Raw genomic sequence first — 57,671 nt, 5'->3', positions numbered from 1 at the left:
CCAGTGCCCCGTGCTATGCCGGTGATTTGTTGTTTTTGACAGGCCGCGCTTGACCGTACTCTTGCAGAGCTATTCGGCAATTCTGTGACAGAAATGGGATTTTTGCGGACTTTGGTCGGTTTTCTTGTCGTTTTGATCCGTGCAAAGAAAAACACCCCACCGAATGATCAGCGGGGTGTTTGCAAATTCAGGCAGGATCAAAAGACCGATCAATCGATATCTTCGATTTCCCCGGCAGAACCCGTGACCTTGGCGGCAAGGGCTGCTGCCATAAAGGCATCAAGATCGCCGTTCAGAACGCCCTGGGTATCAGACGTTTCCGTACCCGTGCGCAGATCCTTGATCATCTGATAAGGCTGCAGGACGTAAGATCTGATCTGATGGCCCCAACCGATGTCGGTTTTGCTGTCTTCGACTGCCTGTGCTTCGGCTTCGCGCTTTTTCAGCTCAGCCTCATACAGACGGGCTTTCAGCATCTTCATCGCCGTTTCGCGGTTTTTATGCTGCGAACGGTCGTTCTGACACTGGGCAACAATACCGGTCGGAATATGGGTCATACGCACAGCAGAATCGGTTCTGTTAACGTGCTGACCACCGGCACCCGATGCGCGATAGGTATCGACACGAAGATCCTTATCCAGGATTTCGATTTCGATATCGTCGTCAATCACAGGATAAACCCAAACAGACGAGAAGCTGGTATGGCGACGGGCAGAACTGTCATAGGGCGAAATACGCACCAAACGATGCACGCCTACTTCGTTCTTGAGCCAGCCATAGGCATTGTGACCGGTGATCTTGTAGGTCACCGATTTGATACCGGCTTCCTCGCCATCACTTTCTTCAAGCATCTCGAGCTTGTAACCCTTGGACTCTGCCCAACGGTAATACATGCGCGCCATCATTGATGCCCAGTCTTGTGCCTCAGTCCCGCCGGCACCGGCGTGGATTTCGAGATAGGCGTCATTGGAATCGGCTTCGCCCGAAAGCAGGCTTTCAAGTTCGCGCTTTGCGGCGATCTCGCGGATCGAACGCAGGGCTTCTTCGCCCTCCTCGACCGTTTCGCTGTCGTCCTCGGCTTCGCCAAGTTCGATCAGTTCGATACTGTCTTCAAGCTCCTGGGCGAGCTTTTTATAGCCATTGATGGCGTCATCAAGCTGGGTACGTTCACGCATGACTTTCTGCGCGTTCGCCGCATTGTCCCAAAGGGTCGGGTCTTCGGCGAGTGCGTTCAGTTCGTCGAGGCGTCTAAGAGCGTTATCCCAGTCAAAGATGCCTCCTCAGCAGTGCCATCGACTGCTTGATTTCATCGACCAATGCCTGTGCTTCAGCGCGCATTGATGTCTCCGTTATTCGTCTGAAAATCTGTTTCGCCGCATCGATGATGCGGCAATGTCGGCGTGGCTTATAACAGTTTTTGTCCCGCTTGAAACCCCTGCAACCATGCAAAAACCCGGCGCGGTTAATGCGCCGGGTTCTGCAGTGACAGTCCAAGTCGCCGAAGTTTCGGATCAGGTGTAAACTGGATCAAGCGTTACGGCGTAAAGCTCCTGGTCGGCGACATCGCGAAGCGAAACGCGGAACTGTTCGGTATCGGCATCAATATCAACCAGCCCGAAGAACTGAAGGCCGTAAGATGGCGGCAGGTTGATCCCCTGTTCCTCGGTCGGGTGTTTAGTGAATTTGACCTGCGGACCAAATGTGTTGTCCATTTCATTCGGACCGAAAGTTCCTGCATGCAACGGCCCCGAGACGAACTCCCAGAACGGTTCGAAATCCTGGAACTGTGCCTTGTTCGGGTCATAGTAATGGGCCGCCGTGTAATGAACATCGGCCGTCAGCCAAACCGTATTGTTGATTTTTGCGTTCTTGATGAAGCGCAGCAATTCGACGATTTCAAGTTCGCGCCCGGCTGGTGCACCATCACCATTGGCAAGGTTTTCAAAGGTGCTTTTATTTTTCCAGTCGTCATAGACGATCATGCCAATCGGCATGTCCGCAGCGATCACTTTCCAGGTTGCCTTGGAATTCAAAAGACCTCGTTTGAGCCATTCCATTTGGGCACGACCAAGGAAGTCCGTATTGTCCGTCGGTGAAGGGCTGTTGTTGGCATCGTTCGTGCCACGATAGGTGCGCATATCAAGGAAGAAAATTTCCAGAGATGGCCCATAGGAAACCTTGCGGTAAACCCGGCCCGGTTCCGATGCGTGTTCAGTAATCGGCAACATCTCGCGGAAGGCGCGATTGGCACGTGCGGCAAGCAAGGAAGCGGACTTTTCCGTATAACGATCATCACCCAGCAGCATCTCGCCGGGATACCAATTGTTGGTCACTTCGTGGTCATCCCACTGATAATACACAGGCACCAGACGGTTGAATTCGCGCACATGCTGATCAAGCATGTTGTATTTGTAGTTGCCCCGAAACTCATCAAGCGTCTCGGCAACCTTTGCGGTGTCTTCGGTGGTGATGTTTTTCCAGATTTCGCCGTCCGGCGTTTCCTTGGTCTCGGCAAACGGACCATCGGCATAAATTGTATCGCCGGAATGGATGAAGAAATCGGGATTGTGATTGGCAATCGTCGCATAGGTTTTCATGCCACCGCGGTCTTCATCAATACCCCAGCCCTGCCCGCCGGTATCACCGGACCAGCCAAAACGAATATTGCGCTTGGCCGCTGGTGCCGTGCGGAAATGACCAATAATCGGCTCGGACGATGCGCGACCATCATCAAGATTCTCAAAATGGATCTTGTAAAATATGTCCTGACCGGCAGGCAAATCAGCAAGGGCAAGCTTACCGGCAAAGTCACGTTCCGGCAGCACATCGACATGCGGAATACGTAGAGATTTTTTGAAGCCTTCGGTGGTGGCGATCTCAGTCACCATGCGCGATGCACGATCTGCGCGCCCCCAGATGCAGGCTGTACTTTGCGTAACGTCACCACTCTGAACACCGTGGGTCAGAATGGGACGATCCGCAGCACGTGAAATCGACGGCATAAAGAAACCACCCATAGCAGTTGCGGTACCTGCCGTCGCACTGGCGGTCAAAAACTTTCGGCGGGAAAGACGAAAACTCATCACAAGAACCTCTTCAGCGTATGAAACAATACATTGAAGATCATGACAAAATCTCGTGACACCCCGATGTCAGTGCCTTGATTGTTTTATCACGCTTTGATGACTCAAAAGGTTTGCAAAACCGCCGATCCGAAAGTCAAACCTTTCAGGTGAACACGTCCCTGAACGAAAAAAGCCGGATTCTGATCACATCCGGCTTTGATCATGTTTGCCCACCATTTCTGATGGTGCTAAGGGGGGGTAGTTTAGCGCTAATAAATGCCGCCCGGCCCGGCAACGGCACCGCCGCTGCTGTCCGATCCGCCCGAACCGCTATACCCACCGTCAATGACGCTGTCATTTGAAGCCGGGATGGTGCCTGGTTTGAACGCTTCCCAAATCACATCCTGATCGCCCGGACGGGCCGGAAGACCGGTGCGGGCTTCAACCCGGACCATGCGAATGCCCGGTGGGGTACGGAACGGAATGGCCTTGGTGCCTTCAAGGGCACCGCGCATGAATTCCTTCCAGATCGGGGCTGCGGCACTGGCTCCCTGTTCCTTGTCACCAAGGGATCGGTTGTCATCAAAGCCAACATAAACACCAACTGCCAAATCCGGCGAGAACCCGACAAACCAGGCATCGCGCGAATCATTGGTCGTGCCGGTTTTACCGGCCAGCGGATAGCCAAGCTCGGCAATACGGCGACCGGTCCCGCGCGAAACAACACCTTCCATGATATGCACCATCTGGAACGCACTGGCGGGATCGGTCAGCTGTTCGCGGGTATCAGGCAGGTCCGGCGGCATCTGATTACGGAATGCCACGTCCTGACACTGGGCACATTCGCGCTCGTCCCGGCGGTAAATCACATTGCCGCGACGGTCCTGAATACGGTCAATCAGGGTCGGCGTAATTTCCTTGCCGCCATTGACCAGTTCGGCATAAGCAGCCGTCAGGCGCATGACGGTGGTTTCGGCCGCCCCAAGCGACATCGAAAGCACATCTGGCATTTCATCAACAATGCCAAAACGCTCAGCGTAATCGACCACAGTCGGCATACCGATGGTCTGGGCCAAACGCACGGTCATCAGGTTACGCGATTTTTCAATCCCCAGACGCATGGTCGAAGGACCATAGAACTGGCCGCTATAGTTGCCCGGCTTCCACTTGCCAAGGCCCGGCCCCTGATCAATCACAAACGGTGCATCAAGCACCAGTGTCGATGGGGTAAAGCCCTTATCAAGGGCGGCGAGATAAACAAACGGCTTGAAGGCCGAGCCCGGCTGACGACGGGCCTGGGTTGCGCGGTTGAATTTCGACATATCATGCGAAAAACCACCCGTCATCGCCAGAACGCGACCGGTATGCGGGTCCATCGCCACCAGACCGCCATTCACATTCGGAATCTGGCGCAGGCCGTAGGTATTGGGCGGCAGCTGTTCGCCATCAAGTTCGGCGAAATGTTTGACGTAAATAACATCACCGGGCTTAAGCACATCCGACGGGCTATTCACGACAGCACCCAGCGTCTGACCCTTTTGCCACGGGCGCGCCCATGTCAGGAAGCGCAGCGGAATACGGCCCTGCTCGCCATTCAGAAGGCCTAGTTTTGCCTCGTTCGCATCTGTATCAAGCACCACCGCGCGATCCCACGGGATATCAGCCGGTGTTTCGACTTCGCGCAGGGTCTGCTGCCAGTTGCCGGACAGGTCGATATTGGTGATTGGACCGCGCCAGCCATGACGACGGTCATATTCGACCAGCCCGTCAAACAGCGCCTTGTCGGCGATATCCTGCAAACGTGGAACCACGGTGGACCGCACCGAAAGGCCACCGTCATAAAGCATGCCTTCGCCGTAACGATCGACAAGCTGGCGACGGACTTCCTCGGCAAAGAAATCGGCCTGATAGGTATCAACCGATTCACGGCTTTTCCCAACGAGCGGGGATGACCACGCCGCCTGCGCTTCGGCCTCGGTGATGTATTTTTCTTCCAGCATCCGGCCAATCACCCAGTTACGACGCGCCTTGGCTTCGTCATGGTTGCGGACCGGGTGATAGTTCGACGGTGCCTTTGGCAGGGCCGCAAGATAGGCCGCCTCTTCGACATTCAGCTCATCAAGCGACTTGTCGAAATAGCGCAAGGCTGCTGCAGCCACGCCATAGCTGCCACTGCCGAGGTAAATCTCGTTGAGGTAAAGCTCAAGGATATGTTCCTTGGAAAAGGCCCGCTCGATCCTGAAGGAAAGGATGGCTTCCTTGATTTTACGCTCATAGGAAACTTCGTTGGTCAGAAGGAAGTTCTTGGCGACCTGCTGGGTGATCGTCGATGCACCGACCGGGCGTTTACCTGTCCCCAGATTGACAACGTTGGTGACAGCGGCGCGCAGGACAGAGGCAAAATCGATCCCCGGGTGGGAGAAGAAGTTCTTGTCCTCGGCCGCGACAAAGGCGTCAACAACCTTGTGCGGGATGGCCGAAATCGGCACGAAAACGCGCTTTTCACGGGCATATTCGGCAATCAGTGCCCCGTCAGATGCATGAACGCGTGTCATGACCTCGGGCTCGTAATTTTCAAGCTGGGTGTAATCGGGAAGTCCCTGACCAAAATGCCAGAAGATCGCCAGCATACCGGCACCGCCCGCAACCGCCATCAAGAACAGAAAGCCGAAAATACTAAGTAAAATGCGCATGTAAGCAGGTCTTTTTCATTTTGTTGGCCTGATCCGACAAGGGGGCATATTCATGCACTCTTATCGGAAATGCAATGTCCCGGCAGACATTTCGCCCGTCTGTGCCGAAAACGCGGATTTGCCCGCATTATAGCGGCAAAATAATGACGAGGTTGTGACAGCCGCCACGCCCGGCAGGTTTTATTTCAGAAACAGCGCGCACAACCACCATCAGTCAACGCCCCAAAGGCCGGATTGATCCCAAAGGCAGCAAACGCGAACCCAGCTTTTAGAACTTGTGCTTCTCGAAATAGATATCAATTGCCCGCATGACGGCCTCGGCAATCTTTTTACGATGTGCGGGACTTTGCAACAGCTTGGCATCCGTCGCGTTCGACAAATACCCCATTTCAAACAGGGCCGAGGGGATATCTGGTGCCTTTAGAACTGCAAAACCGGCAAAGCGATGGGTGCGGCGTTGAAGTTCGATGCTTTGGGCAAGCTGGGTGACCATGTTAGCCGCAAGCGTTGCCGACAGGTTCATGGTTTCCCGCTGTGCCAGATCAATCAGGATGCTCTGCACCAGCGTGTTTTCATCAGAAAGATCAATACCGGCAATGACGTCGGCCTTGTTTTCCTTAGATGCCAGGGCGGCGGCTTCTTTGTCCGATGCGTTTTCAGACAGGGTATAGACAGATGCACCACGATGCTTGGGATTGCCAATTGAGTCTGCATGCAGGGAAATGAACAGATCCGCCCCGGCCTTGCGGGCGATATCGACACGTTGACGGAGTTTAAGGAACACGTCCTTATCGCGCGTCAGAAGCACGCGATAGCGCCCCGATGCCGTCAATGTTTCGGCAAGCTGACGGGCAGCGGCAAGGGTCAGGTCCTTTTCATAGACATTGCCCACCCCGATGGCACCCGGATCAACCCCGCCATGGCCGGCATCAATGGCAATCAACGGCTTTTCATCGCCGCCACGTCCGGATTGAACAGCAACGTCCACACTTTGTTCGGTGGCGCTGGTGTCGTTACGGCTGCGCGCAGAATAGGCTTCCATGCTCTGGCGCGATGCGGTCAGGAAGGCGTCACGCTGTGTCGGTTTGATATCCACCACAAGCCGGTTGGGTTTTCCGCCACCGGGCGGCAGTGAGAAAATCTTGGACACCAATGACGGCTGGGCAATATCCAGAACGACACGGAACGTGCCCGGTTTAAACAGACCATAGCGCAGCCCGGAAATAAGTCCCCCGCCCGACGTCACCTTGCCCGGAGGCGCATTCCAGTCAATTTCAGGCATATCGATGATGATGCGATACGGATCGGGCAGCAGGAAATAGGTAAAGTCGACATCCTGATCAAGGTCGATCACAAAGCGAGTATAATCGGGATAAACCCCCAAACGTGCGCCAAGCACCTTGGCCGGCTGGGCCGATGCCGTTGATGCGATCATCTGGGCTGCAAACACCAGCGCAAACAACACCATCATCGACCTGCCGATTTTGGCCAGGATCGATCGCGATGATGCGTTTTTCGTCATGGAAAGTGAATTCGCGTGCTGTGAATGCATGTGTCGTTTCAGCGCCTGTTACCCTGCAAGAGTATCTGTTCACCGCTTATAGCAATGCGTTGGTTAACGGGCAATTGACCAACGCCAGAACTTGGGGATCGCGTATTTCAACTTTCCGCGATGACCAAGGCAAATGGTGACACGGTAAAAACAGTGTCTTTTCATATATTTGCCGGGAATAAATCGCCAAAAGGAAAATGGCGCGGATTTCTGTGTGTTTTTACACGTTACTGTCAGAAAGTCGTCACATCGCGCAACAAAACTGTTTGTAGCATACGCATAAAAGAGATATGTTGCACCCGAGATTCCTAATAGCCTTGTGGTAAGTAATCAAAATGCCACCAGGCTGAGGACGCGACGAGTGCAGTTCTTACGGTCGGTGTCTCGGTGACGCGGCAATTCCCGCTCCCGATAGAGCCCTCCTCAACAAGGCTGTCTTGGCGCGCTCGAAAAGACACGCAATCTAATTCTTTTGTTTCAACACCAAAACCAGGTCCAACCGGAAGAGCAGCCGACACGCGATGACCCAGATACATACAGGACATATCGCGACCTTTATGGGCGGCGCCTCCGGACACGCCGGTTTGTTTGCATATCAGCGCAATTGCGCCCATAGCATTGAACTGGCGGGGCCTACAGGAACAGGTTCCGAATGGTCAAACGCATGCTTATTGATGCAACGCACGCGGAAGAAAGCCGCGTCGTTGTTATTAACGGAAATCGCCTAGAAGAATACGACGTCGAAACTTCGACGAAAAAACAGATCAAGGGTAATATCTATCTCGCGAAAGTCACGCGTGTAGAACCGTCACTTCAGGCGGCCTTTGTTGACTACGGCGGAAACCGTCACGGGTTCCTTGCCTTTAGCGAAATCCATTCCGACTATTACCAAATTCCGGTTGCAGACCGCGAGGCGATTGCGCAGAGCAACGCACAGGTCAAGGACGCCGAGATCGTCGAAGACAATATCGGCGATGGCGAAGACAGCCCGAAAAAAGAAAAGAAACCGTCACGCTCCCGTTCGCGCCGCAAACCGCGCGCCAAGGACAAGGACGAAGCATCCGATACGTCTGATGCAGAAGCCAAGGATGTTGATGCCACGACCGAGGCCCCTGCCCAGTCAGATGCACCTTCTGACGCAGCAACCGACAATGCCGGTTCTGGCGAGGAAGAAGAAGCCAAGCCGCGCCGCCGCCGTCCGCGCAACCGTCGCAAGAAAAGCGACGATGTCGAAGCAGCCGGTTCGGACGCAGATGCAAGCACCTCTTCCGAAGGCAGCGACGATAACGGATCAAACGGGGATGACACCCCGACCGGCGGTAACGCTGCGATGTCGGCAGAAATCGCCGAACTTGACGTTGATGTCGATGCCGAAGGCGACGATGCCAACGAAGTGACCGCACTTGATGCGACCGCCGATGTTGAAGAAGATATCGAAGACCTTGGCGGTGATGACAGCGACGAGTTCGTCGAATCGCACAGCCGTCAGCTTCAGAAACGCTACAAGATCCAGGAAGTCATCAAACGCCGCCAGATCATTCTGGTTCAGGTCGTCAAGGAAGAACGCGGCAACAAGGGTGCTGCTCTTTCGACCTTCCTGTCGCTGGCCGGTCGTTATTGTGTGCTTATGCCAAACACCCCGCGTGGTGGTGGCATTTCGCGCAAGATCACCAACGCCAAGGACCGCAAGCGTCTGAAATCCATTCTGGCAGAGCTTGAGATTCCCGATGGCATGGCGGTCATCGTTCGTACCGCCGGTGCCGAACGGACCAAAGCCGAAATCAAACGCGACTTCGATTATCTGATGCGTCTGTGGGACCGTATCCGCGAAACCACCCTTCAGAGCCAGGCACCTTGCCTGATTTACGAAGAAGCCGATCTGATCAAGCGTTCCATCCGTGACCTTTATGCACGCGATGTCGATGAAGTGCTGGTCGAAGGTGACGAAGGTTACCGCGTTGCCAAAGACTTCATGAAGATGCTGATGCCTTCGCATGCCAAGCGTGTGCAGCCCTACAAGGATCAGGGCGTGCCTCTGTTCCACCGTTTCCAGGTGGAAAGCCAGCTTGATGCGATGCTCAACCCGGTCGTACAGCTTAAATCCGGAGGTTATCTTGTTATTAACCCGACCGAAGCACTGGTCGCGGTTGACGTTAACTCCGGCCGCTCGACCCGCGAACGCAACATCGAAGAAACCGCTTACAAGACCAACCTTGAAGCAGCCGAAGAACTGGCACGCCAGCTGCGTCTGCGTGACCTTGCCGGTCTGATCGTTGTCGACTTCATCGACATGGAAGACCACCGCAATCAGGCATCCGTCGAGCGCAAGCTGAAAGAAGCAATGCGCAACGACCGTGCCCGTTTGCAGATCGGTCGCATCAGCCCGTTTGGCCTGCTTGAAATGTCGCGTCAGCGCCTGCGTCCGTCGCTGGTCGAAAGCGCGTTTGAAGTTTGCACCCACTGCCGTGGTGTCGGCCTTGTCCGTTCGATCGAAAGTGCGGCCCTTCATCTGCTGCGCGTGATCGAGGAAGAAGGCATGCGTCGCCGTTCCGGCGCGCTGACCGTCCATGTTGCCAGTGAAGTCGCGCTTTACATCCTGAACCGCAAACGTGATTCGCTTGGCGAAATCGAAAGCCGTTATGGCTTCAGCGTCATGATCTTTGGTGATGACAGCCTGATTTCGCCGGACCACCGCATTGAGCGCACCCGCGCAAAAAAGGGTGACGAAGTCGAAGAAACCTCGGCCGTTCTCAATACCGACAGCGTTTCTCTGACCGCGATTGAAAATCCGGTTGATACGGATGACGAAGAAGATGACATCGAACGCAACGAAGATGATGATCAGGGCGGCAAACGCCGTCGTCGTCGCCGTCGCCGCCGTGGCCGCAACGATGACCGCGATGATCGCAATAACGATCAGCAGCAGGATGCATCGGGCGACAGTGATGATGCGTCTGACAACAATGATCGTAACAATAATGACGACGATGATGATGATGACAGCAACCGCAAGCGCCGCCGTCGTGGCAAACGTGGTGGTCGCCGTCGTTCGCGCCGTCAGGACTTTGATGGCAACCGTACCCGTTCGCCCGCTGATGATCCGGCCCTGACAGCAGCCCGCCGCAACCGTGATCACGAAGCACCGGACGGTGCCGCCGAAGACACCGTGATCGACGCCGAGAGCGAAGGTCAGGATGCAGACAGCTTCGATCAGGAAGGTGTTCGTACCGGACGCTCGCGCAGCACCACTGCCCCGGCCCCGGCCCGTCCGCGCCGTGATCGCAATGATAACCGTCGCAATCGTCGTGACCGCAACACCCGTTCGGATCGCAATGACGAGGGCAACGAACGCGATGTGAAGAACATCCCGATCCAGTCTGGCCCGGCCCCGGAAGCACAGTCGGAAGCCCCGAGCGAAGCAAAACCGGAAGCAGCAAGCGCCCCGGCCGCTGCCCCGGCAGAAGTCAGCACCCCGGCGCCGAAAAAGGAAGCTCCGAAGGCAGAAGCCCCGGCAGAAAAACCTGCCGAGCCGAAAGCTGCAGAACCGGCTCCTGCCCCGGCACCGGAAGCGGCCCCTGCAGCCGAACCGGCAAAGGATGAAAAGCCAAAGCCGAAAAAACGTGGCTGGTGGAGCCTTGGTCGTTAAGACCGGCTAACAGAACAAAAGAAAAAAGGGCTGCCCATTGGGCAGCCCTTTTTCATTGGGTATCGTTTAAAAGGTCAGCGCTTCCAGTTCTGAAGCGCCTTGACCGCGCCGATCATGGTTTCTTCGCTATGCGCAAACGAGAAGCGGACATAGCCCTTGCCGCGCAGGCGGTCGAAATCGGTGCCGGGCGTCGTCGCGACACTGGTTTCTTCGAGCATCTGCTTGCAGAAGGCTTCGCTGTCACTGGTCAGTTCGCGGACATCGGCATACAGGTAAAACGCGCCATCGGCCGGGGCGAATTTGGTGAAACCGGCCTTGGGCAAACCATCAAGCAGGATTTCACGATTGCGCGCATAGGCCGCGATATTGGCCTGCAGTTCGTCCTCGCAATCAAATGCGGCCACTGCGGCCAGCTGTGACAATGCCGGGGCCGAGATAAACAGGTTCTGCTGCAGGCATTCGACCGCACGCATCAGATCGGGCGGCACAATCGCCCAACCCAGACGCCAGCCGGTCATGGAAAAGTATTTCGAGAAGCTGTTGATGATGATCGCCTCATCACCGAATTCAAGGGCAGTGCATTCAGCGACATCGCCAAATGAAATACCCTGATAGATCTCGTCACTGATCAGGCGAATGCCGTTTTCGCGGCAATAGGTCGCCAGTTCGCGGTAGGTTTCGACATCAATCATGCTGCCCGCCGGGTTGGACGGGCTGGCAACTATCAAGCCATCGACCGGTTCATCGAGATCACGCAGCATCTGAACGGTCGGTTGATAATGGGTTTCCGGCCCGGCTGGCAGGTTGACCGTATCAATGCCAAGCGCGCTCAGGATGTTATGATAGGCCGGGTAACCTGGGGCTGCCATCGCAACCCGGTCACCCGCATCGAAGGCGGCCAGAAACGCCAGCACAAAGATCGAGGACGACCCGCTGGCAACACAGACGCGTGCTGGATCGACCGAAACGCCAAACTTGGTTTTATAGTGCCCGGCAATGGCTTCGCGCAGCGGATCAATCCCCATGGCGTTGGTATAGCCGATCAGATCAGACTCAAGCGCCTTGGCGGCGGCTTCGCGCACCTTGCGCGGTGCGGGGGTTCCGGGCTGGCCGACTTCGAGGTGATAGACAGCCTTGCCTTCCTTTTCGCGCGCATTGGCCGCGCGCATGACATCCATCACGATAAAGGGGGAAATTGCGCCGCGAAGGGATTGTTTCAATGCCATTAGTGGGGTCCTGACATGGGTTCAAGAACAACAGGGCAGGTTGTTCCCTGCCCTGTTGGTTAGTCTTTGATTAGCGGGTTCCAGCCATGCCACCGCCCGCCGGATCGGCAAGGAACTGGCAGCTTTCCGGATGAGGTGGCGTACCTTCAAGGCACTTGATGACATTCACCGAAGAGGCCCCATCGGAATTAAGCGCCACACCGGATGCAGCACCACTGCCAATCAGGTCTTCGGCCATGGTGGCAATCTGTTTGGTTGCGCCGGCTGGCGTGCCTGTTCCGGCAATGCCGTAATAGTATTCCCAGACAAACGGGTTCACCATCAGGGCTGGGCCCATCAGCGGGGTCGAGACCATCGCAGCGTCGCCAGCGGCAAGGTTAAGGCCAAAGGCATCCGCGCCAAGCCCCGCACCAAACGGTGTGTTCATGGTCGTGACACAGGCAACTGCATTGGCCGCACGATCGACCACGACAAAACCACTGCGTCCAGCATTTGCCTGTGCGGCCTCGGTCCCCGATGCGATATCAGCCAGATAACGGTTGAGGATATCGGCAAGCTCACCGCCCTCGCTGATCACCGAGGCACCGGAATTGGCGCGCGGCGGATAGGCAAGGTAAAGCGTTTCGTTGCCAACCTTGACCTCGGTCGCGGTTTTCCATTGCGGGCGATAGGTGCGCATATCTTCGGCGGTCAGCGTACCACCCGCTGCCGTCACGGCATTGGCAATATCGGCGCCGAGCGCACCGTTATAAAACTCGCCCGGTCCCTTGACACGAAGCGAGGTCAGAAGGGCAGCAAGGTTGACCGCGCGAATACGATCACCGACTTCCAGCATCTTGCCATCAGGCATGAAGGTTGCGCGCAGTGCCGGGCTGGCTTCGATCCGGGCACGGTTGGCTTCGATATCATTGACCAGCGATCGCGAGACCGGCACACCCAGGCGGGCATATTGTTCAGCCGCACTGATCAGCGAGCCCCACTGCAAACGACCATAACGGGCACTCAGCGCATAAAGGCCGCGCGGCACGGTCGGGACGGTGGTTGCAGTTTGGTCAGAGCCGGTGCGCGTACCCGGGCGTGGCCAGAAATCAAGGACTTCGACCTTTTTGCTTTCGCGGTCATGCACGACACAAACCCCGCCGCCACCGATGCCGGCAACAGACGGCTTGGTCACGGTCATCGTGGCATAAAGTGCAACAGCCGCATCCGCCGCCGTGCCGCCAGCCGAAAGAACATCGCGCGCATTACGCACCGCGCGCGGCTCGTCGGCGACCACGCCACCGAAGTAGCCAGAGACTGCCCCTATTTGACCAATATTTTCTGTTTCATTAGCACTACATGCAGCAAGACCGGCAGTCATTGCGATTGCGAACGCGATCCGCCATGATGGCTTGCGCGTCGGCACGGAACCGACATCAGTCGAACGAAAATATGGAACGCACATTTTGCTCAGACGCATTATTACTCTCACTGCCATTTTCCTTGTTGCCCTGCCTAGCACGGTTTTCGCGCAGGGTCGCTCTTTTATCCGCGATACAGAGATCGAGGAAACCCTCCGGATGTATGCCACGCCCATTTTCAGGGCAGCTGGCCTCGATCCGAATGGCGTGTCCATTTATATCGTTTCCGACAACAGCTTGAACGCATTTGTTGCCGGGGGCCAAAAGCTTTTTATCAATACTGGGCTGTTGTTAAAAGCAGAGACTCCCGAACAGGTTATCGGCGTTGTTGCCCACGAGACCGGCCACATATCGGGCGGCCATCTTTCGCGCGTTCATGACCAGCTGCGCAATGCGTCTGCGATCTCCATTCTTTCAACCATTGCCGGTGTTGCCGCAGGTGTTGCTGCGGGCCGTTCTGACGTTGGCACGGCCGCCATTCTGGGTGGTCAGAACGTGGCAACCCGTAACTTCCTTGCCTATTCCCGAACCCAGGAAAGCAGTGCTGATCAGGCTGGTGTGAAGTATTTAACAGAGGCCGGCATTTCATCGCGCGGGATGATGGAATTCATGGAAACGCTTGAAGGTCAGGAATTGCTGAGTACGGCAAGCCAGGACCCGTATCTGCGAAGCCACCCGCTGACGGTTGAGCGTGTCGATTTTCTTGAGAACTATGTGGCCAACTCGCCGCTCAAGGATGCCAAGGTCAGCCCGGAACTTTACGAACGCCATGCCCGCATGCGCGCCAAGCTGTTTGCCTTTACCAACCATATCCAGAATACGATGCGCACCTATCCGGAAAGCGATACGAGCATTCCGGCGCGCTATGCGCGTTCCATCGCCTATTATCGCGACTCACAGCTTGAACCAGCGCTTGAGATCATCGAAGGCCTGATCGTAGACGAACCGTCCAACCCGTATTTCGAGGAACTGAAAGGACAGATTCTTCTGGAATTCGGCCGTGCGCGCGATGCCATCCCGCCATTGCAGCAGGCAACCGACCTGTCTAACGGGGCACCGTTGATCCGGTTGCTTCTGGCGCATGCGATGATCGAAACTGGTGATGAAGCCTATCTTGCGCCGGCCAAGGAAAACTTGATCGGGGTTTTGTCACGCGAACGCGGCAATGCATCGGCATGGCGTTTCCGCGCGATTATTGAAAACCGTCTGGGTAACGAGGGTGAAGCGTCGCTTTCACAGGCGGAATACAGCCTTTTGACCGGTGATCGACAGGCCGCAAGCTATCACGCGGTGCAGGCCGACCGGAAACTTGAAAAGGGAACGGCAACCTGGCTGCGCGCGCAGGATATCCTGCAGGCTACCAACCCTGATGGTGTGCCGGGTCAGGACAAACCCAATTGAGCACGCCCCACACCGCTGCCCCACCCAACACGTCTCCCAAGACCCGTGCGTTCACACGTAGGGGTCTTTTGGCGTCTGTGATCCAAACAGCAGGAACATTGGGCACCGTGAGCTTGATCAGCAGTCTGGCCGGCTGCTCCCTGCCCGGTGCGGGTGTGGATGTTGGCGGTGATCTAAAACTGCTTTATGCGCCATTTTCGCTTAGCAACCCGCCGCGCTATTGGCAGGTGCGCCAGAATGGTGATCCCGGGCCGCTCAGTTGGGAAGACAAGGACGGGCGCATTGCCCTTGCCGCCCGACCGGGACTGGGATCGTTTGAAATTGGACGAAGAACCAACGTCATCGTTCTGGCATCCCCGTTCCTGTCCTTTGACTGGCAATTTAACAGTGCCGCACAGGTCGGCGATGTTGAACTGGTTCTGGGTTTCCGGCGACAAGCGCAGGGCAGCTGGACTGAAAACGATCTTGGATCGGGGAAACCGGGTATAGATCATGAAGTCCGCATTGCGATTGGCCAGTATTCGGTACGTTATGGGGAATGGCACAGGGAATATTTTGATCTGGCAACACTTTATCGACGTTATTGGCCAGATGCGCCCGCAGACGAGGTCCGCCTTGTCTGGATCGGACTGGTGTCGGGCACGGATCATGCCCCGGTAGAGAACAGTGTCACACACCTAACGCATATTTTACTTTCCCGTTAGCAACCAGATCACGTATCAAAAACCATCACATTCAATCAGGGTCAGGTACATCCCGTCACCACTGACCAGAGAGACAAAAGGACGCCCTATGACTTCCCAGATCGCAAAACGCTTTGTTGCAGGTACGGCTCTTGGCATGAGCATGCTGTTTGGTGCAAATGTTGCCATGGCTCAGGATGCACTCAGCACCGACCAGAAAGCTGAAATCGAAGGCGTTATTGAACAATATCTGCTTGATAATCCGGACGTCCTGCTGCGCGCCATCCAGAATGTTCAGTCATGGCAGGCGGCTGAGCAGTCCCGCCAGCAGGCAGAAGCCATTGTTCCAGTCTGGGATGCGCTTGTGGCTGACAGCAGCGTTCCGTCCGTCGGCCCGGTGGATGCGCCGGTCACCGTGATCGAGTTCTTTGATTATCACTGCGGATACTGCAAACGCGCATTTGATGGCGTGAAGGAAATTGTCGAAAACAGTGACGGCAAGGTCCGCACCCTCTTTATCGAATTCCCGATCCTGCGCGAAGAAAGCACCCTTGCCGCGCGCGCGGCTCTGGCCGCAGCCAAGCAGGGAAAATACATGGAAACCCACGAAGCCTTCATGACCAACCGTGGCCTTCTTGATCAGGACCGCATCAATGAACTGGCAGCCGGTGCCGGTGTTGATGTTGACCAGATGCTTGAAGACATGAAGGCACCTGAAATCACCGGTATGATTTCGCAATATTCGGCGATGGCCCATGCAGTTGGCATTTCCGGCACCCCGGCCTTCCTGATCAACGGCACCATGGTATCAGGTGCGGATATGGATCGCGTCAACGCGCTGGTCGATGCCGGCCTGAAAGACGCTTCCTGATCCAAACAGACAGGTATCGCGAAACGGCCAACATGTGCAGTTTGGTTGTCTCGCCGCCGTAATAAAAAATCAAAGGCCCGTTTCATATTCGAAACGGCCCTTTGATTTTGTCGTATCTCGCAAACATTTGCTGATCAGATGATTCCGGCCAATGGCGAAGACGGATCAGCGTATTTCTTTTTCGGCATGCGGCCAGCCAGGAAGGATTCACGCCCGGCAATGATCGCATGTTTCATCGCACGCGCCATGCGGATCGGATCCTTTGCCCCGGCGATTGCGGTATTCATCAAAACACCGTCACAGCCAAGCTCCATGGCAACCGCGGCGTCCGATGCGGTCCCGACCCCGGCATCAACCAGAACCGGCACATTGGCGTTTTCCTTGATCAGCGCGATATTGACCGGGTTCAAAATCCCCATGCCCGATCCGATCAGGGATCCCAGCGGCATGATCGCGCAGCAGCCCATGTCTTCGAGCATCTTGGCCTGAATGGGGTCATCGCTGCAGTAGACCATCACATCAAAGCCATCCTTGATCAGCGCTTCGGCCGCCGTCAGCGTTTCAGGCATATTGGGATACAGCGTTGCCTGATCGCCCAGCACTTCAAGCTTCACCAGGTTCCAGCCGCCCGCTTCGCGCGCAAGACGCAAGGTCCGCACGGCATCGTCGGCGGTAAAGCAGCCCGCAGTATTCGGCAGATAGGTATATTTTTTCGGATCGACATAATCGACCAGCATCGGCTGGTTCGGGTCAGTCAGGTTCACGCGGCGGACAGCAACGGTGACGATTTCCGCCCCCGATGCCTCAATCGCGATTTTGGTTTCTTCGAAATCCTTGTATTTACCGGTACCAACCAGAAGACGGGATGAGAATTTCTTGCCCGCAACGACGAAGCCATCGTCGTCTGCCGCCGCCAAACCGGCCTCATGCGAACCGCCGCCGATGAAATGGACGATTTCGAATTTGTCGCCCTCGGCAAGCGGTGTTTCGCTGTAGGCCGTCTTGGGAACGATTTCCAGATTGCGCTCAACCGCGACCTTGGTCTGGGCGATTCCAAGTTCGCCAAGAAGTTCGGCAACGTTTCCGGCATTTTCGATGGTGCGGTCTTCACCGTTGATCGTCAGACGCATCTTTTCGTTTCATCCCTTTGGTATCAAAATCTTCACGATTGCCGCGCAGTATGCGCAGCACATTCGCCCGAAGCAAGCTGTCTTGCGTACCTTTTTGGCTTTGTCCACATAGCCGATCCCACTGGCCAGACATAAGCCAGACCTCTTCGCCATCAAGGCGGCGTTGCAAAGGCCAATGCAAAGTTGCGTCAGACTTTAGTCGTGTTATAAACGCAACACCAAATGTTGGGCATGCAGGGACTGGATGCCCTGCGGACAGAAGTGCATCGAATGCCCCGAAGCAAGAATGGAAGTGAACGAGTTGACTGGTTTTAGACAAAACCGACAAGAAGACTCTGGCATTCTTGGCAATGCTAAGGCATATACGCACACATCGGTTGCGAACCTTGATCCTTTCGCCGCTTCTGCGTTGGCGAAATTCGGGTTTCATCTGTCCAACATTCAAAAGCGGAATGCATTCAGACACGAATTATACGTCTCGAAAGCTTTAAACGGCATGATCTATGGCTTTGGCTCCCGGAGCACCAAGAACGCCCTGGATGCCATGCGCGGATTGATCCACACACCATCATAAAGATATCGAAATGAGCAAGTTCAACATCGACAATGACGCCATTCGCCAGCTCGCAGAGCTGCTGGACGACACCAATCTGACCGAAATTGAAGTTGCCGCAGGTGACAACCGCATTCGCGTCGCCCGTCAGGGCACCATGGTTGCTGCTCCGGCTGCCGCCCCTGCTGCTGCGCCGGCACCGGCTGCGGCACCTGCCGCTGCGGCACCGTCTGATGCCGGATCCCACCCGGGTGCGGTTAAATCGCCGATGGTCGGCGTTGTCTATTTCGCACCGGAACCGGGTGCAGCACCGTTTATCTCGGTTGGCTCCTCGGTTTCCGAAGGTCAGACCCTGATGCTGATCGAAGCGATGAAGACCTTCAACCCGATCCGCGCCCCGAAATCGGGCAAGGTCACCCAGATTCTGGCGACCGACGGCCATCCGGTCGAATATGACGAGCCGCTAGTCATTATTGAATAAGCCGGGGTATCAACCGCATGTTCGACAAAATCCTGATTGCCAACCGTGGTGAAATCGCGCTTCGTATTCAGCGCGCCTGCCGCGAAATGGGCATCAAAACTGTCGCGGTGCATTCCACTGCCGATGCGGACGCCATGCATGTGCGTCTGGCCGACGAATCGGTCTGCATCGGTCCGGCAGCATCCAAAGACAGCTATCTCAACATTCCGGCCATTCTTTCGGCTGCTGAAATCACCGGTGCCGAAGCCATCCATCCGGGCTACGGCTTCCTGTCGGAAAGTGCCGATTTCGCATCCATGGTCGAAGAGCACGGCTTTACCTTCATCGGCCCGACGCCGGAACATATCCGCACCATGGGTGACAAGATCACGGCAAAACAGACCGCCGAGAAGCTTGGTATTCCGTGTGTGCCGGGGTCTGATGGTGAAATCACCACCGTTGACGAAGCCCGCAAATGCGCCAAGGACATCGGCTATCCGGTCCTGATCAAGGCATCGGGCGGCGGCGGCGGTCGCGGCATGAAAGTGGTCGAGCGCGAGGAAGACCTTGCCGAAGCCTTTTCCATGACCCGTAAGGAAGCATTGCAGAACTTTGGCAATGCCGCCGTTTACATGGAAAAGTACCTTGGCAAGCCGCGCCACATCGAATTGCAGGTCATTGGTGACATGCATGGCAACGCCGTTCACCTGTTTGAACGCGATTGCTCCTTGCAGCGTCGTCACCAGAAGGTACTTGAAGAAGCTCCGTCTCCGACCCTGACACCGGAAGAACGCGAACGCATCGGCTCCACTGTTGCCAATGCCATGATCGGCATGGGCTATCGCAATGCCGGTACGATCGAGTTCCTGTATGAAAACGGCGAGTTCTATTTCATCGAAATGAACACCCGCCTGCAGGTCGAACACCCGGTAACTGAAATGATTTCCGGTGTTGACCTTGTGCGTGAACAGATCCGCGTTGCAGCTGGTCTTGAGCTGTCATTCAAGCAGGAAGACCTTGAAATTCATGGTCATGCGATTGAATGCCGTATCAATGCCGAAGATCCGCAGACCTTTGTTCCGTCACCGGGCAAGATCAAGGAATATCATGCACCGGGCGGTCTTGGCGTGCGTGTCGATAGCGGCATCTATACCGGTTATTCGATTCCGCCCTATTACGACAGCATGATCGCAAAGCTGATTGTGCATGGTCGTGACCGTGAAGAATGCATGATGCGCCTGCGCCGTGCGCTGGCGGAATATGCGATTGGTGGTATCAAAACCACCATTCCGCTGCATCAGACGCTTCTGTCCAACCCGGACATCCAGAAAGGGGATTACGACATCCACTGGCTGGAAAAGTTCATGGGCATGAAAAAAACGCTGTGATCAGCGTTCTATCCGATTTCAAACGGGAACCTTCGGGTTCCCGTTTTTTTGTTTCCGATCCACATCAAAACGTTAATCAAGCTTCCCTATTATAAAAGTCCGGTTCAGACTGGGATGTGTGATGACCTTGTCGGGACCGACCGGGTCTCTCATATGTAAACTGACACCAGACAAACAGGACCAGAGCAATTATCACTGCGATCATGTCAAACCAGCTGACCCCTGATCTTTTGATCCGAGCCTATTCCGTCGGCCTGTTTCCGATGGCCGAAAGCCATGATGATCCAACACTTTACTGGATCGATCCGGAATGGCGTGGTGTCTTGCCGCTTGATGGCTTCCACGTGCCGCGCAGCCTGCGTAAGGAAGTGCGCAAGGGCACCTATAAAATCCATGTCGACCGTGCCTTTCCCGACGTGATCCGCGCCTGTGCAGAACCGACCGATACCCGCGATGACACCTGGATTAACAGCAACATCCTTGACGCCTATTGCGCGCTTCACAAGATGGGCTGCGCGCATTCGATCGAGGCATGGAAAGACGGCGAGTTGGTCGGCGGTCTTTATGGCGTGAGCCTCGGCAAGGCGTTCTTTGGCGAAAGCATGTTTTCACGTGCCACCAACGCATCAAAGGTCGCCTTGGTCTATCTGGTCGCATTGATGCGTCAGGGCGGATACAGCCTGCTTGATACGCAGTTCGTCAATGATCACCTCAAACAGTTCGGGGTCGAGGAAATCCCGCGCGAGCGATATCGCAACGAACTGGCCAAGGCGTTGACCGGGCGTGCCAACCTTCCGTTTGAAGTCGATCCGGAAATCCTTGAAGAAACGCTGACGGGCGGCGATAGTGAGGCTCATCTGCAGCCCTGAAGTCTGCAGCGCCCATCACGACCTCCACACCACGACGAGTTCCACATGAATATTCGCCCCGCCACCGAACAAGACATCCCCGCCATTCTTGATATCGTCGCCCCGATCCTGCGGGCAGGTGATACCTATGCCATTGATAGCGACATGACCGACGACGACGTCATTGCCTATTGGATGGGAAAGGACAAGGTAACGCTGGTGGCCGAGGAAGATGGCAAGGTGGTCGGCACCTATTACATCCGCCAAAACCAGGGCGGCGGCGGATCACATGTGTGTAATTGCGGCTACATGACGTCACCTGCGGCCAGTGGACGCGGCATTGCGCGACGTATGTGTGAAGACTCGCTTGTGCGCGCCAAGGCGCTTGGCTACCGCGCCATGCAGTTCAATTTCGTGATCGCCAGCAACGCTGCCGCGGTTCACCTTTGGCCGACACTGGGCTTTGAGATCGTCGGCCGCCTGCCCGGCGCCTTCATGCATCCGACATTGGGTGAAACCGATGCACTGGTGATGTATCGCAAGCTTTAAGCAAACCAAATTAAGACAAACAAAAAGGGCGGGTACCATCTGGCACCCGCCCTTTTGTATTTCTAAACCGATCTGTTCAGATCAGAACAGGAAGCGGACGCGAAGGGTCCCTTCGATGGCAGACAGTTCCTTGCGAACGCCCTCGCCCGGTTTGATTTCCTTGTCGACTTCGACGACCACATAGCCAACGCCGCCTTCGGAACGCAGATACTGACCGCTGATGTTGATGCCACGACGGGCAAACACATCGTTGATCTTAAGCAGCACGCCCGGAACGTTGCGGTGAATATGCATGAAGCGGGTATGGGTGCGGTCCTTGACCGGAAGCGAGACTTCCGGGAAGTTCACAGCCCCAAGGGTCGAACCGTTATCGGAATAAGTGATCAACTTGTCTGCGACCTCAATCCCGATATTTTCCTGTGCTTCCTGTGTGGAGCCACCGATATGCGGGGTCAGGATAACGTTATCCATGCCACGCAGCGGGCTTTCGAACTGTTCGTCCTTGCCTGCCGGCTCAACCGGGAACACGTCAAGCGCCGCACCGGCCAGATGACCGCTTTCAAGGGCGGCGGCCAGATCGTCGATGACGATGACATTGCCACGTGCGGCATTGATCAGATGCGCGCCCTTTTTCATCTTGGCGATTTCGGCAGCGGTGATCATGTTCTTGGTCTGCTCGTTGGCCGGAACATGCAGGGACACGACGTCAGACTTTTCCAGAAGCTCATCCATCGACGAGCAGGAATTGGCATTGCCCATGGCAAGCTTGTTGACCACGTCAAAGTAAATGACGTTCATGCCAAGCGATTCCGCCAGCACCGAAAGCTGCGAACCGATATGGCCATAACCGATGATGCCCAGCGTCTTGCCGCGCGCCTCATAGGAACCATGGGCGTTTTTCAGCCAGCCACCTTCATGAGCAGCCGCATTGCGCTTCGGGATACCACGCAGCAGCATGATGATCTGACCAAGCACCAGTTCGGCAACCGAACGGGTGTTGGAATACGGCGCGTTGAACACCGGAATGCCGCGCATGGCAGCGGCCTGCAGATCGACCTGGTTGGTGCCGATGCAGAAACAGCCGATCGAGGTCAGCTTGGATGCGGCATCAATGACTTCTTCGGTGAGTTTGGTACGGGAACGAATGCCCAAAAAGTGCGCTTCGGAGACAACGGACTTCAGTTCGTCCGCGTCGAGCGCAGCAGGGTAATGGTCGACATTAGAGTAGCCGGCCTCTTTGAACATCTTTACAGCGTTTTCATGGATACCTTCGAGCAGGACAACCTTGATCTTGTCCTTCTCCAACGAAAGTTTGCTGTTCACGGCGCACCATCCTTTTCTTCGCGAGGGCGACACGGGAAAATCCCCGAGCCGTTTTTCAAACCGTTTAAAATCGGTCTGTGGCACAATGAAATAGGACTTCGCGGCACGTCCGTCAAAGGCTTTCCCTTGCGTAAATACGCATTGCGCCTATCTTCTGAACGCATATACCGGCTAATGCGTATGAAAATCAGGCCCCTTCAACGGGCCGTTGTCACCTTTGGGGCCCCGCTTCGGGGAACTTGCTTTGCCTGTCGAAATCAGAACCGTCACCGATATTCACCAAATCGGCCAACAGAACTGGGACAACTGCGCGGGGTCGGACAACCCGTTCGTCAGTTTTGCCTTTCTTTCGGCCATGGAAGACAGCAGATCGACCACGGCCGAAACAGGCTGGCAGCCCTTCCATCTGGTGGCCGAAGATGAAACAGGTTCCGTCATCGGCATCGTGCCGCTTTATGTCAAAGGCCATTCTTACGGCGAGTATGTTTTTGACTGGGCCTGGGCAGAGGCCTATGAGCGGGCTGGCGGTCGCTATTACCCGAAACTGCAATCAGCAGTCCCCTTTTCACCCGTCCCTGGCCCAAGACTGCTTATCGCCAAGGATCACCCGGATCCCGAAAGCGTGCGCACTGCGCTGATCAATGGCATGACGATCCTGCCTGAAAAGCTTGGCATAGCGACCTTGCATGTGACGTTTTGCAGTGGCGATGAAAGCAGGCAGATGGAACAGGCCGGGTTCCTTGCGCGCACCGGCATGCAATATCACTGGCGCAATCGCGATTATCAGAATTTTGACGATTTCCTTGGCGCGCTTAATTCGCGCAAGCGCAAGAACCTGCGCAAGGAACGCAAACAGGTTCTTGAAGCCGGTTACAGTTTTCAAGCCCTGCGCGGCGATGATCTGAAACCCCATCATTGGGACCGGTTTTATCATTTCTATCGTGATACATCGGATCGCAAATGGGGTCAGGCCTATCTGACGCGTGACTTCTTTGATTTGCTCCATGAGCGCATTCGCGATCGCACAGTTCTGGTCTGCGCGTTTAATGATGGGGAAATGGTGGCCGGTGCACTTAACATGATCGGGTCGGAAACGCTTTATGGCCGTAACTGGGGCACGATTGATCGCACCCCGCTTTTGCATTTCGAGACCTGTTACTATCAGGCCATTGATATCGCGATTGAACATGGCCTTAAAACGGTCGAGGCCGGCGCACAGGGCGAACACAAGATCCAGCGCGGCTACGAACCCGTCATCACCCATTCCGCCCACTTGATTGCAGACCCGGGCCTCAAGCGCGCGGTTGCGCAGTTTCTGAGGCAAGAACGCGACCATATTGATCAGGATCGCGACTATATCCTGTCGGAACACAGTCCCTATCGGCAGGAACAACCGGGCTCGTAACCCGGCCTAAGCCCACATATCCCAAAAAGAAAAGGCGCGGGAAATTCCCGCGCCTTTTGTCATGTTAAGTCTTGTGCGTCAGACCGAACGGACGTCGTTCAGGAAGCCGTTCACGTGGCTGCGAAGCTCATCGTTGGCGGCGGCCAGACGCCCGACACTGTCAAGCTGACCATTGGAAAGATCACCGCTTTCGGTCGTGGCATCAGCAACGTTTTTAACGGCATTGGTGATGGCTACGTTACCGTTGGCAGCCCCTTCGACACTGCGCGAGATTTCCTCGGTCGCAGCGCCCTGCTCTTCAACCGCGCTGGCGACAACCGACATCAGTTCATCAATCTTGGTGATGGTGTCGGCAAAGCCACGCACAGCCTCGGAAGCCGCACCGGTTTCGCTTTGCATCTCGGCAATCTTGGCAGTGATCTGTTCGGTCGCCTTGACGGTCTGGGAAGCAAGGTTTTTCACCTCACCGGCCACCACAGCAAAGCCTTTACCCGCTTCACCCGCACGGGCCGATTCAATGGTTGCGTTCAGTGCCAGCAGGTTGGTCTGGTCGGCAATGTCACTGATCAGGTTGACAACCTCGCCAACGCTTTGCGCAGCATCATTGAGTTTCGAAACGCGTTCGTTGGTACGTTCGGTTTCGCCTACCGCGACCTGGGTGATTTCAGTCACGCGTGCAATCTGCGACGAGATTTCTGAAATCGAGGCCGACAGCTGTGCGGTTGCAGAAGCCACGGTTTCGATGTTGGTCGAAGACTCTTGGGCCTGCTCTGCCACATCCTGGGCATCCTGGTTGGCACGCTGAGCATGGGAAGTCAGCGTTTCAGATGCCGAACGGACATCATTAAGCGCTGCGTTCACGGCTTGCAGAACGTCCTGGATTTTGTCATCAAACCCCTTGGTCAGCGTACCCATGCGCTGGCTACGTTCGACCTGGCGTTTGGCTTCGACTTTTTCCTGCTCAGCCATACGGGCACGTTCACGGGCGTTCTCGCGGAAGACTTCAAGCGATTTCGCCATCGCACCAACTTCATCGGCACGCTTCATATCTAGCGTTTCGATATCAAGGTTACCAGAAGCAAGGTTCCCCATGGCTTCAGTCATTTTACGGATCGGAGTTGCGATCATGCGTGACAAGGTACCACCAAACAGAGCCGCCATCGCGATCAGCAAGACAACCCCGATACCCAGCGGCACCTGGAAGATCAGCATCGCTTGTTCGACATCCGCCTTAACTTCTGCCACCAGCTGATCAATGTTTTTAGCAAGCTCGCCCGCAATCATCGTGACCTGATCGGAAAGTTCCCGCGGCTCGCCAGATGCCTCGATGGCACGGGCGTGGTTGACGGTCAGGTAATGACGCATCAGCTGTGCCTGCTGGGCAGCGATTTCTTCCCAACGATCAATTGCCGCATCCATGTCTTCAATCAATTTAGCTACGGCTGGGCTGATCGATTCATATGTCTTGAGTGCGTCCGTTTCGCTATCAATGCGCTCCAGTGACTCTTCATAGCTGGTCAGACCGGTACGATCACCTGTGGTCAGGAAGTAAACGAGGGCCTGTCGTGCCGAAAGGTAAGCACGATCAAGATCACGGTAATCGCGTTCAAATTCTGACAGATATTCGCGGTCAACATTCGCACTATCGACCTTCATGGTCGCGAAGATGCCAGCACCAGCGACCATCAAAATGACAGCAATCATGATGGCAAAACAGGACATCAGCTTTGCCGGGATAGAGAGGTTTTCAAAGAATTTCATGACTGTTCTCCCTACAGACCGCGACGGCGCGCAAGTTCATTGAGATTGACCTCGATGGTCACGGCACCGATCGGCTGACGGTCCGCATCGCTCATCGTCATGTTGAGCTGCGACAGCCAGGCGTCAGAATTTTCGTTGTATTCGGCTTCATCAATGAAAACCGCATCTGGGCCATTCGGATAGGTGTTCTGGAACTTCGCCTCATCCCCCTGCCAGAAATCCGAGGTGATGGAGCTTTGCCCAACGTTCAGGCCAGCTGCATCCATTACAAAGATTTCGGCATACATCCCGCCAGAGCGTGCCTGTACCTGTGTCAGGTAGCTCGACAGTGGGTTGGTCAGAATTGCTGCCACCAGCGGCTGATCTTCAGCTTCGCGTTCCGCACGCCATTGCTCGTCGGCGGCATCAATCTCGCCCTGTGTCATATCCTTACGGAGCTTGTTCTGCGACGTAATGGAAAGCGCCACAACCGGATTGGCAAGCCATTCGCGGATATCGCGGATGAACTGATCAGTAATGAGCGCGTTGGGATCCCCCGGCAACTCTGCCTTGGCAAATGCGGTATGCGGCACAGCAAGCACTGCTGCTGTCAGCATCCCGGCCAAAGCCACACCACACTTGGACTTCATTCGTTTTACTCCCCTAGTCTATGCCGACGGCGAAGATTGACTATCTATTCGTATAGCACCTTATACAAAGGATATAACGCAAATACAACCTTTTTTAGAATCCTGGGAACTTTGGAGCCGCATGAGACGAGCTTCCACATTTTCTATATGTGGATTGCGTGCGCCAAAACAACAGTGCGATCGGCAGAAACTGGGGAAATGGTGAGCCCGGAAATCAGGCAAGAAAAAAGCGGCGGTATAAGACCGCCGCTGAGTTTGGTTGGGACACGAGCAAACTGCAGAAGATTACGTTGTTCCAGGCGCGATACGCGCCCCTGCAAAGAACAACTGTCCACCCGGAACTAAGCAGGATGTGTGCCAACTTTCGAAAAACCTTTGAAATCGCCGGTTTTCCGGGAAATTTCGGCACATCCCCTTCCGAGTAAAATTACATTAACTCATAATCTTTGCATTTCAAAATGCAAAGATTGCAAAATGCGAACTTCTATTTTCGCAAAATGCAAAAATCTACCTATACTTTAGAGAATTGCGTTATTTGCAAGCAACTTATGGCACACTAACTGGTGCGCTTTTTCTTTCTTGGTTTATTGAAATTCAGCAGTGCCGGCGCCTTCTCGATGATTTCTTCGAGAATATCTTTGGCCGTATCAAGGTCTTCCTTGGCGGAGTCGTCAAGCTGACTGATATAGCGCGGATCGGAGATCATTCGCTCTGCCTCATAGAGGGTACGCAACTCGCTTTGGAACATTTCGCGCGCGCCAAGCGGCAGGTGCTCCTTGGCACTCATGATAAAAAAGAACTTCAGGCTGGTCTTGATGACAAGACGCAGCATCAAGACCTGCAACTTGTGGAACTGCTCTTCAAGCTCTTCTTTCTTGGGATGACTTTCGAGCTTGTTCATCCGCTCCATGATCACAATCGACAACGCCTTGAAGTTATCCACCTCTTCTCGAAACGGGCGATAACCGGTAACATCGGACTTATCGGCGTTCTTATCAAGAACGTCCGCGAGCGAGATCAGCTTACGCGCGCGCAGCTCAAGCCGGGACAGGAACTCCTCGACTTCGTTTCGAAATTTTCTTTGTGCAGCCTGGCTCATGATATTCTGGCGTTCTTGATATGATTGTGCCCGGGAACAGTATTCCCGGGCACCAATCTATACTGCCAATGATTAACAACAACCTGAAAACCGGGAAAGGCGTTTTCAGCCCGCCATTTCCGGGTCTTTCTTCTGCTGTTTCTCGCCGTTTTCATCTTCCGGATAACGGAAGACAACAGCATCGTCTTCGATATCGACCAAGACAGCCCCGCCCTTCGACAGTTTGCCAAACAGCAATTCTTCGGCAAGCGGCTTCTTGACGTGCTCCTGAATGACCCGGCCCAGCGGACGCGCACCGAATGCGACGTCGTAACCGCGCTCCGCCATCCAGGCCCGTGCGGCTTCGGTCAGCTCGATCGAAACGTTACGATCCGCCAGCTGCGCTTCAAGCTGCAGGATGAACTTGTCGACAACCATCTTGACGACTTCCGGCTTCAGGTTGGCGAACGGAATGACCGCATCCAGACGGTTGCGGAATTCCGGCGTGAAGGTGCGTTTGATTGCTTCTTCATCTTCACCGGTGCGCATTTCACGCTTGAAGCCGATCGGCGGTTTGGCCATATCCGATGCGCCGGCATTGGTCGTCATGACCAGTACGACGTTGCGGAAATCAACCGTCTTGCCATTATTGTCAGTCAGTTTGCCGTGGTCCATGACCTGCAGAAGAATATTGAACAGGTCCGGGTGGGCCTTTTCAATTTCATCAAGCAGCACAACCGCGTGCGGATGCTGATCCACGGCATCGGTCAGAAGACCACCCTGATCAAAGCCGACATAGCCCGGCGGCGCACCGATCAGGCGCGACACACTGTGGCGCTCCATATATTCCGACATGTCAAAGCGGATGAACTCGATCCCCATGACGGTTGCCAGCTGTTTGGTGACCTCCGTCTTACCGACACCGGTCGGGCCAGAGAACAGATAGCTACCAATCGGCTTTTCCGGTTCACGAAGGCCTGCGCGCGCAAGCTTGATCGCACTCGCAAGTGCTTCAATCGCACCATCCTGACCAAACACAACGGTTTTAAGGTCGCGCTCCAGATTGGCCAGTGCCTTGCGGTCGTCGGTCGAGACTGATTTTGGTGGGATGCGGGCGATCTTGGCGACGATTTCCTCGACATCACGTTTACCAACCGTGCGCTTACGCTTGCTTGGTGCAACCAGCATGCGCGACGCACCAACCTCGTCAATCACGTCAATCGCACTGTCAGGCCGCTTGCGGTCACTGATGTAACGCGACGCCAACTCAACCGCAGAACGCAGCGCTTCGTTGGTGTATTTGACCTGATGATGCTCCTCGTAATAGGGCTTCAGCCCCTTAAGGATCTTGACGGTATCTGCTTCGGACGGTTCTTCGACATCGATTTTCTGGAAACGACGGACAAGGGCACGGTCCTTTTCAAAATGCCCGCGGAATTCCTTATAGGTCGTCGACCCGATACAACGCAGTGACCCACTTGCCAGCGCAGGCTTGAGCAGGTTGGACGCATCCATTGCGCCGCCTGACGTCGCACCGGCACCGATCACGGTGTGGATTTCATCAATGAACAGAACAGCACCTTCGTACTCTTCAAGCTCCTTGACCACAGCCTTGAGGCGCTCCTCGAAATCACCGCGATAGCGCGTTCCGGCCAGAAGCGCGCCCATATCAAGGGCAAAGATCGTGGCGTTCTCGAGCACCTCGGGCACATCACCATCATTGATCCGGCGCGCAAGCCCCTCGGCGATGGCGGTTTTACCAACGCCCGGATCCCCGACATAAAGCGGGTTGTTTTTGGTACGACGGCACAGGACCTGAATGGTGCGGTCAATCTCGCTCTGGCGGCCGATCAAAGGATCGATCTTGCCGCTCTGCGCCTTGACATTAAGGTTCACACAATAGGCCTTAAGCGCCTCGCCTTCGGCCGGGCCGCTTTCGTCACCTTCTGGCGGCATGCCCGATACCGGCTCTTCGTCGGCACCACGCGGGATGCGACGTTCATTAAGCTCGGTCGCCTTGGCGATGCCGTGTGAAATGTAATTCACCGCATCAAGGCGCGTCATATCCTGCAGTTGCAGATAGTAAACCGCATGCGACTCCCGCTCCGAGAACAGCGCGACCAGCACGTTTGCACCGGTCACTTCTTCGCGGCCGGACGACTGAACGTGGATGGCTGCACGCTGGATCACGCGCTGGAAACCGGCGGTCGGCTTTGGATCTACCAAGCGTGCGCTGATCAGACCGGAAAGTTCGCTATCGGCGAATTCCAGAAGGTCTGACCGCAGGCGATCAATATCAACCCGGCAGGCCTTAAGTACCGCCAGTGCATCCTGATCTTCGGTCAGTGACAACAGAAGATGTTCAAGAGTGGCATATTCGTGCCGGCGCTCCGACGCATATGCGAGCGCACGGTGCAGGCTTTCCTCAAGATTGCGCGATAGCATATGTCACTCCTTCTCTAAGGTACACTGCAGCGGATGCTGATTCTGGCGGGCCAGGTCCATGACCTGGTTAACTTTGGTCTCTGCAATTTCATATGTGAAGACACCGCACACTCCGACACCCTTGCGGTGCACCTGAAGCATGATCTCGGTGGCTTCTTCACGACCTTTTTCGAAAAACCGTTCCAGTACGTGAACGACGAACTCCATCGGCGTGTAGTCGTCATTCAGCAACAGCACCTTGTACATGGACGGCTTTTTCGTCTTGGGCCGTGTCTTTGTTACGATCCCCGTGTTCGGCAGATCAGTGCCGTCATTATCCTGTTCAGTCATCGTCTACTTACCGGAACCCTTATTTCCTGCGTGAACTCCATGATAGGTCATTGCCAAACTCTTTCAAAGTACGCTACGCGGTTCTCACTAGGAATTTATTGTGCATCCGAGTGTTGTTTGTTGTCCATCTTCGATTCATTTAGGCCGCGAATAACGCACTGCAAGATCAAGCAACAAACTTCCTGATTATTGTTGATCCAAAATGGCATGGCAGGAAATCAGGCAAAGAAAAAGCGGGCATGGCCAAAAGCCATACCCGCCCGGAAATTCTGATTGCTGGAATATCCAACATTGTCGCTTGCATCATTTCATCGCGGCATTGGTTGCCTTGCTGATCGCATCCAGACTATCCGAGATGGCAGAAAACATGATTTCCTGCATCTTTTCACCCTCGGCCATACTGCTGGCATAGCAGCGATTGAGGATGCGCGAATGCAGCTCCTGAAGATCGGCAAGGCTTTCGACTTTGGCCAGCTCATCAAGATCATCCTGCGATGCTTCAAATTCCTTCTGCATCCAGCTTGAAAGCTCGGTTCCGATCCCGCCAGTCTTTTCAAACATCGTCATGGTTGCCTGCCAGACTTCCTCGAAACTTTTCTTCTGGGCATCGAGGAGCTCTTCATACTGCGCGGCAACCCGCGACCCTGCCCCGGAAAATACATCGGCCTGACCGGTCATGGTTTCAAAGATTTTACCGAATGCTTCGTTGGCTGCAGAAACACTGTCTTCAAAGGCATCATTGCCAGCGGCAACCATGGCTTCGACCTCGGGGGTTTTCCAAAGCTCGAAATACGGCTCCATGCCGGTGCCATCCATGAACAGCGCGCCAAAGCCAAATACGTCGGCCTGTTTTGGCTCGGCTTTTGGCTTTGCCTCGACCGATTTTGGCGCAACTGCCGGCTTGGCCGGTGTCGACACAGGTGCCGGTTTGGTAGGCGCTGCTGATTGCGGCGCGGCCTCCTTTCCAGCAAGCTTGGCTGGTGCTGATGCCTTTGGCGCGGGTGCTGATTTGGTTGCGGCACTTGCCGGGGCAGCAGCGGCCTTTTTCGGGGCTGCTTTGGCGGTTGCCTTTGCAGCGGTTGTTTTTTTCGGGGCGGAAGAAGCGGCCGACTTGCTCGTTGCCGCAGATTTGCTTTTCGTGCTCACGGTACTGGCCTTTTCAGTTTTGGTGGATGGTACGGGCGCTGTCGATTTTGCTGCCGGCGTACTTTTCGCAGCAGGTCGCGCGGCCCCGGTGGTTGCAACAGGTGACTTCTCATAGGGTTTCGATGTCTTCGGCGCTGGCGAAGAGGCAGGTGCCTTGGATGCAGGCTGGGGTTTTACAGGAGCAGCAGCACTCCCGACCACCTCTTCAGACGGGCCGGATTGCGCACTTTTGGTACTCGGCGCACTCGATGGCTTTGCCTTCGCAGCCGCTTCGTCCTTAATAGGTTCGGGTGCTGCACTAACTGGCGCAGCCGAACTCTCCGGCGCTTTAGCTGCGGCAACTTCGGACATTGCCGAAGGAGTCTCTTGAGTCTCCGACGCCATTTTTTCATCAGCGCCAGATACCTTCTGGGCAGCAGCTTCGATCTCGGAAGATGTCATCACCCTGCGCTTGGCAGGTGTGCTTCCCACTGCGGGCGCTGTCGATTTGGGCGACGCTTTGGAAACCGGCTTCGTTGCAGTTTTCCCGGATGTTTTCTTCCTGGAATCAGCCATTGCCTCGACCTCCTGATCGCCGGGATATCCACCCCGGATCAATGTTGCATTGCAACATAACCCTAGATGGAAATACCCCGCCTCGTCAAGCACAGTTTAGTGACATTTCGGACACAAACCGAGGTTCAGGATAGATGAAAACGCCAGAAGTCCGGGATAAACTTCAAAATGACTTATTGAACAAGGCACTAGCAAAAGCCATCGCTGCATTGCAGCAATTTGACATCGTGAAACAGCAGCAGGTGCCTTACATGCTGCCGTTCCAATCTTTTGGTCCGCACCGCCTTAGCGAAGCATGTTTCCACGCACGGTGCGGTAGAAATCACGAGAGTCGTTATTCTGAACGTAGTGCAATTGCGCTGCCCCCTGGGACCGCGCATTTTCAACGGCAGGCGGTTCAGGCAATTCGCGCTCCACGGATGACAGGTTTGCCAAAACATCCGGGAAATCAAGCGCATGCATGTCATCAACACCCGATGCCCAGGCTGCCAGCGTTATGTTGCTCGAAGAACATCCGATTGCCACCCAGTAATAGTCATCGGAATAAAGACGCAAACCATCACGGCTTTGGGTCCCGAAGCCTTCGGCCTGCAGAGCATCGGTGATGGCGAGGTAGGATGCGCGATCAATCCGGTCGACCGCCTCTTCCCCGCCAAAGGCGCCAAGCGGCGCATTCAGCTCAACATTGATATCCTTGACCTGAAGCGGGCCGAACACGCGCGTGGTCAGGTTGAATTGTTCGTTACCGGGATAGGGCGTCAGCTCAAAGACACGGACTTCCTTGTAGTAGTCCGCATTGTAAATGATGCGGATTTGACCATCCGCAGTTCCCGCCGAACAGGCCTGACGCAGATCATCGGCATTCAGATACGAGAACCAGGACGCCTTGCGCACAAGCGGATTACTGACATCACTTGTCTGGGTAAAGGTGCAGCCGCCAAGCCCGGCAATCACAAGTGCTGCGATCCCTGCCCTAGCCCAATTGGCACGGGTCGTTGCGCTACGGGTGTGAACTGAAACCCTCTTTTCAAACATTCGATCCTCGATTTTTTACCGATCTGGAGATATAAAATGTACTTTCGCGTATAAAAATGGCCATCTCAAGGCCCGAGTGACGACCGTCAAATTTTGATGCTCTTAAACATTTGTTTAAGGCTGGGATGAGACAGTGAACTTATTTAGTTCTTGGGGAAACCTCAAAGCCGAGCCCGATATAATGCGTTTAATGACCCTTGCCGGGCCAAATGCAATGGCCAAAGCTCAGTCCGCCGCACGCACGCTCTGCATGCGTGGCCTTGTTCCTGTGCTTTTGTGTCTGGTCGCAATCATCTCAGTCACGGTTCTTTCGCCGTCCGCTGCTCTTGCGCGGACCTATACGGCGATGATCATTGATGGCGATACTGGCGAAACGCTGCATGAATACCGCCCGGATCATAAGGTCTATCCGGCATCCCTGACCAAAATCATGACCCTTTATATGGTCTTTGATGCACTCGAACACGGCAAGGTGTCGCTTTCGACTCGCATGAAGGTTTCCAAACGCGCCTGGGGTCAGGCCCCGTCCAAACTGGGCCTTAAGGCCGGTGAGACCATTTCGGTCAAGGACGCGATCCTGGCACTGGTAACCAAATCCGCCAATGACATCGCCGTTGTTGTTGCCGAGCATCTTGGCGGTACGGAAATCAAGTTTGCCCAGATGATGACATCCGAGGCGCGCCGCCTTGGCATGACGCGCACCACGTTCCGCAATGCGTCGGGCCTGCCGAACCGCGGGCAGATGACCACCGCGCGCGACATGATCAAACTGGCCGTGGCGCTTCGCAAGAATTACGGCAGCTACTATCATTACTTTGCCACCCAGAAGTTCCGCTTTGGCAACCGTACCTATGGCAACCACAACAACCTTCTGGCGTCCTACTATGGCACCGACGGGATCAAGACCGGCTATATCAATGCATCGGGCTTTAACCTTGTCGCGTCGGTCAATCGCAATGGCAAACGCCTGATCGGTGTTGTCTTTGGCGGACGTACCGCGCGTACCCGCGATGATCAGATGAAAAAGCTTCTTGATCAGGCCTATGTCAAACTGACCAAAGAAGGCGAGATCGTTGTTCCGCGTCCGCGCATCAGCCCGGAAGACAAGATCCTGCCGGCTGACGCCCAGTTGCTGATTGCCAAACGCAATACGCTGCGCGAAGCCGAACAGCCGGGCCGCATTGATACGCAAACGGTCGTAACCCGACTGAAACCCGAAACCGATGCAGGTTGGGGCATTCAGGTTGGCGCGTTTAGCGACCAGCGCCGTGCACAGGAAGCGGTCCTTGCCGCTGCGCGCACTGCACCCGATGTCCTGCGCCTGACCCGTGCCGCCGTCGAACAGCAGTCCAGTGGCACCGGCATCGTCTATCGCGCCCGCCTGCTGGGCTTTGATGGCGAGACCGAGGCACGCGCAGCCTGCGCTGCACTCAAGCGCGAGAACGTCGCTTGCATCCCGGTAAACGCGGGTGACGCCGGCTAACCAGCCCGCACCACAAACAAAGACACAAAAAAGCCCGTCAGAGTGTTCTGACGGGCTTTTTCAGTTTTGGCGTTATCGCTTGAGACTTAGTGTCCGCCACCCGGAGCAAAGAAGTCGTCCGAAGACAACCCGCTTTTCACCAGCTGATCGGTCACCTGCCCCTTAAGGCGCTCCAGGCCGGCTTCATCAGCTGCTTCACAACGGGCCACAATGGCGGGCTGGGTGTTGGATGCACGCAGCAGCCACCAACCGTCTTCGGTGCTGACACGTACGCCATCAATTCCACTAACTTCGGCACCGGCTTCGGCCAGGCGTGCACGCACTTCCTCGATCAGGGCGAACTTGCGATCATCCGGGCAGTCAATGCGGGTTTCCGGCGTATTGACGGCAACCGGCATCGCGGCACGCCATTCGGCAAGGCTTTTGCCACTTTGCACCAGAATGCGATAAAGGCGCACGGCCGCATAGGTTGCATCGTCATAGCCATAATAGCGTTCGGCAAAGAAGATGTGGCCGCTCATTTCGCCGGCGATCGGTGCCTTTTCCTCGATCATTTTGGTTTTGATCAGGGAATGTCCGGTTTTCCACATGATGGCCTTGCCGCCGATCCGGTTGACCTCGTCAAACAGGGTCTGGCTGGCCTTCACATCGGCAATGATGGCAGCCCCCGGCTGACGCTGCAGAACATCTGCGGCATAGATCTGAAGCAGCTGATCGCCCCAAAGCACGTTGCCCTTGCCATCAATCACACCAATCCGGTCGCCATCACCGTCAAAGGCGACACCCCAGTCGGCATTGTGTTTGGCAACAGCAGCCTTGAGATCAACCAGGTTGGCTTCAACCGTCGGATCGGGATGGTGGTTCGGGAAGTTGCCGTCGATATCATCAAACAGCAGATGATGCGTCCCCGGCAGCTTTGCCGTCAGCTTGCGCACAACATCACCGGCAGAACCATTGCCGCAATCCCAGACAATGGTCATCGGATTGGGCACATCACAATCAAGTTCGGCCAGAAGACGCTCAACAAAGCGATCTTCGATCTCGATATCGGATGCACTGCCCTGCCCGGTTTCAAAATCACCGGCAGCGGCAATTTTGCCAAGCTCCTGAATGGCGTCGCCAAACACGGACTTGCCAGCATTGAGCATCTTGAAGCCGTTGTAGTTTGACGGGTTGTGCGAACCGGTAACCATGATGCCCGCATCGGTCTTTTGATCATAAACCGTGAAATAAAGCATCGGGGTCGGACCGCGGCCAATGCGCACGACGTCACAACCGGTCGAAAGAATGCCTTCTGCAAGCGCTGCAGCCAGCTCTGGCGAGCTCAGACGACCATCACGCCCCAAGGCGACACGCTTACCACCGGATCTGCGCACTATGGTGCCGAATGCCTTGCCCAGCGCGTTGGCATCATCGGGATGCAAGGTTTCGCCCACAACGCCACGCACGTCATATTCGCGCAAAACAGAGCTATCAAACTTGTGTCCGGCAGAATTCGTCATGATTTGGATTAGCCTCCGATAGATGCACGACCAACACAGGAATAGCTGAAACCGTTTTCAGCCATCTCGGTCGGGTCATAAACGTTACGCAGATCAACAACGATCGGGTGTTTGAGTCCGTCCTTGATACGATCAAGGTCCATACCGCGGAACTCGTTCCACTCGGTCAGGACAACCATCGCATCCGCACCCTCGACCGTCTCATAGGCGTTGTCGCAATAAGAAATGCCATCGAGAAGCTTCTTGGCTTCTTCCATGGCTTCGGGGTCATAGGCCTTTACGCTTGCACCTGCCGCGATCAGGGCGGGCACGATATCAAGGCTTGGCGCATCACGCATGTCATCGGTGTTGGGTTTAAAGGCAAGCCCCAGAATACCGATGGTCTTGCCCGCAACAGAACCGCCACAAGCCGAAATCACGCGATCTGCCATTGCCTTTTTGCGCTTGGCATTCACATCAACAACCGTCTCGATGATGCGAAGCGGGCTGTCATATTCCTGGGCCGTACGCACCAATGCCAAGGTGTCTTTCGGGAAGCAGGACCCGCCATAACCAGGCCCTGGATGCAGGAATTTTTTGCCAATACGGCCGTCAAGACCGATACCGCGTGCGACGTCATGCACATCCGCCCCGACTTTTTCGCAGAGATCGGCAATTTCGTTGATGAAGGTGATCTTGGCTGCAAGGAAGGTGTTGGCCGCGTATTTGATCATTTCCGAGGTTTCACGGGTTGTGAACACAATCGGCGTTTCAATGATGTATAGCGGACGATAGAGATCAGACATAACCTCGCGCGCCCGTTCATCACTGGTGCCGATCACGACCCGATCGGGGCGCATGAAATCGCCAATCGCCGAACCTTCGCGCAGGAATTCCGGGTTTGAGACCACCGCAAATTCGGCATCCGGACGTTTTTCACGAATGATGCGTTCCACTTCGCGGCCCGTGCCGACCGGCACCGTCGATTTGGTCACGATAACCGTGAAACCATCCATGGCTTCGGCGATTTCTTCTGCAGCGGCATAGACATAGCTCAGATCGGCATGGCCATCGCCACGACGGGTCGGGGTGCCGACGGCAATAAAGACAGCGTCCGCGTCCTTGACCCCTTCCTTGAGGCTGGTGGTGAAGGTCAGTCGACCTGCCTTGACGTTGTTTTCAACCAGAACATCCAAACCGGGCTCGTAGATTGGCATGATACCGTCTTCGAGACGGGCGATTTTTTCCACATCCTTGTCGACACAAACGACGTCCGTACCGAATTCGGAAAAACAGGCACCGGAAACAAGACCAACATATCCGGTCCCGATCATAGCTACGCGCATGGAGGTTCTATCCTGCTAAGTAAGTCCCGACCGAAACAATTCATCATTCTGTTCCGGTCGGTCAAAGTTGACATAAATGGTTATTGCGCTGCTTCGCCATCAGCGAATTCGTGAATAAGCTGACGAACATCGTCACGCATATCTTCACGAGCAAGAGCAAATGACATGGTGGCTTTCAGGAAGCCGATCTTGTTGCCGCAATCGAAACGGCGGCCTTCAAAGTTGTAACCATAGAACGGCACATGACCAATCATGGCCGCCAATGCATCGGTAAGCTGGATTTCATTACCAGCACCACGCGGAATGTTTTCAAGCACATCGAAGATGCCCGGATCAAGGATGTAGCGCCCAATGGCCGAAAGGGTTGACGGCGCTTCTTCAGGCTTGGGTTTTTCAACCATGCCGCATGCGCTGACAAGGCGACCATTGGTGCCTTCGATTTCAAGAACACCATAACGGTGCACTTCCTCGCGCGGGACATCCATCACGGCAACCATGTTGCCACCAGTGCGGCCATAACTATCAACCATCTGCTTCATGCAGGGGACTTTTGACTGGATAAGGTCATCAGCCAGTAGCACGACAAACGGCTCATCGCCAACCAGCGACTTGGCGCACAAAACAGCATGACCAAGCCCCAGCGGGTTGCCCTGACGGGTGTAGGTTACGCGACCATTTTCCGGAATCATTTCAAGTGCCTTGGAAAGCGCGTCTTCCTTGCCGCGCTCTTTCAGGATGGCTTCAAGTTCTGCGGAACGGTCAAAGTGGTCCTCAATCGCGGTTTTTCCACGACCGGTAACAAAAATGAATTCTTCAATGCCTGCGGCAATGGCTTCTTCGACAGCGTATTGAATAAGCGGCTTGTCAACGACCGGCAGCATTTCTTTTGGCATCGCCTTGGTGGCGGGCAAAAAGCGGGTTCCCATACCTGCAACCGGGAAAACTGCCTTCTTGATTCTTTTTGACATTCAATAGGTTCCTTTTTCAACCGCTGCACGCCAGTCCATGTCGGAATTGCCTGCATATATGCTTCTGCCACATTTCCAGAACACGGATCAAGCAAGCGCACGTATTATTGACGCTAATCTTTACATAGCCGTAACAAAAGGCTTCGCGCGGCATTGATCTTTGAGGCCAGATAGTCCGATCCACCATGATCGGGATGGACAGCCTTGATCTGCTTTTTATAGGCCCGGTTGATTTCCGCGCGGGTGGCGTTTTCACCAACACCAAGGATTTTCCGGGCCTCATCAGCCGTCATGCCTGACGCGCTTGAACTCCTTTCGCCATCACGGCCTTGCTCGTTATAGTTGCGGTCGTTTCCTCCGTTTTGTGCTCCGTCTTCGCCGTGATCACTCTGGCGCCAGCTTTGCCATCCCGCACAATCGGGACGACGGTCAAGATAGGCCTCCAGAACCGCCCGGCTTTGGTCGGTTGCACTGCAACAGTCAACATAAAGCGACTGCAAGTCGTCAAGTCCCAAGCTGTCAAGATTGGCCCCTTCATAGGGGCCGCTGACAACACCACCACGCATTTGCCCGGTTTCAAGATCAAGCATCATATGCAGAAATTCAGTGCGAATTTCCGAACTTGATCCCGCACCGGCCGTGCGGGTGCCAAAACCTCCCGGTTGGGCACGTTTTCGCGTTGATGCAAAGATCCTGCGCAAAACTGGCCACAGGAATCCAAGCTTCAACATGCGCACCAAAAACGGCACCATCGCCGCCAAAGCTGCACCCATCGCGGCAATTTTGCCGGTGAGCAACAACCAACCGGCAAGCATGATCAACACCAAGATGATCAGAAATAAGACAATTTTGCGGATTTCTTTGGGCTCGGCCTCTGTCATCCATCGGATAAAGAACCCGACACCGACGAATGCGGCGATGCCAATCAACAACCACTGCATCAACGCGGCTTTCGCAATTGGTGACCAAGCCTGAGAACTTCCTCGGACCCGGTTTTCTTTTGATAGATCGAAAGACCTTCCTGCCCGCCGACGGCGTAACTTGCCACAGCGCCAAGCAAATCGCGAAGTTTGCCAGCCGCACTGGCATCAAACTGCATGAAGGCGCCGCCGGTTATGCGGGCAATCTCGCCAAAGGCAAATGCCGCGTCCCTGTCATGGCCCTCCTGAAACATGAATGCCTTAACCCCCTTGAGCGCCAGTTTGCCGGCGATCGGGGCCAAATGATCAGGGTTTTCTTCGATACAGTCGCCGACATAAATCAAGGCATCGATCTTCTTATCGCCCGCTTCCCGTTCGACATGGGCCAGTACCCGTTCGATCTGGGTATGCCCGGCACGACAGGTCACCTTGGTGATATAATCGCGAAAGGATTTGGCATTGCGACACCAACCGCTTGATTTGCATTCGGAAAGCCCGCGAAAGAACACAAGCTGCACATCAAGGGCACCAACGCCGTCAACCGCATCAAACATCTCGGCCTGAATTACGGCGGCATGATCCCAACTGGGTTGGCGGCTGGCGGTTGCGTCCATGGCAAAGATCAGGCGTCCTTGCGCAGGCCCCGACGACGGTGCATGCACCGCAAGTTCGCGCGCCTTGCCAAGGAAGTCTGCCACTTCCTTGGCCCCGGATGTCTCTGCAGTGATATCTTTGCGCGTCAAGGAGCCCTGCCTGTTTCATATTCCGGTTGGACAATTTCATGTCCCACAAGATATAGGCCGGATGCCGTCAGATCGGCAACTCCTCGCCATCGGCTGGTTTGAAGCCGATCACTTCCAGAAGCGATCTGACTTCCTGACGGGCCGCCATATGCGACATGCTCATCGGGATGCCAACGCCCTTTTCACGTAGATCGAGAAGCGTCAGCCCCTTGAGGAACAATTCACGGTAAATCACGCGTTCGCCAAAGCCAGGTGCCTGACGGAACCGGATGCGATCCGCAAGCTTTTCAACGATTTCGGCAATATCACGTTTGTTACGCGCATCAAGGTGCGACAGGCGGTTGCGCATCACAATCCAGTCAATCGTGCCGCCATCAATGGCCGCACGGCGCTTGCGCGCATCCCAAACCATCTCGGCATAGATGCTCGGCCCCTTGATCGACAGGTTATCCGGATCAATGCGGGCCAGCATATCAAGATCAATGAAGCTGTCATTGATCGGGGTGATCAGGGTATCGGCACAGGCATGCGCCAGGCGCGACAGGTAATTGTCACTCCCCGGACAATCCATGACGATGAAATTGCAACTGATCACCATTTCGCCAAGGGCGGTGGTAAAGCGTTCGCGCTCATCGAGCTTGGCTTCGTTGCCATCAGACAATTCGCTGCGATAGATCGGGCGGTGTTCGGGCACCGGAAGTTTCAGTCCCTTTTTTTCGTTAAAGGCGATCCGGTTTTCGACATAGCGTGTCAGCGTTCCCTGACGGGCGTCGATATCAAGCGAGCCGACCTTAAATCCCATCTTCATCAGGGAAACGATCAAATGCATCGCGGTCGTCGATTTGCCCGACCCGCCCTTCTCATTGCCGATCACGATTACATGGGCGCGATTGGACGGCGGCTGCTTGTCCGTTGCCGTCTGCTGGCCCGCGCTGTCCCCGTCTGCGCCGGTCTGTTGCACCGTCATGATAATATGCTCCGTATCTTCAGGCTTATTGTCTTCGTCCCCAAGGCCAATCTCCCCAATGAGCCCGTTTAACCCTAAAAATCAAGGTAAAAGCGATCTGACTCACATCGTACAAGCGACTGAACCCTAGCCAATCTAGATGCACAAAGGTAAACATAAGAGTAGCGCAACGCAAAAATGCGCCTGAAAACAAACTGAAAGGACGCAATGTGAAGTATCGGGCGGCTTTGATCGGCAGCATGTTTGCAAGCCTTCTGGTGGCAACGCCCCAGATCGCACTTGCACAGCAAACCGGCGGGTTCGAACAAATCCCGCAAGACCAGAGCCCGGTTCTGTTTGCAACAAACACCGACGGCCAGAACAGCTTCCTGCGTCAATATCGCGATAACAGCACGGTTTTTGTCGGGCGCTGGTATGCGCAGCAATCGGTGAGCGAATCACCAGCTGCCGCAAGCGACCTTTACCTTGAAACCGTTTATACGACATCTGCCCCCGGTTTTCGCTTCAGCACCGCCATGGCGTCCGAGCAGCTGCTTGATATGTTCGATAACCTGAAGGGGCGCAGCAGCCTGAATGGTGCGAACTTCGTGCAGGAAACCCGATACGGTGCGATTGCGCTGTCGCCCTTTACCCGCAATGGGTCGCAATGCGTATCCTTTGTCGGGCAGTGGGACCCGCAAACACCAGCCCAACGCGGCAGCCGCCTTCTGGGGTATTACTGCACCCCGACACAGGCTCAGGCGACAAGTGGTACCAGTGCGCCCCTGAACGGCCTGCCGATGATTGATGCGCAGGAATTTGCAGCCGGGTTCTTTGGCCGTCTTACCCTTGAATTGCCGGAAAATTCCGCGATTGCAGCGGCCGTTGCCGGACCGGTCGATGACACCGCCCTTCGGCAGCCCGAAGGCGAAACCACACCGCCGCCGATTGATGGCATTGATATCATCACCAATTGGCAATCGGTGCGCGGCACCGGCAAGCTTCGCTTTGATCAGCCATCGGGTGAAGGCACGATGATCCTTGATGATGATAGCCGTCATTGCGAAGGCATCTGGCGCCATGAAGGCGGCGCGTATCAAAGCGACACGCTGCCCTTTGGCAGCTGGTATGTCTATTGTAACGACAGCAGCTTTGCGCGCGGCCATTACACCAGCGAATCCCCCGCAATTGTCACCGGCAACGGCAAGGACAATCAGGGGCAGGCTGTCTATTTCCGCCAAGCCAATTAGAACCTGACCAACGTTTCCCCACATCCCAACCAAGACATTAGTGATCATGACTGCAGATATTCAACCCATCGTCATCGGTGCCGGCGTCGCCGGACTGGCATGTGCCCGTTCTCTTGCACGCACGGGGCGCGAAGTCCTGATTATTGAGCAGCATGATGCAATTGGCACCGAGACCAGCGCACGCAACAGCGAAGTCATCCATGCCGGAATCTATTATCCGAAAGGCAGCCTGAAGGCCGAGCTTTGCGTTGCCGGGCGCGAGATGCTGTATCGCTATTGTGCGGAAAACGGCATCGAACACAGACGCACCGGCAAGCTGATCGTCGCCACCGCCGAAGACCAAATGACCGCACTGGCCGGAATCAAGGAAAAGGCCGCGGAAAACGGCGTGAATGATCTGGTCTGGATCTCTCGCGAAGAGGCCCTTGAACGCGAACCGGCCCTGCATTGCGTTGGCGCACTCGAAAGCCCGTCGACCGGCATTGTCGATAGCCACCAGCTGATGGTCACCCTGCTTGGTGAGGCGGAAAACAACGGTGCGACCCTTGCAATCAACACCAAGGTCACCTCTGTCAGCTTTGAAAACGGGCTTTATACCGTCAGCACCACCGATGCCGATGGCGAGGAAATGAGCCTGACCTGCGCGGAACTGATCGTTGCTGGCGGCCTGCACACCCAGACATTGGGCCACAATTTTGCCGGGCTACCGCCCGCAACCGTTCCGCCACAGCATTATGCACGTGGCTGTTATTTCACACTGTCGGGCAAGGCACCGTTTTCCACCCTGATTTATCCGGCACCGGAACAGGCCGGTCTTGGCATCCACCTGACCCTTGATATGGGCGGTCAGGCGCGCTTTGGTCCGGATGTCACCTGGGTGGATGCGCCGAACTATGATGTGCCCGAAGAACGCCGGGCCGCCTTTGCCGAAGCCATTCGCAAATATTACCCCAACCTTGATGAGAGCGCCCTTCAAACCGGCTATGCCGGGGTGCGCCCGAAAATTCAGGCACCGGGAGAAGCTGCACGCGACTTCATGATTGCCGATGAAAAACAGCACGGGCTTAATGGTCTTGTAATGCTCTATGGTATTGAATCACCGGGTCTTACTGCATCGCTTGCGATTGGCAACCGGGTGACCGAGCTGATCACAACTCAAGGCAACATGCAGGCAGCATCATAATATCGCCAATATAATCAGCGATGGATAAAGGCATGGCCAAGCAACGTCACAGCAAGTCACGGCAGATCCAACCGACGCCAAACACGTCAGGCGGGCAAGCCGCGCCTAAATCCATGTCGCGCCGAAACTTCCTTGGTACAGGTGCTGCCGGACTTGGCGGTGCATTGCTGGCGAGCTCCCCGCTTGGTGCCTTTGCACAGGAACTCGAACCCTTTATCCCGGCCCCCAATAGCCTGAGCAGCGGTCGCGGGCTTGGCACCGACACCGGCAAACCGGAAAAAGATTTCATCGAGGAAATGCGCGATTACGTCATCGCGATCAGTCGTTGGGCAAAAAGCTATCGCAGTGATTTTTCGATCATTGCCATGAACGGGCTTGAGCTGACTGAATTCCTTGAAAAAACCCTGTTTGCCACCCGTGGCGTTGCCGAGCCGGCACGCAACTATCTGCGTGCGCTTGATGCCATCATGGTCGAAGCCCCGTTTTACGGTTTCGATAAATACGGCGAAGCGACCAACGCTGAAGAAACCAAATATATCCTTGGCTATCTGGAGCGGCTCAAGCTCGAGGGACTGCAATATATCGCTGTCGACTACACCGAAAACCGGGCCGACATGGACAAGGCACGCGCGCAGCTTAGAGGGCTTGATGCGCTTTATTATGCCGCCCCGCCGCCCGGCATGCAGCTTTCATCGTTGGCAAAAGTGCCCAGCACGCCGTTTGGTTCCAACCCGCATGTGATCGATAACATCCGGCAGGCCAAAAACTATGCCTTGGTGCTTGATAGTTCGCCCTATGGCACCAAGGATGCCTATGTCGATGCGCTGGTTGCGACTAACTATGACACGCTGATCTTTGATCCGTTCCATCGCGGCACCATTCCTCTGACCTATGATGATATGAAACGGCTGCGCTACAAGCAAACCGGCACACCACGCACGCTGATTTCATACCTCAATATCGCAACGGCTGAGACCTATCGCTATTACTGGCAAAGCGGATGGCGCGCAGGTAGCCCCGATTTCATTAGTGAAGGCAACCTGATGGCCCGCTGGGGTCAGGAAAACCACGTCCATTACTGGACCCGCGAATGGCAAAGAATCATCTTTGGCAGCGAGAACAGCTATCTTGGCAACATCATGAAGCTTGGCTTTGATGGGGTTCTGATGGCGGGCATTGATGAATATGCCTGGTGGCTGGATTACTAAATCCCAGTCCCACCTGTTCGCCAAGACCATCACAAACATATGAACGGATTTCGCCTGTCTCGTCATGACAGGTGTTTGACGAAGCATGTCTGCTTGGGCAGTGTAACGTCATTGAAAAACAACATCTGCCCAGCAGACACAGGAGGCCGACATGTCCGAGCCGATCATCCATTATTTCTTCGTACAATCCCCGTGGTCCTTTTTCGGGTTTCGCCGCGCTGTCGACATCGCCAAAAAGCATGGTGTCAGCATCATTCACAAACCCTGCCGGGCCGCCGATGTCTGGGAACATGGTGGTGGCGTGCCTTTGGCGAAACGCCCGCAACCGCGTCAGGAATACCGCCTTGTCGAACTGAAACGCTGGTCGGAGCATCTTGGCATTCCGATCAATCTGCACCCGACGCATTTCCCGGTGGATGAAACGCTAGCAGCACGCACCATCATTGCGGTTCAGGAAGACGGCAAGGATGTCAGCGACCTGACAGAAACCCTGATGGGCGATATCTGGCTGCGTGAACGCGATATTTCATTGCCCGCGACCGTGCGCGATGCGCTGGTCTCAAGCGGCCTTTCGACAGAATATCTGGAAAATGCGGATCTTCCGGCAGTTGCCAAGATCTATGACGACAACTGTCAGTCGGCGCGCGAGCGCAATATCTTTGGCGTTCCCACCTATTTCGTCGGCAACGAAATGTTCTGGGGTCAGGATCGCCTGGATTTTGTCGACCGCGCCCTGCCCTGAGCATTGCCGTTCATAACTTCATCCAGAAACACATCGGGCGGGGATTACCCCGCCCGATGTGTTTTCGTCCATGCATACCCCATGGATCATATCTCTGCCCGCTTAGCGTAAATCAGCCAAGGCGTTTGACGTGATCGACAACGAAACCGTCTTCGGACGGATAGCTGTTTTCGATCATGGCAAGGGCCTTGGATTCGTCGCTTGCCGCAACTTCATGAGTTTGAACATCAGCCCAACGGTCATCAAAGAGATCGTGGGATCGGTTCTCTTTGACACACTCGCGCACAGCCTGATTGTGCAGTTCAACCTCGAATACGGTTTGGCGATGGTCTGTGAATGCAGACATTTCCGCCGCTCTCCTTACTTTTTGTTCGCTGGCGCCGCCCAGACGCCAACCTGTCCTGAACCGGGAATCTCAACCACAAGATACCCAACCGTGAGTCTACGTTTCGCTCCTTAACGAGCCGTAAATTATCCGGTTGATTCATATTTCCTGATTAATTGCTCCGGTTTCAAGTGCGAATTTGGCATGGCCGCATGATCAATTCCCTGATTCAGGACAAATCACCGGATGTGCACCGCAACATAAACTGACCGATCCAAAAGTCCTGAAATGCGTACCGCCGGAGAATCCCTGAAAAGGTGAATTTGGCGTTCAGCTCGACAACCACGGCATTTTGCACCGCACATCTCGCGCAATAAAATTACAAAGCAGTTCCAACAGACTCAGAATAATTCCACACCACAGCAGCGCCTCAACCGAAACGGTCTTTTTTCCGACTTCCGGGAATTAGAAATTGATCAAAAGCCCGATGCATCAAACATAAAGGGATAAGCAGGAAACAGCCTGCACCAGAACAATGATGCTGCCAGGAGGCTGCAAGAGGATGAACGTCTTTTCCGATATCGCCTTTGACGACCATGAACAGGTCGTCTTTGCCAGCGACAAATCCACCGGTCTGAAAACTATCATCGCCGTCCATAACACCAACCTTGGCCCGTCGCTTGGCGGTTGTCGTATGTGGCCCTATGCCAGCGAACAGGAAGCCATCCACGATGTTTTGCGCCTGTCGCGCGGCATGACCTATAAGTCAGCCCTTGCCAATCTGCCGCTTGGCGGCGGCAAGTCCGTCATCATCGGTGATCCCCGCAGTCAGAAGACACCGGAATTCTTCCGCGCCATGGGCCGCGCTGTCGAACAGCTTGGCGGGCGCTATATCGTGGCCGAGGATGTCGGCACCAGCCCCGAAGACATGGGCCATATCGCAAGCCAGACCAAGCATGTCGGCGGCATCAATGATGGCAAGGACCCGGCACGCACCGGTGACCCGTCCCCCTTTACCGCCTATGGCGTTTTCATCGGACTTAAGGAAGCGGTCAAATTCAAACATGGCAGTGACGACCTGAATGGCATGCGCGTCGCGGTTCAGGGGCTTGGCCATGTTGGCTATCACCTTTGCCGGATGCTTCATGCTGCTGGCGCCAAGCTGATTGTTGCCGACCTTAATGCCGCCAGCATGAAGACCGCCGCCATGGAATTTGGCGCAACCGCAGTTCCGGTTGATAAGATCCTGTCGGTTGAGGCCGATATCCTTGCCCCTTGCGCCTTGGGCGGGGTGATCAACGACAAATCGATTGATGAGCTCAAGGTCGGCGTAATTGCCGGTGCAGCCAATAACCAGCTTGAACATGATCGCCACGGCGAGATGTTGCGCGAAGCCGGGATCCTGTATGCCCCGGATTACGTCATCAATGCTGGCGGTGTGGTCGAAGTCTATTACTGCCGCGAAGGCAAAACCGTGGCCGAAACCAACATGCATATCGAAGGCATTGGCGAAACCGTGCGCGAAATTTTCAAACGCGCCAAGGACCAGAACCTGTCGACCGGCTTTGTCGCCGACCGTTTGGCCGAGGAACGCTTTGGCCTGAAGAAATAACGGCCCTGCTCAAACCGCATCAGGCACAAACAACAAAGGCGAGGCCATATGGCTTCGCCTTTTTCGTTTCGCTGAAATGTCGGGGAGCACCTTATTCGGCGGCAATCGGTTCGATATTTGCCGTCACGGCTGCTGCATCATCACAATCGCAATTGCCGCAGGTCTTTGCCTGAAGCAGCTCAGCGCGCATATGGCAGGCGCATTTACCACATTGCGGCGCGCAGCCATGGAAACGGAACACGTCCGCCGGACGTGTTGCCCCGCCCTGCTCGGCGGCATGGCGAACGTCTTTTTCCTTGAGCGCATTACAAATGCAGACATACATGGTGCGATTGCAATCAGTTATTAATTACGTGAAATCACCTCTAAATTAAATGCGAATGGTTTTCAAACACTTTTGCAACAAATCCGGACAAAAAAATTCCCCGCAAAGACGAACGCCTGCGGGGAATTTCCAAAAAACTGTTTTATCACAAGGTGATCGGCGGATCAGGCCGTTGCAATGTGGCTGACGACCTTGGTCACACCTTTGATCCGGCGCACGATGGAAAGCACCTTATCAAGCTCTGCACTGCTTTGCGCTTCGCCCATGATGTAGACGACGTTCTGCACTGACTGCCAACGATAGTTGACAGAGCTCACACCTTTTTCGGCCAATAACAATGCCTTGATCTGACTTTCGATCCAGACATCGGATACCGACTGGGTGGCCGAATCCGTCGGGACGGCATTCTTGCCGTATTCGTCTTCGGCCGCATGGTAGGCATCAATCGTTTCCTGATCGGCAATCACCAGATGGTCATGGACGGTTTTGATCCGGTTGTCCTGTTTGACCAGCGACATGACGTCATAATACTTGCCCTTGGAATCCACCATGCCGGTGACCATGACATTCTGTTCCCAGATATCGATATTCACATCCATCAGATAGGTGTGATCTACCTTGGAGAACTCGCCAAGGATACCGGACTTGATCTGGGTATCGAGCCACTGGTCATTGCCTGTGCGGTCTTCCAACGGCATCTGCAACGGCCCACAAGCCGCAAGCGGCACCGCCAACAGCGCACATACCGATACCGTTTTCAGGACACGGCCAAAACCGCGGGTCACCTTGATCATTCCTGTTCTCCTTGTTCATGCCTGCCCGACATGGGTCAATCTTCTTGCGTCAGTTCCAACGCCGCAGGACGTGAACTGTTCCGGCCAATAGCTATTGCAGCCAATTTTGACGAAAAAAAGCCCGACCTTATGTAAGCCGGACGCATCCTACATCAGAGATCATGAATAAAAGATAGAAAAATGGACCGGAAATTCCTTTCCGGTCCATTTGCCGAAGTCACGATTACAAGGCCGACAGCTCGGCTTTGATCAATCCTCTTCCATCGACATCAGGGATGCATTGCCCCCGGCCGCCGTGGTGTTGATCGTGATCGTCTTTTCGGTGGCAAAGCGATGCAGGAAGGCCTCATCCGGCAATGCACCATCATCCTCGGCCCCGCTATCGGAAATCAGCGACAGGATCGCGCCATCACGTTTCGCCAGCAGCTGCTTGAACGAGGTCACCCGATCAAGGGTGGCCACACAGGATACCCCGGCGATATCGCCATCATACATGGCACCAAGACCGGTATTAGTCCCGACAGACTTCACAAGCTTCGCCGGAAGGCCCGCCTGCTGGGCCAGTGCGGGAATATCAGCCAGCCATTTCTGATCACCAGCCAGGATCACCGCATTGCCCGCGGCCAAGGCCGCCCCCAAATGACGGATCACCTTTGCCGGTTCGACGTCCTTGTCTGCCTGGATCAGGTAAACCCCACGCCCCTGACAATAAAGGTCGTTGGTTTCACCGGTCGGCCCGGGCATCCGGGTCGGCGCGACAAAGCCATTTTCCGAAAGGGCGGCAAAATTCGCGACATGATCCGCACCTGCCATCAATGCATCATTCCCCGATGCATCCATCTTCGACGACAGCTTTTCAAGAATGGTCACGCGGGCGTTGCCGTCGGTCGCCTGCCATTCTTCCTGAGCCGAGAGCATCGCGGCATATTCGTTTGTCGCAATGACGTCCTTGACGATGATCGGCGCGCGGTCGTCGGACGCCGTATCATTTGAGATGGTCTGGGCATGCGCAATCGGCTTGGCAAAGCGTTCGACATAGTGCGGACCACCGGCCTTTGGACCGGTGCCCGATTTACCCTGCCCGCCGAACGGCTGGACACCAACCACCGCACCGATCTGGTTACGGTTTACGTAACAGTTGCCAACGCGCAGCTTCTGGGAAATCTCGCGCACGGTGGTATCGATACGTGAATGGATACCAAGCGTCAGGCCGTAACCCGATGCATTGATCTGATCAAGGATCTTGGGCAGGTCGCGCGCCTTGAAGCGCACCACATGCACGACCGGGCCGAACACTTCGCGTTCCAGAACTTCAATCGACGGAATTTCGAAGCAATGCGGGGCAAAGAAATTGCCACCTTCGCATTCCGGAAGTGTGTCACAAGCATGCAGAAGCTTGGCTTCCTTTTTCATGCGCTCGGCATGGGCTTCAAGCACCTTGCGCGATTTCTCGTCAATCACCGGACCGACGTCGATATCAAGGAACTTCGGATCACCAACCCGCAGTTCCTTCATCGCGCCGACCAGCATCTCACAAAGCTTGTCGGCAATGTCTTCCTGAACAAACAGCACACGAAGGGCGGAGCAACGCTGACCAGCCGACTGGAAGCCGGAAATGATCGCGTCCTGTACCACCTGTTCCGGGAGTGCGGTCGAATCCACAATCATCGCGTTCTGACCACCGGTTTCGGCGATCAGCGGCAACGGCACGCCCGGGCGCTTTGCCAGCGCTTGGTTGATCACCTGTGCGGTTTCGGTCGATCCGGTAAAGGCCACACCGGCAATACGCGGATCATTGATCAGCTGATTACCGATCACACGGCCCGGCCCCGGAACCAGCTGGAATGCCGATCCCGGCACACCGGATTCAAGGATCAGTTCTGCTGCACGGGCGGCAACCAGTGAAGTCTGCTCTGCCGGTTTGGCAATGACAGCATTTCCTGCTGCGAGTGCTGCTGTCACCTGACCAAGGAAGATCGCCAGCGGGAAGTTCCACGGGCTGATGCAAACGATCACGCCACGACCTTCAAGCGGGCTGCCTTCGCGGAAGGTTTCTTCTGCCCGGTTGGCGTAATAGCGGCAGAAATCGACGGCCTCACGCACTTCGGCAACACCATCAAGATACAGCTTGCCCGCTTCGCGCTGACAAAGGGCGATGAACTCGTCCATGTTTTCTTCAAGCAGATCACCCAGACAACGAAGCGCCTTTGCGCGATCACTCGCCGGTGTCTTGTTCCAGGTTTCATACCCCTTCACGGCCGCGACCACGGCGGCCTCAACATCGGCCTCGGTCGCCTGAACAAGGTCACCGACCTTTTCATTCAGTTTCGCCGGGTTGATGACATCAACCGGGGTGCCCGATACCAGCTTGCCATCAATTAGCGGCGCCGCGTTCCAGGTCTTGTCCTTGATCTCGGCCAACTTGGCACTAAGCGGCAAAAGCTTTTCGGTATCGGTCAGGTCAATCCCGCGAGAGTTCACACGCGTTGCGCCATAAAGGTCAATCGGCGCCGGGATTTTCGGATGGCCCTTGCGCGGAAGGGCTGCCATCTTTTCGATCGGATCAGCGATCATTTCCTCGATCGGCAGCTGTTCGTCCTGAATACGGTTCACAAAGCTGGTGTTCGCCCCGTTTTCGAGCAGACGACGCACCAGATAGGCCAGAAGGTCTTCATGGGTCCCGACCGGCGCGTAAACGCGGCACGGTACGTTTTCACCGTTCTTATCGACGATCTGCTCATACAGTGCTTCGCCCATGCCATGCAGGCGCTGGAATTCAAAGGTGCGGTCATTGCCCGCCATCTCAAGGATCGACGCAACCGTATGGGCGTTATGGCTTGCGAACTGGCAATAGAACGCATCGCGACGCGACAGCATCAATTTGGCACAGGCCAGATAGGACACATCGGTCGATGCCTTGCGGGTAAAGACCGGATAACCGTCAAAGCCGTTTTCCTGACTGAATTTGACTTCGGTATCCCAGTACGCGCCCTTCACAAGGCGGACCATCATCTTGCGGCCGACCTTGGTCGACAGATCGGCCAGCCACTCCAGAACGTGATAGGCACGCTTCTGATAGGCCTGAACCGCCAGACCATAACCTTCCCAGCCATCAAGATCCGGATCGGCAAAGACAGTGCCGATGACATCAAGCGACAGGTCGAGACGGTTGGCTTCCTCGGCATCGACGGTGAAGCCGATATCGTATTTCTTCGCCAGCAGCGCCAGTTCCTTAAGGCGCGGGGTCAGTTCGCTCATCACCCGTTCGTAGTTGGCAAAGTCATAACGCGGATGGATCGCCGACAGCTTGACGGAAATACCCGGGCTATCGATCGGGCCACGGCCATTGGCAACACGGCCAATATCGTGAATGGCGGTTTCGTATGCCTTATAATAGCGATCCGCATCCTTCATCGTGCGGGCAGCTTCGCCCAGCATGTCATAGGAATAGCGATAGCCTTTTTCCTCGTTCGCCTTGGCGCGCTCGGATGCTTCGTCAATGGTGCGGCCCATCACGAACTGACGGCCCATAATGCGCATCGCGTGGTTAAATGCCTTGCGAATAACCGGCTCGCCCGAACGACCGATCATGCGTTTGATCAGGCGGCTGGGATCAGCCTTTTCGGCCTTGCCAAACTTGATCACCCGCCCGGTCAGCATCAGTCCCCAGGTCGATGCGTTGACAAAGAAGCTGTCGGAATGGCCCAGATGGCTTTGCCAATCGGCATCAAACAGCTTGTCCTGAATAAGCTTATCGGCGGTGACCGCATCGGGCACACGCAGCAATGCCTCGGCCAGACACATCAGAATGACGCCTTCCTTGCTGGAAAGCTCGTATTCGTGCAGCAGGGCATCAATGCCGCTTTTGCCGTTATCGGCACTGCGCACGCGGGCAACCAGCTGATAGGCGCGGCCCTGAACACGCGCGGTCTGTTCCGGGGAAAGACGCGCGGTTTCGATCAGGCGTTCAACGACGGCCTCTTCGTCAGCGCGATAGGAATCGCGGATCGTCTGGCGGATTTTGTTCGGTTGGGGCAAGTCGGTACGGAACATGTTTTAAAGCCTCTCCCTGATGTTGGACTTTTGCCGACCCCGAAGAACGCACGTTTTTCCAAGCGCTTCGGAGCCTTTTGCACCTCTATGGCGACAGACAATATTATTTCACCCGAAAAATGTGCTGCCATTTTTGGCGAAATTACGATATATCATCCACGGATTTTATATTCTTGTAGTCACAAACACTGGCTGGATATTTAAAATGCAGAAGAACCACAAAAGCCTGGACAAGATCGACAAACAGATCCTCCGCGAGCTGCAAAATGACGGTCGCATGTCCAATGTTGAACTATCGCGCCGGGTCAATCTAAGCCCGACCCCGTGCCTTGAACGCGTGCGCCGCCTTGAACAAAACGGCTTTATTACCGGCTATATGGCGACACTCGATCCGCGAAAGCTCAACCAGTCGCTGGTGGTCTTCGTTGAAATCACCCTTGATCGTACCACACCTGATGTTTTTGACGTCTTTGCCGCCGCAATCAAAAAGCTGCCAGAGATCGAAGAATGCCACATGGTCGCTGGCGGCTTTGACTATCTTGCCAAGCTAAGGGTTGAGGACATGTACGCCTATCGCGAGTTCCTCGAACGTCTGTCTTCGGTTCAGGGTGTCGGTCAGACTCATACATATGTCGTGATGGAAGAAGTAAAAGTCCGGCCGGGCATCGTTATTCCGTGATTTCACTTTTTTGTTGATTCGCAACAACTTAATACATCAAGATCACGCCCACCAAAGCAGACAGAAGATCTGTAGGGCAAAGTTGTTGTTCAAACAAAAACGGAAAACGGGTGCAGGAACATGTCTGAAGTCAGCTTCTATTTCGATTTCTCGTCACCTTACGGCTACCTTGCTGCCGAGCGGATGGAAGAATTCGAAAAGCGCCTTGGCGTTACGGTGGTCTGGCGCCCCTTCATGATTGGCGCGGCCTTCAAACAAACTGGGCAAAGCCCCCTTCTCGATCAGCCGATCCGCGGCCCCTATTTTCGACATGACATGGAACGCTGCGCACGGCTGCAAAACGTTCCGTTCCAGATCCCGACTAACTTTCCCTATGCCGCACTGGTGCCAACCCGGGCCTATTATTGGCTTGAATCGCGTTCGCCGATGCTGGCACGCAAGTTTGCCATGGATATCTATCGCGGCTATTTCGGCGACGGGCTTGATATGGCCAATCCGGAAAATGTCTTTGCCGCCGCGACCCGCCATTCCATCAATGCCAGCGAAATGCGCGCCGCCGTCGAATCCCAGAAATGGAAAGACCATGTCCGTGCCATCACCGAAGATGCCATTGCCATGGGCGCCTTCGGATCACCATTCTTCTTTTATGAAGACGAACCCTTCTTCGGAAATGACCGCATTGACCAGCTCGCCCAGTGGATTTCACTGCGCAAAGGGGCTGCCGGCAGCTTGATCGACGACCCCGCCGACTAACCAGCCCCACTCTAATCCAGTAAATGCTCTTGCGCGTTTTTGACTGACATCCAGACTTCGGCATTGCGATCAAGGGCCTGCTGCACATCCGCACGGGTCAACATTTCATCTAGCAACGCGACCGCCTGCCTGCCCCAGTCATTCTTGGTGCAGGCCACGTGATAGTTGGTTTTTGTCGATGCCTCGCGAAATGGGTGGGTAATGACCTTTGGCATTTTTGCATTCCGAGGCTTGAGCTTCTCATTCAAAAGCAGCCAGGTAATCGCCCAGGGTGGTGCCAGTGAAAAGTCCACCCGTTCCATTTCAATCATCGACAGGATCGGCTCGATGAAATTCGGCGTTGGATGGCGGATCACGACAGGCTCCCCCTCATAGCTCTGGATGATCTCATCAATCCCGTCGCCATAAGATATGCCCGCCCCGACCCCGACAACAAAACCATCCGCAAGGAGCTGCCTGAGCGAGACATTTTCATCAATTTTGTCACGCAGCTTTTTGTTGCTGACAGCATAAACCAGATGACTGGTATCAAGCACAGCAGTCGGATGATCGGTGAAATAGACGAACTCTTCACGTTCCGCGGTTTTGATCAGTCCAGGCACGCAATAGTTGCCCGATTTTATCAGGCTGAACAGGCGGGCCATGTTTGCATGTCCCTCAACCATACCCGGACCGGCTTCATGCCCCAAAAGGGCTTTCACGATACCGCCATGCAACCCTTTGCCGGCAAATGGACCACTCGAAATACCAATCGGCGGAACATCGGCCTTGAGCCAATGAATATCGCTTACGGCTTCCTGCGCTTGCACCGGTGCTGTGGCGAGAGGGCCGGCAAGCACCGACAAAAACATAAGCCAGATCAAAGCCGTATAAGATTTTTCTTTTTTACACCAACCAAACTCGAGCACGAACCATCTCCATGTGTCTCTACACATGAGTGTATTCTGCGAAGGCGTCCTCTGTAAACAAAACCGACTAGGTGCGCCGCAGCAAAAGGCAACCTTCATTGCATTGAAATTCCTGCATTATGCCGACCAACGAAAGGCCCACCAAACGGTTCATAATCTGCGCATTTGCAGCATATATATAATTTCGGTACTAAAATACCGATTTAATATTGACGTTTACGTAAACTTCACCCATAACAACAGCCATAAACACCCTGCACGCGGGCCCGGTTGCCCACAACAAAAACGGTGAAAACGGACGATGACGGTACTGAAATCTGCGGTGAACGCCCGTTCAGAAGAATTCCGCAACAATGCCGACCATATGGGAAAACTGGTCGCCGATCTTCGTGATCAGATTGCGACGGTCAAACTGGGCGGCGGCGAACGCGCCCGCGATCGCCATACGGGTCGCGGGAAGCTCCTGCCACGTGAACGCATCCGCCAGCTTCTTGATATTGGCTCACCGTTTCTAGAACTTTCCCAGCTTGCCGCCCATGGCATGTATGGCGACGAAGACGTCCCGGCAGCAGGCATCATTACCGGCATTGGCCGGGTATCGGGCGTTGAATGCGTGATTGTCGCCAATGATGCGACGGTCAAGGGTGGATCCTACTACCCGATGACCGTAAAGAAGCATCTGCGCGCACAGGAAATCGCGCTGGAAAACAACCTGCCCTGCATCTATCTGGTCGATAGTGGCGGTGCCAACCTGCCACGTCAGGATGATGTATTCCCGGATCGCGACCATTTCGGGCGCATCTTCTTTAACCAGGCAACCATGTCCTCGAAAGGCATCCCGCAAATCGCGGTTGTCATGGGGTCTTGCACGGCCGGCGGCGCCTATGTCCCGGCAATGTCTGATGAAAGCATCATCGTCCGCAAACAGGGCACGATCTTCCTCGGCGGCCCGCCGCTGGTGAAGGCCGCGACCGGTGAAGTCGTCTCGGCCGAGGACCTTGGCGGGGCGGATGTTCACTGCAAAACATCCGGTGTCACCGACCATTATGCGCAGGATGACAGTCATGCATTGTCGATTGCGCGTGACGTGGTCAAGAACCTGAACTGGACGAAGAACCCCGGCCTGACGGTGAGCGAGCCGCGTGCACCGGCCTACGACCCGCGCGAGATTTATGGCGTGGTACCGACCGACACCAAAAAGCCCTATGACGTTCGCGAAATCATTGCCCGCATCGTTGACGGCTCCGAATTTGATGAGTTCAAGGCCCAGTATGGCACGACCCTTGTCACCGGCTTTGCCCGCATCTTTGGCTATCCGGTCGGCATCGTTGCCAATAACGGCATTCTGTTTTCCGAAAGCGCGCTTAAGGGTGCGCATTTCATCGAGCTTTGCGCCCAGCGCGGTATTCCGCTGGTGTTCCTGCAAAACATCACCGGCTTCATGATTGGCCGCAAATATGAAAGCGGCGGCATCGCCAAGGATGGCGCGAAGCTTGTGACTGCTGTTGCCACCGCCAATGTCCCGAAATTCACCGTTCTGATCGGTGGCTCGTTCGGCGCGGGGAACTATGGCATGTGTGGCCGCGCCTACAGCCCGCGCTTCTTGTGGATGTGGCCAAATGCCCGCATCTCGGTCATGGGCGGCGAACAGGCCGCCAACGTACTGACGCAAATCCGTGCTGATGCCATGGAAAAACGTGGTGAAAGCTGGCCGGAAACCGAACAGGAAGCATTCAAGGGCCCGATCCGCGATCAATATGAAGAACAGGGTCATCCTTATTATGCGTCTGCGCGCCTTTGGGATGACGGCGTGATTGATCCGGCCGATACCCGCATGGTTCTGGGTCTTGGCCTGTCGGCAGCACTCAACAAACCGGTCGAGGAAACCCGGTTTGGCGTATTCAGAATGTGAGGCCGTCATGAGCAATGTAAACACCGATAACATTCCTGGTGCCGCCCTGTGTGAGATCGCGGACAATGGCGTTGCGACCATCACGCTCAACCGCCCGGAAATTCACAATGCGTTTGATGATGTCCTGATTGCCGATCTGACGGCCAAGATCGAGGCGCTTGATGCAGATCCTGCGGTCCGCGTGATCATCCTGACGGGTGCGGGCAAAAGCTTTTCAGCCGGTGCTGATCTTAACTGGATGAAGCGTATGGCGGGCTATAGCCATGCCGAAAACCTTGCCGATTCCCGTGCGCTTGCCAAACTGATGAAGGTTTTGAACTTCGCATCAAAGCCAACCATCGCCCTGGTCAATGGTGCGGCTTTTGGTGGCGGGGTTGGTCTGGCGGCATGTTGTGACATCGTGATTGCATCGGATCGTGCCAGTTTCTGCCTGTCGGAAGTCAAACTCGGCCTGATCCCGGCAGTGATTTCACCCTATGTGGTTGAGGCCATCGGCGTTAATCAGGCACGGCGTTATTTCCTGACCGCTGAGCGCTTTGACGCCCAAACCGCCCAGCAAATCGGGCTGGTGCATGAAATCACCACAACCGATGAACTGGCGGCCCGCGGACAGGACATGGCGACCCTTCTGCTGGCCAATGGTCCGGATGCGATGCATGCTGCCAAGAACCTGATTTACGCGGTTGCCAACAAGCCGATTTCGGATGCCGTGATTGACGACACAGCACAACGTATTGCCGATCAACGGGCAAGCGACGAGGGCCGCGAAGGTGTCGGTGCCTTTCTGGAAAAACGTCCCGCGAACTGGAGCAAGAAATAACATGCCGCGCAAACTTCTGATCGCCAACCGCGGTGAGATCGCCTGCCG

At 55.2% G+C, this 57,671-nt stretch carries 46 protein-coding genes; 20 read left to right on the top strand and 26 right to left on the bottom strand.

The window, feature by feature from the left end; all coding sequences use genetic code 11:
• Positions 1 to 209 precede the first annotated feature (209 nt).
• The 4 genes from prfB to CMO10_RS03360 form a co-directional block, all read right to left on the bottom strand.
• Positions 210 to 1,338, bottom strand: a protein-coding gene (gene prfB, locus CMO10_RS03375) for a peptide chain release factor 2 (protein WP_297018869.1) whose coding sequence is annotated in 2 segments (ribosomal slippage) — positions 210 to 1,268 and positions 1,270 to 1,338 — 1,128 coding nt in all. Because the reading frame shifts where the segments join, the coding sequence is not laid out codon by codon here.
• A 173-nt stretch (positions 1,339 to 1,511) separates the two neighbouring features.
• On the bottom strand, positions 1,512 to 3,083 hold the full coding sequence (locus CMO10_RS03370; protein WP_297018868.1) for an alkaline phosphatase D family protein: 1,572 nt from the start codon (positions 3,081 to 3,083) through the stop codon (positions 1,512 to 1,514).
• 251 nt (positions 3,084 to 3,334) lie between these two features.
• Positions 3,335 to 5,758, bottom strand: a complete 2,424-nt coding sequence (locus CMO10_RS03365) for a penicillin-binding protein 1A (RefSeq protein WP_297018867.1) — start codon at positions 5,756 to 5,758, stop codon at positions 3,335 to 3,337.
• Positions 5,759 to 6,026: 268 nt separating this feature from the next.
• A complete protein-coding gene (locus tag CMO10_RS03360) occupies positions 6,027 to 7,280 on the bottom strand; it encodes an N-acetylmuramoyl-L-alanine amidase (protein WP_297018866.1) in 1,254 nt (417 codons plus the stop codon).
• A gap of 682 nt (positions 7,281 to 7,962) precedes the next feature.
• Here CMO10_RS03360 and CMO10_RS03355 point away from each other — a divergent pair.
• A complete protein-coding gene (locus CMO10_RS03355) occupies positions 7,963 to 10,956 on the top strand; it encodes an Rne/Rng family ribonuclease (protein ID WP_297018865.1) in 2,994 nt (997 codons plus the stop codon).
• A 74-nt stretch (positions 10,957 to 11,030) separates the two neighbouring features.
• Here CMO10_RS03355 and CMO10_RS03350 read toward each other — a convergent pair whose 3' ends face one another.
• Together CMO10_RS03350 and CMO10_RS03345 are read right to left on the bottom strand one after the other, a co-directional pair.
• Positions 11,031 to 12,182, bottom strand: a complete 1,152-nt coding sequence (locus CMO10_RS03350; protein ID WP_297018864.1) for a pyridoxal phosphate-dependent aminotransferase — start codon at positions 12,180 to 12,182, stop codon at positions 11,031 to 11,033.
• A 70-nt stretch (positions 12,183 to 12,252) separates the two neighbouring features.
• Complete coding sequence (locus CMO10_RS03345; protein ID WP_297018863.1) at positions 12,253 to 13,641, bottom strand: gamma-glutamyltransferase; 1,389 nt, start codon at positions 13,639 to 13,641, stop codon at positions 12,253 to 12,255.
• Between CMO10_RS03345 and CMO10_RS03340 the strand changes: the two genes are divergently transcribed.
• The 3 genes from CMO10_RS03340 (at position 13,574) to CMO10_RS03330 (ending at position 16,537) form a co-directional block, all read left to right on the top strand.
• A complete protein-coding gene (locus tag CMO10_RS03340) occupies positions 13,574 to 14,983 on the top strand; it encodes a M48 family metalloprotease (RefSeq protein ID WP_363928323.1) in 1,410 nt (469 codons plus the stop codon). The genes CMO10_RS03345 and CMO10_RS03340 overlap by 68 nt on opposite strands.
• 107 nt (positions 14,984 to 15,090) lie before the next feature.
• Positions 15,091 to 15,687, top strand: coding sequence for a hypothetical protein (locus CMO10_RS03335; protein ID WP_297018861.1), 597 nt, complete (start codon positions 15,091 to 15,093; stop codon positions 15,685 to 15,687).
• A gap of 88 nt (positions 15,688 to 15,775) precedes the next feature.
• Positions 15,776 to 16,537 carry a DsbA family protein gene (locus CMO10_RS03330; RefSeq protein ID WP_297018860.1) on the top strand — a complete coding sequence of 254 codons (762 nt, stop codon included), beginning with the start codon at positions 15,776 to 15,778 and terminating at the stop codon, positions 16,535 to 16,537.
• 134 nt (positions 16,538 to 16,671) lie between these two features.
• Here CMO10_RS03330 and thiS read toward each other — a convergent pair whose 3' ends face one another.
• Positions 16,672 to 17,667 (bottom strand): sulfur carrier protein ThiS, encoded by a 996-nt coding sequence (gene thiS / locus CMO10_RS03325; RefSeq protein ID WP_297018859.1) that lies wholly within the window; start codon positions 17,665 to 17,667, stop codon positions 16,672 to 16,674.
• A 286-nt stretch (positions 17,668 to 17,953) separates the two neighbouring features.
• Here thiS and CMO10_RS03320 point away from each other — a divergent pair, with 286 nt between their 5' ends.
• From CMO10_RS03320 to CMO10_RS03300, 5 genes are all read left to right on the top strand, one after another.
• The gene (locus tag CMO10_RS03320) at positions 17,954 to 18,241 is read left to right on the top strand and encodes a type II 3-dehydroquinate dehydratase (protein ID WP_297018858.1); all 288 of its coding nucleotides are present in this window, start codon (positions 17,954 to 17,956) and stop codon (positions 18,239 to 18,241) included.
• A gap of 10 nt (positions 18,242 to 18,251) precedes the next feature.
• Positions 18,252 to 18,701, top strand: coding sequence for an acetyl-CoA carboxylase biotin carboxyl carrier protein (gene accB / locus CMO10_RS03315; RefSeq protein WP_044827486.1), 450 nt, complete (start codon positions 18,252 to 18,254; stop codon positions 18,699 to 18,701).
• Positions 18,702 to 18,718: 17 nt separating this feature from the next.
• Positions 18,719 to 20,068, top strand: a complete 1,350-nt coding sequence (gene accC / locus CMO10_RS03310) for an acetyl-CoA carboxylase biotin carboxylase subunit (RefSeq protein WP_044827485.1) — start codon at positions 18,719 to 18,721, stop codon at positions 20,066 to 20,068.
• A gap of 203 nt (positions 20,069 to 20,271) precedes the next feature.
• Positions 20,272 to 20,937, top strand: a complete 666-nt coding sequence (aat, locus tag CMO10_RS03305; protein WP_044827484.1) for a leucyl/phenylalanyl-tRNA--protein transferase — start codon at positions 20,272 to 20,274, stop codon at positions 20,935 to 20,937.
• A 45-nt stretch (positions 20,938 to 20,982) separates the two neighbouring features.
• On the top strand, positions 20,983 to 21,465 hold the full coding sequence (locus tag CMO10_RS03300; RefSeq protein ID WP_297018857.1) for a GNAT family N-acetyltransferase: 483 nt from the start codon (positions 20,983 to 20,985) through the stop codon (positions 21,463 to 21,465).
• Between the two features lie 81 nt (positions 21,466 to 21,546).
• Here CMO10_RS03300 and serA read toward each other — a convergent pair whose 3' ends face one another.
• Positions 21,547 to 22,788 carry a phosphoglycerate dehydrogenase gene (serA, locus tag CMO10_RS03295; protein ID WP_044827482.1) on the bottom strand — a complete coding sequence of 414 codons (1,242 nt, stop codon included), beginning with the start codon at positions 22,786 to 22,788 and terminating at the stop codon, positions 21,547 to 21,549.
• A 244-nt stretch (positions 22,789 to 23,032) separates the two neighbouring features.
• Here serA and CMO10_RS03290 point away from each other — a divergent pair, with 244 nt between their 5' ends.
• Positions 23,033 to 24,193: a GNAT family N-acetyltransferase gene (locus tag CMO10_RS03290; protein WP_297018856.1), complete on the top strand. Its 1,161-nt coding sequence runs from the start codon at positions 23,033 to 23,035 to the stop codon at positions 24,191 to 24,193.
• Between the two features lie 78 nt (positions 24,194 to 24,271).
• On the opposite strand, the gene CMO10_RS03285 is transcribed toward CMO10_RS03290, so the two are convergent.
• From CMO10_RS03285 to CMO10_RS03255, 7 genes are all read right to left on the bottom strand, one after another.
• Positions 24,272 to 25,954, bottom strand: a complete 1,683-nt coding sequence (locus tag CMO10_RS03285; RefSeq protein ID WP_297018855.1) for a methyl-accepting chemotaxis protein — start codon at positions 25,952 to 25,954, stop codon at positions 24,272 to 24,274.
• Positions 25,955 to 25,965: 11 nt separating this feature from the next.
• Entirely contained in the window at positions 25,966 to 26,583 is a 618-nt protein-coding gene (locus CMO10_RS03280) for a hypothetical protein (protein ID WP_297018854.1), read from the bottom strand.
• A gap of 556 nt (positions 26,584 to 27,139) precedes the next feature.
• Positions 27,140 to 27,682, bottom strand: coding sequence for a hypothetical protein (locus tag CMO10_RS03275; RefSeq protein WP_297018853.1), 543 nt, complete (start codon positions 27,680 to 27,682; stop codon positions 27,140 to 27,142).
• Between the two features lie 105 nt (positions 27,683 to 27,787).
• A complete protein-coding gene (clpA, locus tag CMO10_RS03270) occupies positions 27,788 to 30,106 on the bottom strand; it encodes an ATP-dependent Clp protease ATP-binding subunit ClpA (protein WP_297018852.1) in 2,319 nt (772 codons plus the stop codon).
• A gap of 3 nt (positions 30,107 to 30,109) precedes the next feature.
• The gene (gene clpS / locus CMO10_RS03265; protein WP_008890601.1) at positions 30,110 to 30,436 is read right to left on the bottom strand and encodes an ATP-dependent Clp protease adapter ClpS; all 327 of its coding nucleotides are present in this window, start codon (positions 30,434 to 30,436) and stop codon (positions 30,110 to 30,112) included.
• A gap of 303 nt (positions 30,437 to 30,739) precedes the next feature.
• Entirely contained in the window at positions 30,740 to 32,023 is a 1,284-nt protein-coding gene (locus CMO10_RS03260; RefSeq protein ID WP_297018851.1) for a phasin family protein, read from the bottom strand.
• 399 nt (positions 32,024 to 32,422) lie between these two features.
• Positions 32,423 to 33,172, bottom strand: coding sequence for a hypothetical protein (locus tag CMO10_RS03255; protein ID WP_297018850.1), 750 nt, complete (start codon positions 33,170 to 33,172; stop codon positions 32,423 to 32,425).
• 214 nt (positions 33,173 to 33,386) lie between these two features.
• Here CMO10_RS03255 and CMO10_RS03250 point away from each other — a divergent pair, with 214 nt between their 5' ends.
• On the top strand, positions 33,387 to 34,655 hold the full coding sequence (locus tag CMO10_RS03250; protein WP_044827523.1) for a D-alanyl-D-alanine carboxypeptidase: 1,269 nt from the start codon (positions 33,387 to 33,389) through the stop codon (positions 34,653 to 34,655).
• Positions 34,656 to 34,741: 86 nt separating this feature from the next.
• On the opposite strand, the gene pgmG is transcribed toward CMO10_RS03250, so the two are convergent.
• The 6 genes from pgmG to CMO10_RS03220 all read right to left on the bottom strand — a co-directional run bounded on the left by pgmG (position 34,742) and on the right by CMO10_RS03220 (position 41,080).
• The gene (gene pgmG / locus CMO10_RS03245) at positions 34,742 to 36,157 is read right to left on the bottom strand and encodes a phosphoglucomutase/phosphomannomutase PgmG (RefSeq protein ID WP_297018849.1); all 1,416 of its coding nucleotides are present in this window, start codon (positions 36,155 to 36,157) and stop codon (positions 34,742 to 34,744) included.
• A gap of 8 nt (positions 36,158 to 36,165) precedes the next feature.
• Positions 36,166 to 37,482, bottom strand: coding sequence for a UDP-glucose dehydrogenase family protein (locus tag CMO10_RS03240; RefSeq protein ID WP_297018848.1), 1,317 nt, complete (start codon positions 37,480 to 37,482; stop codon positions 36,166 to 36,168).
• Between the two features lie 80 nt (positions 37,483 to 37,562).
• A complete protein-coding gene (gene galU, locus CMO10_RS03235; protein ID WP_297018847.1) occupies positions 37,563 to 38,450 on the bottom strand; it encodes a UTP--glucose-1-phosphate uridylyltransferase GalU in 888 nt (295 codons plus the stop codon).
• A gap of 113 nt (positions 38,451 to 38,563) precedes the next feature.
• Positions 38,564 to 39,391 carry a J domain-containing protein gene (locus CMO10_RS03230; protein ID WP_297018846.1) on the bottom strand — a complete coding sequence of 276 codons (828 nt, stop codon included), beginning with the start codon at positions 39,389 to 39,391 and terminating at the stop codon, positions 38,564 to 38,566.
• The gene (locus CMO10_RS03225; protein WP_297018845.1) at positions 39,391 to 40,113 is read right to left on the bottom strand and encodes a VWA domain-containing protein; all 723 of its coding nucleotides are present in this window, start codon (positions 40,111 to 40,113) and stop codon (positions 39,391 to 39,393) included. The genes CMO10_RS03230 and CMO10_RS03225 overlap by 1 nt, the downstream gene beginning before the upstream one ends.
• Before the next feature lie 67 nt (positions 40,114 to 40,180).
• On the bottom strand, positions 40,181 to 41,080 hold the full coding sequence (locus tag CMO10_RS03220) for a division plane positioning ATPase MipZ (RefSeq protein ID WP_297018844.1): 900 nt from the start codon (positions 41,078 to 41,080) through the stop codon (positions 40,181 to 40,183).
• 239 nt (positions 41,081 to 41,319) lie between these two features.
• On the opposite strand from CMO10_RS03220, the gene CMO10_RS03215 reads away from it, so the two are divergent.
• The 4 genes from CMO10_RS03215 (at position 41,320) to CMO10_RS03200 (ending at position 45,442) form a co-directional block, all read left to right on the top strand.
• On the top strand, positions 41,320 to 42,309 hold the full coding sequence (locus tag CMO10_RS03215; protein ID WP_297018843.1) for a hypothetical protein: 990 nt from the start codon (positions 41,320 to 41,322) through the stop codon (positions 42,307 to 42,309).
• Between the two features lie 46 nt (positions 42,310 to 42,355).
• Positions 42,356 to 43,492 (top strand): NAD(P)/FAD-dependent oxidoreductase, encoded by a 1,137-nt coding sequence (locus CMO10_RS03210; protein WP_297018842.1) that lies wholly within the window; start codon positions 42,356 to 42,358, stop codon positions 43,490 to 43,492.
• 32 nt (positions 43,493 to 43,524) lie between these two features.
• Positions 43,525 to 44,700: a hypothetical protein gene (locus CMO10_RS03205; protein WP_297018841.1), complete on the top strand. Its 1,176-nt coding sequence runs from the start codon at positions 43,525 to 43,527 to the stop codon at positions 44,698 to 44,700.
• 151 nt (positions 44,701 to 44,851) lie between these two features.
• Complete coding sequence (locus CMO10_RS03200) at positions 44,852 to 45,442, top strand: 2-hydroxychromene-2-carboxylate isomerase (protein ID WP_297018840.1); 591 nt, start codon at positions 44,852 to 44,854, stop codon at positions 45,440 to 45,442.
• A 112-nt stretch (positions 45,443 to 45,554) separates the two neighbouring features.
• Here the strand turns inward: CMO10_RS03200 and CMO10_RS03195 are convergent, their stop codons facing one another.
• Positions 45,555 to 45,788, bottom strand: a complete 234-nt coding sequence (locus tag CMO10_RS03195) for a hypothetical protein (protein WP_297018839.1) — start codon at positions 45,786 to 45,788, stop codon at positions 45,555 to 45,557.
• A gap of 541 nt (positions 45,789 to 46,329) precedes the next feature.
• Here CMO10_RS03195 and CMO10_RS03190 point away from each other — a divergent pair.
• Entirely contained in the window at positions 46,330 to 47,379 is a 1,050-nt protein-coding gene (locus CMO10_RS03190; protein WP_297018838.1) for a Glu/Leu/Phe/Val dehydrogenase dimerization domain-containing protein, read from the top strand.
• Between the two features lie 91 nt (positions 47,380 to 47,470).
• On the opposite strand, the gene CMO10_RS03185 is transcribed toward CMO10_RS03190, so the two are convergent.
• The 3 genes from CMO10_RS03185 to putA form a co-directional block, all read right to left on the bottom strand.
• Positions 47,471 to 47,704: a (2Fe-2S)-binding protein gene (locus CMO10_RS03185; RefSeq protein ID WP_044827462.1), complete on the bottom strand. Its 234-nt coding sequence runs from the start codon at positions 47,702 to 47,704 to the stop codon at positions 47,471 to 47,473.
• Positions 47,705 to 47,868: 164 nt separating this feature from the next.
• Entirely contained in the window at positions 47,869 to 48,498 is a 630-nt protein-coding gene (locus tag CMO10_RS03180; RefSeq protein WP_297018837.1) for a BON domain-containing protein, read from the bottom strand.
• Positions 48,499 to 48,747: 249 nt separating this feature from the next.
• Positions 48,748 to 52,551 (bottom strand): bifunctional proline dehydrogenase/L-glutamate gamma-semialdehyde dehydrogenase PutA, encoded by a 3,804-nt coding sequence (putA, locus tag CMO10_RS03175; RefSeq protein WP_297018836.1) that lies wholly within the window; start codon positions 52,549 to 52,551, stop codon positions 48,748 to 48,750.
• A gap of 205 nt (positions 52,552 to 52,756) precedes the next feature.
• On the opposite strand from putA, the gene CMO10_RS03170 reads away from it, so the two are divergent.
• Together CMO10_RS03170 and CMO10_RS03165 are read left to right on the top strand one after the other, a co-directional pair.
• Positions 52,757 to 53,230: an Lrp/AsnC ligand binding domain-containing protein gene (locus CMO10_RS03170; RefSeq protein ID WP_008890579.1), complete on the top strand. Its 474-nt coding sequence runs from the start codon at positions 52,757 to 52,759 to the stop codon at positions 53,228 to 53,230.
• A 120-nt stretch (positions 53,231 to 53,350) separates the two neighbouring features.
• Positions 53,351 to 53,983, top strand: coding sequence for a 2-hydroxychromene-2-carboxylate isomerase (locus CMO10_RS03165; protein WP_297018835.1), 633 nt, complete (start codon positions 53,351 to 53,353; stop codon positions 53,981 to 53,983).
• 11 nt (positions 53,984 to 53,994) lie between these two features.
• Here CMO10_RS03165 and CMO10_RS03160 read toward each other — a convergent pair whose 3' ends face one another.
• Positions 53,995 to 54,990, bottom strand: coding sequence for a hypothetical protein (locus CMO10_RS03160; protein ID WP_297018834.1), 996 nt, complete (start codon positions 54,988 to 54,990; stop codon positions 53,995 to 53,997).
• 202 nt (positions 54,991 to 55,192) lie between these two features.
• Between CMO10_RS03160 and CMO10_RS03155 the strand changes: the two genes are divergently transcribed.
• On the top strand, positions 55,193 to 56,803 hold the full coding sequence (locus CMO10_RS03155; RefSeq protein ID WP_297018833.1) for a carboxyl transferase domain-containing protein: 1,611 nt from the start codon (positions 55,193 to 55,195) through the stop codon (positions 56,801 to 56,803).
• 7 nt (positions 56,804 to 56,810) lie between these two features.
• Positions 56,811 to 57,623 carry an enoyl-CoA hydratase/isomerase family protein gene (locus CMO10_RS03150; RefSeq protein WP_297018832.1) on the top strand — a complete coding sequence of 271 codons (813 nt, stop codon included), beginning with the start codon at positions 56,811 to 56,813 and terminating at the stop codon, positions 57,621 to 57,623.
• Positions 57,624 to 57,671: the final 48 nt, after the last annotated feature.

This window comes from Thalassospira sp. (genome assembly GCF_002709775.1).
GTDB lineage: Bacteria > Pseudomonadota > Alphaproteobacteria > Rhodospirillales > Thalassospiraceae > Thalassospira.
Note: the sequence above shows the minus strand (reverse complement) of the source record. Positions and strands in the feature narration are given on the sequence as shown.

Coding starts and splice junctions, on each gene's coding strand:
- CMO10_RS03280 (WP_297018854.1), bottom strand. CDS start 26,583: ATGAAGTCCAAGTGTGGTGTGGCTTTGGCCGGGATGCTGACAGCAGCA.
- CMO10_RS03255 (WP_297018850.1), bottom strand. CDS start 33,172: ATGTTTGAAAAGAGGGTTTCAGTTCACACCCGTAGCGCAACGACCCGT.
- CMO10_RS03200 (WP_297018840.1), top strand. CDS start 44,852: ATGTCCGAGCCGATCATCCATTATTTCTTCGTACAATCCCCGTGGTCC.
- putA (WP_297018836.1), bottom strand. CDS start 52,551: ATGTTCCGTACCGACTTGCCCCAACCGAACAAAATCCGCCAGACGATC.
- CMO10_RS03275 (WP_297018853.1), bottom strand. CDS start 27,682: ATGAGCCAGGCTGCACAAAGAAAATTTCGAAACGAAGTCGAGGAGTTC.
- CMO10_RS03350 (WP_297018864.1), bottom strand. CDS start 12,182: ATGGCATTGAAACAATCCCTTCGCGGCGCAATTTCCCCCTTTATCGTG.
- CMO10_RS03155 (WP_297018833.1), top strand. CDS start 55,193: ATGACGGTACTGAAATCTGCGGTGAACGCCCGTTCAGAAGAATTCCGC.
- clpA (WP_297018852.1), bottom strand. CDS start 30,106: ATGCTATCGCGCAATCTTGAGGAAAGCCTGCACCGTGCGCTCGCATAT.
- CMO10_RS03355 (WP_297018865.1), top strand. CDS start 7,963: ATGGTCAAACGCATGCTTATTGATGCAACGCACGCGGAAGAAAGCCGC.
- CMO10_RS03165 (WP_297018835.1), top strand. CDS start 53,351: ATGTCTGAAGTCAGCTTCTATTTCGATTTCTCGTCACCTTACGGCTAC.
- CMO10_RS03240 (WP_297018848.1), bottom strand. CDS start 37,482: ATGCGCGTAGCTATGATCGGGACCGGATATGTTGGTCTTGTTTCCGGT.
- CMO10_RS03285 (WP_297018855.1), bottom strand. CDS start 25,954: ATGAAATTCTTTGAAAACCTCTCTATCCCGGCAAAGCTGATGTCCTGT.
- CMO10_RS03260 (WP_297018851.1), bottom strand. CDS start 32,023: ATGACATCTTCCGAGATCGAAGCTGCTGCCCAGAAGGTATCTGGCGCT.
- CMO10_RS03360 (WP_297018866.1), bottom strand. CDS start 7,280: ATGACGAAAAACGCATCATCGCGATCGATCCTGGCCAAAATCGGCAGG.
- CMO10_RS03170 (WP_008890579.1), top strand. CDS start 52,757: ATGCAGAAGAACCACAAAAGCCTGGACAAGATCGACAAACAGATCCTC.
- galU (WP_297018847.1), bottom strand. CDS start 38,450: ATGTCAAAAAGAATCAAGAAGGCAGTTTTCCCGGTTGCAGGTATGGGA.
- CMO10_RS03195 (WP_297018839.1), bottom strand. CDS start 45,788: ATGTCTGCATTCACAGACCATCGCCAAACCGTATTCGAGGTTGAACTG.
- CMO10_RS03345 (WP_297018863.1), bottom strand. CDS start 13,641: ATGCGTCTGAGCAAAATGTGCGTTCCATATTTTCGTTCGACTGATGTC.
- CMO10_RS03185 (WP_044827462.1), bottom strand. CDS start 47,704: ATGTATGTCTGCATTTGTAATGCGCTCAAGGAAAAAGACGTTCGCCAT.
- CMO10_RS03320 (WP_297018858.1), top strand. CDS start 17,954: ATGGAAGTGAACGAGTTGACTGGTTTTAGACAAAACCGACAAGAAGAC.
- CMO10_RS03220 (WP_297018844.1), bottom strand. CDS start 41,080: ATGACGGTGCAACAGACCGGCGCAGACGGGGACAGCGCGGGCCAGCAG.
- accC (WP_044827485.1), top strand. CDS start 18,719: ATGTTCGACAAAATCCTGATTGCCAACCGTGGTGAAATCGCGCTTCGT.
- aat (WP_044827484.1), top strand. CDS start 20,272: ATGTCAAACCAGCTGACCCCTGATCTTTTGATCCGAGCCTATTCCGTC.
- CMO10_RS03230 (WP_297018846.1), bottom strand. CDS start 39,391: ATGCAGTGGTTGTTGATTGGCATCGCCGCATTCGTCGGTGTCGGGTTC.
- thiS (WP_297018859.1), bottom strand. CDS start 17,667: ATGCGTCTGACGATCAACGGTGAAGACCGCACCATCGAAAATGCCGGA.
- CMO10_RS03180 (WP_297018837.1), bottom strand. CDS start 48,498: ATGATCAAGGTGACCCGCGGTTTTGGCCGTGTCCTGAAAACGGTATCG.
- CMO10_RS03150 (WP_297018832.1), top strand. CDS start 56,811: ATGAGCAATGTAAACACCGATAACATTCCTGGTGCCGCCCTGTGTGAG.
- CMO10_RS03300 (WP_297018857.1), top strand. CDS start 20,983: ATGAATATTCGCCCCGCCACCGAACAAGACATCCCCGCCATTCTTGAT.
- CMO10_RS03205 (WP_297018841.1), top strand. CDS start 43,525: ATGGCCAAGCAACGTCACAGCAAGTCACGGCAGATCCAACCGACGCCA.
- CMO10_RS03250 (WP_044827523.1), top strand. CDS start 33,387: ATGGCCAAAGCTCAGTCCGCCGCACGCACGCTCTGCATGCGTGGCCTT.
- CMO10_RS03215 (WP_297018843.1), top strand. CDS start 41,320: ATGTTTGCAAGCCTTCTGGTGGCAACGCCCCAGATCGCACTTGCACAG.
- CMO10_RS03330 (WP_297018860.1), top strand. CDS start 15,776: ATGACTTCCCAGATCGCAAAACGCTTTGTTGCAGGTACGGCTCTTGGC.
- pgmG (WP_297018849.1), bottom strand. CDS start 36,157: ATGACGAATTCTGCCGGACACAAGTTTGATAGCTCTGTTTTGCGCGAA.
- accB (WP_044827486.1), top strand. CDS start 18,252: ATGAGCAAGTTCAACATCGACAATGACGCCATTCGCCAGCTCGCAGAG.
- CMO10_RS03160 (WP_297018834.1), bottom strand. CDS start 54,990: ATGAAGGTTGCCTTTTGCTGCGGCGCACCTAGTCGGTTTTGTTTACAG.
- CMO10_RS03190 (WP_297018838.1), top strand. CDS start 46,330: ATGAACGTCTTTTCCGATATCGCCTTTGACGACCATGAACAGGTCGTC.
- CMO10_RS03365 (WP_297018867.1), bottom strand. CDS start 5,758: ATGCGCATTTTACTTAGTATTTTCGGCTTTCTGTTCTTGATGGCGGTT.
- clpS (WP_008890601.1), bottom strand. CDS start 30,436: ATGACTGAACAGGATAATGACGGCACTGATCTGCCGAACACGGGGATC.
- CMO10_RS03370 (WP_297018868.1), bottom strand. CDS start 3,083: ATGAGTTTTCGTCTTTCCCGCCGAAAGTTTTTGACCGCCAGTGCGACG.
- CMO10_RS03210 (WP_297018842.1), top strand. CDS start 42,356: ATGACTGCAGATATTCAACCCATCGTCATCGGTGCCGGCGTCGCCGGA.